Source organism: Sphingomonas sp. PvP018 (assembly GCF_017876865.1).
GTDB classification, from domain to species: Bacteria; Pseudomonadota; Alphaproteobacteria; order Sphingomonadales; family Sphingomonadaceae; genus Sphingomonas; species Sphingomonas aerolata.
On record NZ_JAGIOU010000001.1, the window covers coordinates 3,011,192 to 3,067,924 of the forward strand.

At 68.5% G+C, this 56,733-nt stretch carries 52 protein-coding genes and 1 riboswitch (2 of these 53 only partly in view); of the genes, 14 read left to right on the forward strand and 38 right to left on the reverse strand.

Going from position 1 to position 56,733, the window contains the following annotated elements:
• Both J3A66_RS13455 and J3A66_RS13460 read left to right on the forward strand, forming a co-directional pair.
• Window positions 1–645: the 3' portion of a polysaccharide biosynthesis protein GumK gene (locus J3A66_RS13455; RefSeq protein WP_209569404.1), read on the forward strand. The gene continues 510 nt to the left of window position 1, outside the view; only the last 645 of its 1,155 coding nucleotides appear in the window; its start codon lies beyond the left edge, outside the window; it ends in the stop codon at window positions 643–645.
• 223 nt (window positions 646–868) lie between these two features.
• Window positions 869–2,170, forward strand: coding sequence for a UDP-glucose/GDP-mannose dehydrogenase family protein (locus J3A66_RS13460; protein ID WP_031396235.1), 1,302 nt, complete (start codon window positions 869–871; stop codon window positions 2,168–2,170).
• 66 nt (window positions 2,171–2,236) lie between these two features.
• On the opposite strand, the gene J3A66_RS13465 is transcribed toward J3A66_RS13460, so the two are convergent.
• The 13 genes from J3A66_RS13465 to J3A66_RS13525 all read right to left on the reverse strand — a co-directional run bounded on the left by J3A66_RS13465 (window position 2,237) and on the right by J3A66_RS13525 (window position 15,451).
• The gene (locus tag J3A66_RS13465) at window positions 2,237–2,641 is read right to left on the reverse strand and encodes a hypothetical protein (protein WP_209569406.1); all 405 of its coding nucleotides are present in this window, start codon (window positions 2,639–2,641) and stop codon (window positions 2,237–2,239) included.
• Between the two features lie 150 nt (window positions 2,642–2,791).
• Complete coding sequence (locus tag J3A66_RS13470) at window positions 2,792–3,034, reverse strand: XrtV sorting system accessory protein (protein ID WP_031396237.1); 243 nt, start codon at window positions 3,032–3,034, stop codon at window positions 2,792–2,794.
• A gap of 296 nt (window positions 3,035–3,330) precedes the next feature.
• Window positions 3,331–4,401, reverse strand: a complete 1,071-nt coding sequence (locus tag J3A66_RS13475; protein WP_209569408.1) for a hypothetical protein — start codon at window positions 4,399–4,401, stop codon at window positions 3,331–3,333.
• Window positions 4,394–5,848, reverse strand: a complete 1,455-nt coding sequence (locus tag J3A66_RS13480; RefSeq protein WP_042467778.1) for a lipopolysaccharide biosynthesis protein — start codon at window positions 5,846–5,848, stop codon at window positions 4,394–4,396. The genes J3A66_RS13475 and J3A66_RS13480 overlap by 8 nt, the downstream gene beginning before the upstream one ends.
• A gap of 3 nt (window positions 5,849–5,851) precedes the next feature.
• On the reverse strand, window positions 5,852–6,682 hold the full coding sequence (locus tag J3A66_RS13485) for a polysaccharide pyruvyl transferase family protein (protein ID WP_209569410.1): 831 nt from the start codon (window positions 6,680–6,682) through the stop codon (window positions 5,852–5,854).
• The gene (locus tag J3A66_RS13490; RefSeq protein ID WP_209569412.1) at window positions 6,679–7,410 is read right to left on the reverse strand and encodes a WecB/TagA/CpsF family glycosyltransferase; all 732 of its coding nucleotides are present in this window, start codon (window positions 7,408–7,410) and stop codon (window positions 6,679–6,681) included. The genes J3A66_RS13485 and J3A66_RS13490 overlap by 4 nt, the downstream gene beginning before the upstream one ends.
• Window positions 7,411–7,421: 11 nt before the next feature.
• A complete protein-coding gene (locus J3A66_RS13495) occupies window positions 7,422–8,309 on the reverse strand; it encodes a CpsD/CapB family tyrosine-protein kinase (RefSeq protein WP_037530233.1) in 888 nt (295 codons plus the stop codon).
• Window positions 8,306–9,682 carry a GNVR domain-containing protein gene (locus J3A66_RS13500; RefSeq protein WP_052149186.1) on the reverse strand — a complete coding sequence of 459 codons (1,377 nt, stop codon included), beginning with the start codon at window positions 9,680–9,682 and terminating at the stop codon, window positions 8,306–8,308. Before J3A66_RS13500 ends, J3A66_RS13495 begins: the two co-directional genes overlap by 4 nt.
• A complete protein-coding gene (locus J3A66_RS13505; RefSeq protein WP_056673957.1) occupies window positions 9,666–10,979 on the reverse strand; it encodes an AAA family ATPase in 1,314 nt (437 codons plus the stop codon). Before J3A66_RS13505 ends, J3A66_RS13500 begins: the two co-directional genes overlap by 17 nt.
• 106 nt (window positions 10,980–11,085) lie before the next feature.
• Window positions 11,086–12,168 carry a glycoside hydrolase family 5 protein gene (locus J3A66_RS13510; protein WP_245337072.1) on the reverse strand — a complete coding sequence of 361 codons (1,083 nt, stop codon included), beginning with the start codon at window positions 12,166–12,168 and terminating at the stop codon, window positions 11,086–11,088.
• Between the two features lie 280 nt (window positions 12,169–12,448).
• The gene (locus tag J3A66_RS13515; protein WP_160172665.1) at window positions 12,449–13,267 is read right to left on the reverse strand and encodes a polysaccharide biosynthesis/export family protein; all 819 of its coding nucleotides are present in this window, start codon (window positions 13,265–13,267) and stop codon (window positions 12,449–12,451) included.
• Between the two features lie 10 nt (window positions 13,268–13,277).
• Window positions 13,278–14,522: an outer membrane beta-barrel protein gene (locus J3A66_RS13520; RefSeq protein WP_081874419.1), complete on the reverse strand. Its 1,245-nt coding sequence runs from the start codon at window positions 14,520–14,522 to the stop codon at window positions 13,278–13,280.
• Window positions 14,523–14,728: 206 nt separating this feature from the next.
• Window positions 14,729–15,451 carry an FCD domain-containing protein gene (locus J3A66_RS13525; protein WP_051916620.1) on the reverse strand — a complete coding sequence of 241 codons (723 nt, stop codon included), beginning with the start codon at window positions 15,449–15,451 and terminating at the stop codon, window positions 14,729–14,731.
• 164 nt (window positions 15,452–15,615) lie between these two features.
• Window positions 15,616–15,704, forward strand: a riboswitch (TPP riboswitch).
• A gap of 49 nt (window positions 15,705–15,753) precedes the next feature.
• Here J3A66_RS13525 and J3A66_RS13530 point away from each other — a divergent pair.
• Genes J3A66_RS13530 through pnuC form a run of 3 tightly spaced genes read left to right on the forward strand, consistent with a single transcriptional unit; the run spans window position 15,754 to window position 19,867 of the window.
• Window positions 15,754–18,087: a TonB-dependent receptor gene (locus J3A66_RS13530; protein ID WP_245336821.1), complete on the forward strand. Its 2,334-nt coding sequence runs from the start codon at window positions 15,754–15,756 to the stop codon at window positions 18,085–18,087.
• A gap of 56 nt (window positions 18,088–18,143) precedes the next feature.
• Window positions 18,144–19,253, forward strand: coding sequence for a phosphotransferase (locus tag J3A66_RS13535; protein ID WP_209570511.1), 1,110 nt, complete (start codon window positions 18,144–18,146; stop codon window positions 19,251–19,253).
• Window positions 19,250–19,867 (forward strand): nicotinamide riboside transporter PnuC, encoded by a 618-nt coding sequence (gene pnuC, locus J3A66_RS13540; protein ID WP_209569435.1) that lies wholly within the window; start codon window positions 19,250–19,252, stop codon window positions 19,865–19,867. Before J3A66_RS13535 ends, pnuC begins: the two co-directional genes overlap by 4 nt.
• Here pnuC and J3A66_RS13545 read toward each other — a convergent pair.
• From J3A66_RS13545 to J3A66_RS13600, 12 genes are all read right to left on the reverse strand, one after another.
• On the reverse strand, window positions 19,798–20,976 hold the full coding sequence (locus tag J3A66_RS13545) for a copper resistance protein B (RefSeq protein WP_245336822.1): 1,179 nt from the start codon (window positions 20,974–20,976) through the stop codon (window positions 19,798–19,800). The genes pnuC and J3A66_RS13545 overlap by 70 nt on opposite strands.
• Window positions 20,973–22,766 carry a copper resistance system multicopper oxidase gene (locus J3A66_RS13550; protein ID WP_209569437.1) on the reverse strand — a complete coding sequence of 598 codons (1,794 nt, stop codon included), beginning with the start codon at window positions 22,764–22,766 and terminating at the stop codon, window positions 20,973–20,975. Before J3A66_RS13550 ends, J3A66_RS13545 begins: the two co-directional genes overlap by 4 nt.
• 80 nt (window positions 22,767–22,846) lie before the next feature.
• Entirely contained in the window at window positions 22,847–23,380 is a 534-nt protein-coding gene (locus tag J3A66_RS13555; protein ID WP_245337074.1) for an RNA polymerase sigma factor, read from the reverse strand.
• 68 nt (window positions 23,381–23,448) lie between these two features.
• Complete coding sequence (locus J3A66_RS13560; protein ID WP_348634051.1) at window positions 23,449–23,889, reverse strand: periplasmic heavy metal sensor; 441 nt, start codon at window positions 23,887–23,889, stop codon at window positions 23,449–23,451.
• Window positions 23,886–24,164, reverse strand: a complete 279-nt coding sequence (locus J3A66_RS13565; protein WP_056673976.1) for a hypothetical protein — start codon at window positions 24,162–24,164, stop codon at window positions 23,886–23,888. The genes J3A66_RS13560 and J3A66_RS13565 overlap by 4 nt, the downstream gene beginning before the upstream one ends.
• Window positions 24,165–24,263: 99 nt before the next feature.
• Window positions 24,264–25,175: an HNH endonuclease gene (locus J3A66_RS13570; protein ID WP_209569439.1), complete on the reverse strand. Its 912-nt coding sequence runs from the start codon at window positions 25,173–25,175 to the stop codon at window positions 24,264–24,266.
• Window positions 25,176–25,238: 63 nt separating this feature from the next.
• Complete coding sequence (locus J3A66_RS13575) at window positions 25,239–26,483, reverse strand: putative DNA modification/repair radical SAM protein (protein WP_056673981.1); 1,245 nt, start codon at window positions 26,481–26,483, stop codon at window positions 25,239–25,241.
• 61 nt (window positions 26,484–26,544) lie between these two features.
• On the reverse strand, window positions 26,545–26,730 hold the full coding sequence (locus J3A66_RS13580) for a hypothetical protein (RefSeq protein ID WP_031394247.1): 186 nt from the start codon (window positions 26,728–26,730) through the stop codon (window positions 26,545–26,547).
• Window positions 26,731–26,777: 47 nt separating this feature from the next.
• Window positions 26,778–30,173 carry an AAA family ATPase gene (locus J3A66_RS13585; protein ID WP_209569441.1) on the reverse strand — a complete coding sequence of 1,132 codons (3,396 nt, stop codon included), beginning with the start codon at window positions 30,171–30,173 and terminating at the stop codon, window positions 26,778–26,780.
• A 135-nt stretch (window positions 30,174–30,308) separates the two neighbouring features.
• Window positions 30,309–31,043 (reverse strand): thioredoxin domain-containing protein, encoded by a 735-nt coding sequence (locus J3A66_RS13590; RefSeq protein ID WP_166746289.1) that lies wholly within the window; start codon window positions 31,041–31,043, stop codon window positions 30,309–30,311.
• 19 nt (window positions 31,044–31,062) lie between these two features.
• A complete protein-coding gene (locus J3A66_RS13595; RefSeq protein WP_209569443.1) occupies window positions 31,063–31,725 on the reverse strand; it encodes a thioredoxin domain-containing protein in 663 nt (220 codons plus the stop codon).
• Window positions 31,726–32,334: a DciA family protein gene (locus tag J3A66_RS13600; protein ID WP_192069611.1), complete on the reverse strand. Its 609-nt coding sequence runs from the start codon at window positions 32,332–32,334 to the stop codon at window positions 31,726–31,728.
• Between the two features lie 59 nt (window positions 32,335–32,393).
• Here J3A66_RS13600 and J3A66_RS13605 point away from each other — a divergent pair, with 59 nt between their 5' ends.
• From J3A66_RS13605 to nudC, 3 genes are read left to right on the forward strand one after another with little or no spacing between them, the layout of a single operon-like run.
• On the forward strand, window positions 32,394–33,392 hold the full coding sequence (locus J3A66_RS13605; RefSeq protein WP_084215155.1) for an A/G-specific adenine glycosylase: 999 nt from the start codon (window positions 32,394–32,396) through the stop codon (window positions 33,390–33,392).
• Between the two features lie 10 nt (window positions 33,393–33,402).
• A complete protein-coding gene (locus tag J3A66_RS13610; protein ID WP_209569445.1) occupies window positions 33,403–34,770 on the forward strand; it encodes a serine hydrolase domain-containing protein in 1,368 nt (455 codons plus the stop codon).
• Window positions 34,767–35,672, forward strand: a complete 906-nt coding sequence (gene nudC / locus J3A66_RS13615; RefSeq protein WP_245336823.1) for an NAD(+) diphosphatase — start codon at window positions 34,767–34,769, stop codon at window positions 35,670–35,672. The genes J3A66_RS13610 and nudC overlap by 4 nt, the downstream gene beginning before the upstream one ends.
• A gap of 1 nt (window position 35,673) precedes the next feature.
• Here the strand turns inward: nudC and J3A66_RS13620 are convergent, their stop codons facing one another.
• The gene (locus J3A66_RS13620) at window positions 35,674–36,576 is read right to left on the reverse strand and encodes a prephenate dehydratase (protein ID WP_209570516.1); all 903 of its coding nucleotides are present in this window, start codon (window positions 36,574–36,576) and stop codon (window positions 35,674–35,676) included.
• 138 nt (window positions 36,577–36,714) lie between these two features.
• Here J3A66_RS13620 and J3A66_RS13625 point away from each other — a divergent pair, with 138 nt between their 5' ends.
• Window positions 36,715–37,419, forward strand: a complete 705-nt coding sequence (locus J3A66_RS13625) for a cytochrome c family protein (protein WP_031396507.1) — start codon at window positions 36,715–36,717, stop codon at window positions 37,417–37,419.
• Window positions 37,420–37,524: 105 nt separating this feature from the next.
• Here J3A66_RS13625 and J3A66_RS13630 read toward each other — a convergent pair whose 3' ends face one another.
• Window positions 37,525–38,418, reverse strand: a complete 894-nt coding sequence (locus J3A66_RS13630) for a TIGR00730 family Rossman fold protein (protein ID WP_056407191.1) — start codon at window positions 38,416–38,418, stop codon at window positions 37,525–37,527.
• Window positions 38,419–38,464: 46 nt separating this feature from the next.
• Window positions 38,465–39,130: an extensin family protein gene (locus J3A66_RS13635; protein WP_056407193.1), complete on the reverse strand. Its 666-nt coding sequence runs from the start codon at window positions 39,128–39,130 to the stop codon at window positions 38,465–38,467.
• A gap of 233 nt (window positions 39,131–39,363) precedes the next feature.
• On the opposite strand from J3A66_RS13635, the gene J3A66_RS13640 reads away from it, so the two are divergent.
• The 4 genes from J3A66_RS13640 (at window position 39,364) to J3A66_RS13655 (ending at window position 44,658) form a co-directional block, all read left to right on the forward strand.
• On the forward strand, window positions 39,364–40,518 hold the full coding sequence (locus J3A66_RS13640) for a phosphoserine transaminase (RefSeq protein ID WP_209569448.1): 1,155 nt from the start codon (window positions 39,364–39,366) through the stop codon (window positions 40,516–40,518).
• A 102-nt stretch (window positions 40,519–40,620) separates the two neighbouring features.
• On the forward strand, window positions 40,621–42,198 hold the full coding sequence (gene serA, locus J3A66_RS13645) for a phosphoglycerate dehydrogenase (protein ID WP_209569451.1): 1,578 nt from the start codon (window positions 40,621–40,623) through the stop codon (window positions 42,196–42,198).
• Between the two features lie 39 nt (window positions 42,199–42,237).
• Window positions 42,238–43,338, forward strand: a complete 1,101-nt coding sequence (locus J3A66_RS13650; RefSeq protein WP_107930444.1) for an ATP phosphoribosyltransferase regulatory subunit — start codon at window positions 42,238–42,240, stop codon at window positions 43,336–43,338.
• Window positions 43,339–43,368: 30 nt separating this feature from the next.
• Complete coding sequence (locus tag J3A66_RS13655) at window positions 43,369–44,658, forward strand: adenylosuccinate synthase (RefSeq protein ID WP_031440105.1); 1,290 nt, start codon at window positions 43,369–43,371, stop codon at window positions 44,656–44,658.
• A gap of 69 nt (window positions 44,659–44,727) precedes the next feature.
• Here J3A66_RS13655 and J3A66_RS13660 read toward each other — a convergent pair whose 3' ends face one another.
• From J3A66_RS13660 to J3A66_RS13685, 6 genes are all read right to left on the reverse strand, one after another.
• Window positions 44,728–45,201 carry a hypothetical protein gene (locus J3A66_RS13660; RefSeq protein ID WP_209569453.1) on the reverse strand — a complete coding sequence of 158 codons (474 nt, stop codon included), beginning with the start codon at window positions 45,199–45,201 and terminating at the stop codon, window positions 44,728–44,730.
• Window positions 45,202–45,257: 56 nt separating this feature from the next.
• Window positions 45,258–46,325: a chorismate synthase gene (gene aroC / locus J3A66_RS13665; RefSeq protein ID WP_209569455.1), complete on the reverse strand. Its 1,068-nt coding sequence runs from the start codon at window positions 46,323–46,325 to the stop codon at window positions 45,258–45,260.
• Window positions 46,322–46,738: an endonuclease domain-containing protein gene (locus J3A66_RS13670; protein ID WP_209569456.1), complete on the reverse strand. Its 417-nt coding sequence runs from the start codon at window positions 46,736–46,738 to the stop codon at window positions 46,322–46,324. Before J3A66_RS13670 ends, aroC begins: the two co-directional genes overlap by 4 nt.
• 77 nt (window positions 46,739–46,815) lie before the next feature.
• The gene (gene fabI, locus J3A66_RS13675; RefSeq protein WP_107930438.1) at window positions 46,816–47,619 is read right to left on the reverse strand and encodes an enoyl-ACP reductase FabI; all 804 of its coding nucleotides are present in this window, start codon (window positions 47,617–47,619) and stop codon (window positions 46,816–46,818) included.
• Complete coding sequence (locus tag J3A66_RS13680) at window positions 47,616–48,581, reverse strand: YihY/virulence factor BrkB family protein (protein ID WP_201302627.1); 966 nt, start codon at window positions 48,579–48,581, stop codon at window positions 47,616–47,618. Before J3A66_RS13680 ends, fabI begins: the two co-directional genes overlap by 4 nt.
• Before the next feature lie 7 nt (window positions 48,582–48,588).
• A complete protein-coding gene (locus J3A66_RS13685; RefSeq protein ID WP_082451212.1) occupies window positions 48,589–49,521 on the reverse strand; it encodes a J domain-containing protein in 933 nt (310 codons plus the stop codon).
• A 95-nt stretch (window positions 49,522–49,616) separates the two neighbouring features.
• Here J3A66_RS13685 and J3A66_RS13690 point away from each other — a divergent pair, with 95 nt between their 5' ends.
• Entirely contained in the window at window positions 49,617–49,763 is a 147-nt protein-coding gene (locus J3A66_RS13690; protein ID WP_156360378.1) for a hypothetical protein, read from the forward strand.
• 108 nt (window positions 49,764–49,871) lie between these two features.
• Here J3A66_RS13690 and J3A66_RS13695 read toward each other — a convergent pair whose 3' ends face one another.
• From J3A66_RS13695 to J3A66_RS13710, 4 genes are all read right to left on the reverse strand, one after another.
• Window positions 49,872–50,774 (reverse strand): transglutaminase family protein, encoded by a 903-nt coding sequence (locus J3A66_RS13695; RefSeq protein ID WP_209569459.1) that lies wholly within the window; start codon window positions 50,772–50,774, stop codon window positions 49,872–49,874.
• Window positions 50,771–53,278: a circularly permuted type 2 ATP-grasp protein gene (locus tag J3A66_RS13700; protein ID WP_209569460.1), complete on the reverse strand. Its 2,508-nt coding sequence runs from the start codon at window positions 53,276–53,278 to the stop codon at window positions 50,771–50,773. Before J3A66_RS13700 ends, J3A66_RS13695 begins: the two co-directional genes overlap by 4 nt.
• Before the next feature lie 239 nt (window positions 53,279–53,517).
• On the reverse strand, window positions 53,518–56,016 hold the full coding sequence (gene ligD, locus J3A66_RS13705) for a DNA ligase D (protein ID WP_348634052.1): 2,499 nt from the start codon (window positions 56,014–56,016) through the stop codon (window positions 53,518–53,520).
• A gap of 68 nt (window positions 56,017–56,084) precedes the next feature.
• Window positions 56,085–56,733, reverse strand: partial view of a Ku protein gene (locus J3A66_RS13710; RefSeq protein ID WP_209569468.1) — the 3' portion only. 239 nt of this gene lie beyond the right edge of the window; the window shows 649 of its 888 coding nt (coding positions 240–888); the start codon falls outside the window, past its right edge; it ends in the stop codon at window positions 56,085–56,087.

Sequence of the window (56,733 nt, forward strand, 5' to 3'; positions counted from 1 at the left end):
CATCTGGTGAAGAATGCGCGGCATATCGACCATGTCTGCCTGCGGTCGACCAAGATGGTGTCGGATTTCCTGTGGGCGAAGGATCGCCTGTACCGTGCCGAATTCGGGATCGATCCCGCCGACTTCGAGACCGTCGGGCCGTCGCCCTATACTGCGCAGCGCAATGCCGTAGCGGTCGGGTCGATGCTGTTCGACGAAAGCTTCTTCCATGCGGTCGCGCCGCAGTTTCCCGATGTGCATTTCCACGTGATCGGCTGCGGGAAGAGCTTCAAGGGGCCCGACAACGTGTTCGTCCACAAGGAAATGCCGTTCCGCGCCACGCTGCCCTATATCAAGCATGCGAGCATCGGCATCGCCCCCTACCGGCTGGCGCCGGGGGTCGAGTATCTTGCCGAGTCGAGTCTGAAATTGGGACAATATGAATATCTGCAGATCCCCGCGGTCTGCCCCGATTTCGCGGTCGGAGCGAACCCGTTCCGCGCCGGCTATGTGTCAAACGATCCGGCGTCGATGATCGCGGCGACCGAAAAGGCGCTGGCGCTGGCGGGGCAGGTGCCCGCGCGGCATTTCTCGACCTGGACGGAGGTCGCCGACCGCGTGCTTCGTCCCGAAAACTACCCTGACGCCCGCATCGTCGCGGACTGAATGAGCGGGGCTGGCGCGTCGCCCGCGGGCGCGGGCCGGCCCGCCAACCCTCTCGGATATCGGCGTTTGATCGGTATCGGCACGGATCGCTGGAGCAGCGTACCGGCCCGCCGCATCAGGTGAACCACCTTATTGATGGCTGGCGGTTCATCTTCTAGGAGTTCCGCCGAATATCAATGTCCGTACGACGATCGTAGGGACCAACATCGTCTGAGGGATTATAATGCGCATAGCGATGGTGGGATCGGGTTACGTTGGTTTGGTGTCGGGCGCATGTTTCGCCGATTTCGGACATGACGTCATCTGCATCGACAAGGATGCCGGCAAGATCGCGGCGCTCGAAAACGGCATCATGCCGATCTACGAGCCGGGTCTGGATGCACTGGTGGCGCGCGGCGTCGAAGCCGGGCGGTTGCGCTTCGGTACCGATCTTGCCGCAAGCGTGAAGGGCGTCGACGCGGTCTTCATCGCCGTCGGTACGCCGTCGCGGCGCGGTGACGGTCATGCCGACCTGTCCTATGTCTATGCCGCCGCCGAGGAAATTGCCGGCGCGATCGACGGCTTCACCGCGATCGTCGACAAGTCCACGGTCCCGGTCGGCACCGGCGACGAGGTCGAGCGGATCATCCGCCGCGTCAATCCCGATGCCGATTTCGCGGTCGTGTCGAACCCCGAATTCCTGCGCGAAGGCGCCGCGATCGACGATTTCAAGCGTCCCGACCGCGTTGTGATCGGCAGCGACGACGAGAAGGGTCTGGCGGTCATGCGCGAGATCTATCGTCCGCTCGCCCTCGGTCGGTCGCCGCTCGTCGAGATGAGCCGGCGTGCTGCCGAGCTGACCAAATATGCCGGCAACGCGTTCCTCGCGACCAAGATCACCTTCATCAACGAGATCGCCGATCTGTGTGAGAAGGTCGGCGCGGACGTGCAGGACGTTGCGCGCGGCATCGGCCTCGACAACCGTATCGGCTCCAAGTTCCTGCACGCAGGCCCCGGCTATGGCGGTTCGTGCTTCCCCAAGGACACGCTCGCGCTGCTCAAGACCGCGCAGGATCACGACGCGCCGCAGCGCATCGTCGAGGCGGTCGTCGCGGTGAACGACAATCGCAAGCGCGCAATGGGCCGCAAGGTCATCGCCGCCGTCGGTGGCGACGTTCGCGGCAAGACGATCGCGGTGCTTGGCCTGACCTTCAAGCCGAACACCGACGACATGCGCGACAGCCCGGCGATCGCGCTGATCCAGACGCTGCAGGATGCCGGCGCGACGATCAACGTCTATGATCCCGAGGGTCATGAGCAGGCGAAGGCGGTCATCAAGGACGTGACCTATTGCACCGGTCCCTATGAGACGATGGAGGGCGCCGAGGCTCTTGTCATCGTGACCGAATGGGACATCTTCCGCGCGCTCGACTTCAAGCGCGTCAAGTCGCTGCTGGCGTCGCCGGTGCTCGTCGACCTGCGCAACATCTATCCGCGCGACATGGTCGAGAAGGCCGGGCTGACCTATCACGCGGTCGGCCGCTGATCGACCGGGACAGGCGGCGCGCCGATCAGCGCGCCGCCTGTCTAACTAAGCCACGGGCCAGTCCGGTTATTCGACCAGGCTGGCATATTGCATATGATCCGGGTCCCGCATGGTGTCGGGAGGGATGACCGCATCGTCCGTGTCGCTGGTGGCTGGTGTGCCCGCGTCGGCACCGATCGCCGCTGCAGGCGGTGCCGCTGCTGCAACCGCAATACCGGATTCGCTCGGTCCGGCCCCCGAGCTGACGACGACGATCCCCGCCTGTTCGGGCGCTTCGACCGCGGATCCGCAGGCGGCGAGCATCGCCAGCGCCGCGATGCCGACCATGCCGCGCAGGGCAGCGCCGATGCGGGCAGGTCGGCCACCATCATAAGTTGAGCGCGGCAGGACGCGGTTCAGGGCATGCGGGCGAGCGGCCGGGGCCGTCGCGGCGGACGCGACGGCGCGATGCGCGTCGTGGATCAGGGGCATTGGAAATTCTCCGTTGGCACCCGATCCTTCATCCGGCCGGTGCAAAGGAGGCCTCTTCAAACCTGGTTAGCGGCGGGTTTAGGGTAATGCAGATCCTGTTCTACCATGATCAACCGCTGCTGCCGGGGCCGGCGCGTCCAGCCGGCCGGATCAGCGCCCGGGCAGGGATGGGCGCAGCACGTAGATGATATAGCCGACACTGGCCGCAAGCACGAGCACGGCGGGGATCGCATAGCCTTCGTTGCCGAGCCAGTTGCTCAGCGCACAGGCGATCGCGGGCGGCAGATAATGCCACACCGTATCGACCGGCTCATCCTCCATCGAGCGTTGCAGATAGAGTAGCGCCAGGCCCGCAAATACCGCGACGCTCAGCCAATCGTAAATTGTTTCCATGATATACTTCCCAAGCCGCCCGGAACCCGGTCGGCGCCACATTCCGTCAGAGGCGATCCCTATGCCCGGTCCTTCTAGATTTTCTCATCGTCTCGGGCAAATGCAGTATCTTGCCCCCGCTCTCGCGGTGGGACTGCCCTGACGACGACCACGGCGCTGCGCCCGACCCCGAGCGGGCGCGACGTCGAGGCCTGACGGGCTCGCGACCGAGCAGGTGCAGTCGGGGATCAGCCAGCGTCAGGCGGTGCTGTGCAAGGCGGCGAAGATCGACGATGCGAAGGGCTTCGCGCCCAAGGTCAGCCCGACGCCACCTTCTTGAATTGCGCGAGCATTGCCTCGGACAGTCGCATCGGATCGAGCGGCTCCAGATCGGGGCGGCCGCCCGGCGGGCTGGTGCGAAGCGTGTCGATGCTTGCGCGCAACGCCGGCGGCGCGAGCGGAGGATCGAACAGCGTGACCCAGCCGCCGGCGATCTCCGCCGCGAGGCTGGGCAGCGTGCCGACCGCCGGGGCGAGCAGCGGGCGGTCGAGCGACAGGGTAACGAGCGCTGTGCCCGAATTGAGCGTCGACGTCTGGTTCATCATACAGGCGTCGCAGGCGGCAATCGCCGAGGCGAAGCGCATGTCGTCGAGCGGGCCGGCTACGATACGGATCGTCCCGTCGGATCGCGCCGCGACGCCGGCCAACTGCGCGGCGATGTCGTCATCGCCCGCTTCGCCCGCGATCAGCAGCATCTCATCGGGCCGGCGGATCGCGAGGAACGCCTCGGCGGCCTCGACGAGGTTCTTGCTGGGGCGCAGCGACCCGATCATGCCGAGCACCCAGATACCGTCGGGGATCGCCCAGGCCGCGCGCGCTTCGGCCCGAGGGATCGCGGGATAGTCCTCACGGTAATGCGGGTGCGGAATGATCGTCCCCGCCACCGCCTCGATTGCCGGATGCGCGGCGCGATAGCGCTCGAGCGAGGCAGCGGACAGGCCGATCAGGTGATCGATCTGGCCGAGGAGCCGTGCATGATAGGCGTGCCAGATCCGGTGCCGCCAGCCGGTCAGGTCGCGGTGCGGCGTGACATTGTGCGCGGTCACGACGAGCTTGCCGCCCGATTGCCGGATCCGCCGCGCGGCGTTCAGCACACGCGCTGCCTTGGCCGCGACGATCGCCGGGTTGTTGCTGCCCGAGCCTTCGAAGATCCCCTCGGGCCAGTGGATATGGAAGATGTCCGCGGCGGGGATGCGCCGCATCAGCGGACGGAACGCGGTGACCGAGGCCGAGGGCGCGCGGAACGCGCCGTACATGCGGCGGACATAGGGGTTGAGGTCGCTCGGATCACCGGCGGGCCAGGCGAGGACGCGGAGCGGATCAGCCACGGGCCACCGCCGTCCGCGCGAAGCGGATGAGCGCGAGCATGTCGCGGCGGCCGATCACGAACAGCGCCGCGGCATAGACGACCGCACCGACCGCGACGTGGATGACCAGCGCGAGCAGCGGGGAGGGGACGTCGATCGTCCGGTGCAGCAGAAGCAGCGCCCCGACCATCACCGCGGATGCGGCAAGCGAGGGTGCTATGCGGGCAGCATAGGCCATCGGTTTTATCCTCAGCAGGTGGAGGGCCGCGCCGACCGAGAGCGGGTAGAGCAGGACGGCGCGGACGGTGAAGCCGATCGCGAGCGCCTGGAGACCATAGCGCACGACGACGAGAAACAGCGATATGTTGCTGACCGCGTAGATCGAGGTGAGGACCGTCTGCCAGTGCGGCTTGTCCTTCACCAGGATGATCGCCTGGTTGTACTGGCCGATCGTCGTCAGATAGGCGGTGCCGGCGATGATCGAGATGATCGGTGCCGCTTCCATCCATTTCGCGCCGAGCGCGACGCGCACGACCAGATCGCTGACCGCGATGAGCGACAGGAACATCGGCGCGGTGATCGCGGTGGTGAACGATACCGCGTTCAGAAACGCGCCGCGAAGCCGTTCCTCGTCGTCGCGAAGTCCGGCAAAGGTCGGCAGCGCGACGCGCGACAGCGCGGATGCCATCAGCTGGTTGAGGCCGAGCAGGATGCGCTTGGCAGCGTTGTAGATGCCCGTCGCCGACGCGCCGAGATAATAGGACGAGAAGAAGGTGTCGCTCTGCGTGTTGGCGAAGTTGGTGAAGCCGGTGATCGCGACGTGCCGGCCATAGCGCCAGGTCGCGAGCAGCTTTGCCCGTTCGACGCGCAGGCTCGGCCGCCAGTCGCTAACGACCCAGAGAAGGATCGTCGACAGCAAGGAGGTGGTGAGCTGCTGGACGACGAGCGCAGTCAGGCCCCAGCCGTTCATCGCGAGGAACAGGCCCGCACCGCCGCCGACGAGGAGCGCGAGGATCGAGCGGATCGCGAGCGGCTTGAACAGCAACTGGCGCGTCATCCACGCCTCATGCGTGCGCGACAGCCCCGAACTGAGCAGCAGGACGGAGGTCAGCCGGAGCGCGAACTCGATCCGCTCATTGTGCATGATCTCCGAGATGAACTGCGCCGACAGCAGCATCAGCGCCGCGCCGATCACCGCGCCGATCTGGATCAGCAGGAAGCAGGCATTGTAGTCGCCGGCGTCGGGCGCACCGCGCGAGACGATCGCGGTGGCGAAGCTTTCGACCGAGATCTGCTTGAACAGCTCGACGAAGAGCAGGCAGGTGGCGAGGATGCCGAAATCGGCGACCGGGACGAACCGCGCGGTCACCAGAAAGACCAGGAGGTTGATGACCTGGACGAGCGCGCTGTTGACGACCGACCAGATTGCGCCGCGTCCGACCTGTTTACCTAATGAGGGGGCAGCCATGACTCACTCCCACAAATCGTGCGGGAATGTCGCGAGCAGTGCCTGGGGATCGAAGGATATCGGCGGTGCGCCCCCCATTTCGAGCGCTTCGGCGACGCTGTTCGCGGAGTCGATGCCGGATCGTCCGGTCCCGCGCGCATAATCGTCATATTTGAACGGCGGCTCGGTCTCGGTCAGGCGCACATGCCGCGCGGGAATGCCGAAGGCCTCGGCGATCACGACGCCGTGGAGCGAACTCGCGAGCACCAGATCGGCGCCGACGATCTGCTCGACGACCGCGTTCCAGCCGCGCAGCGGCGATACGAACGGCAAGCCGAGCGTCGGCGCGAGCGTGAGGTCGTGGAGGTTGGGGACGAACAGGACCGGCCGGGCGCTGTGCCGCTTGAACCGGTCGGGGAACAGCGTCGGCAGCAGCAGCGCGGGGTCGCCATAGACCGCCGGGACGTTCAGCCCGCGCTCCGCGAGGAAGGCCGCGGTCAGCGGACCGCGGACCGCGCGGATGTCGAGTGCGTCGAAGGCGTGGCGGTCGGCGGGAATCTTGCCGTTGACGCCCGAGCCCCAGACGGTGTCGCCGGTCTTGGCGAAATGCATCACCGATCCGACCGTGAACAGCGTCGCGTCGCGCGCCGTCTCCTCGTCGAGGCTGCGGCCGTGCAGCGCGAGAACACGCTCGGCGACGACCGTCGCGAGCCGGTCGCCGAAATTGATCGCGCTGCCCGCGGGACGCCATTCGAACACGTCGACGCGCGGATAGCGGTCGTCATAGGACGGTGGCGGCGCGTTACGCAGGCGCGAGAGTGCGCGGTGCAGGCGAGGAGGCATCATCTGTTTCATCGCTTCATCCGTTGTCCGAGTGTCGCGGCCAGGAAGGTCGCGTTCCCGACCAGATAGCGAGACGCCATCCGTCGGGGCTCCTGCAGAAGGCGGAAGGTCCATTCGATGCCCGCGCGCTGCATCCAGAGCGGCGCGCGGACGAACTGGCCCGCAGTGAAATCGAGAAAGGCGCCGATGCACAGGATCACCGCACCGACCGCGCCCGCATTGGCGGCCGCCCATTTTTCCTGACGCGGCTGTCCCATGCCCGCGAGCACGAGCCGCGCGCCCGATGCGCGGATCCGCTCCGACAGGGCGGGTGCCTCGTCGGCGCTGAAAAAGCCGTGATGGCTGCCCGCGATACGGATGTTTGGGAAGCGCTCTGCAAGGATCGCGCCGGCCCGCTGCGCGACGCCCGGCGGGCTGCCGAGCAGGAAGACGCCCGTTCCCGCCGGCAGCGCGGCGAGCACCGCGGGCGTCAGGTCGGTGCCGTTGAGATTGGCCGGGAAGCGCGTGCCGTAGAGCAGCCGGCTGGCGATATCGACGCCGCTGCCGTCGTTGAAGAACACGCCCGCCCGCGTCGCGGTCACGAAGGCGGGATCCGCCCGCGCAAGGTTGACGCTGTGCGCATTGCAGAAGCCGAAGATGGCCGGACCGTCGCCTTCTACCGCGGCAACGACCTGTGCAACGGCACCCGGTACATCGGTGGCGACCACATCGATGTGGCCGATTCGCCGAATCTCCATCATGCCCACCATGCTCAATCGATCAGGATCGAGCCGAGCACGGGGGTGGCATGCTCCTGCAGCACGGCCGCGGCGTTGCGCAGCGCGCGCGCATCCGACCGGTTGCGGCGCGCGACGATGATCGCCGCGTCGAGCCCGAAACACGCCTCGAGCTGTGTCGCGCTGGCGGGGCCGGCATCGAAGATCACCAGCCCATAATGATCGCGCAGCGGATCGAGCGTGTTGGCGAGACGCTGGCGATCGAAGAGCTCGGACGCGTTGGGGACGCTCGGGCCCGCCGACAGCAGCGACAGGCCGGGGATCGCGGTGGTCTGGGCAATCGCCTCGACGCGGCCGCCCGACGACAGCAGCGTCGACAGACCGGTGCGGTTGGGCAGGCGGAACAGCCCGTGCTGACGCGGTGCGCCGATGCCGCCATCGACCAGCAGCGTCGAATAGCCGGCCTGGGCGCACGCGACCGCGAGATTGGCGGTGAGCACGGTGGTATGCAGCGTTTCGTCGTCGATCCCGATCATCGCGATCCCCTGAAGCGGGGAGCCGTCGGGACGGACGTCGCGCGTCACGATCGCGCGAATGTCGCGCGCGGTGACCGCGATGGGATCGTCGGGCGCGAATGCAGCGACGACGAGCGGATCGACGCGCTCATCGCCCTCGGGAAGAACCGTGAAGCCTTGTTGCAGCTCGATCGCGCGGCGCACCTGCTCCTCGGTCGCAAAGCCGAGCTGGACCGCCGCCTCGCCGAACAACAGCCCGGTTTCAGCCTGGCGATGCTCGATCTGGCGATGCGCCTCGGGCGACAGCGACAGCAATTTGCCCAGAAGCTGCCGCTGGCTGGGCGCTTCGGCGCCCGGCGCGACCGCGGGACGAACGACATTTGCCGTTTCGCTCGAACGAAGCCTCATGACGTCTGCCTTCCACCCAGCAGCGACGCGACGCGCGACTGCGAAAACGATACCGAGCCCAGCACGGGCACACCCATGGCCGTCGCTGCGCCACTCGACGTCCGCACCCGCGGCCGCCACAGTTCGAGCGCCAGCGCCGTCCCCGCCGCCAGCATCCCGCCCAGCACGAGGCCGAGCGCCAACCGCATCGGTACGTTGGGCGAGGAGGGGAACATCGGCGGCTGCGCGACGTCGAGCTGGACGACGTTGGTCGACGGCGCCTCGCTCTGCAGCCGCATCGTGCCGAGACGCTGGGTCACGGTGTCATAGGCCGCGCGCGCCGAATCGACGTCACGCTGAAGCACGTCGAGCTCGGCGCGGTCACCCGCGAGCGACAGCATCTTGCCGCGCTGCTGGTTCAGCAGGGCGCGCATCTGGCTTTCCTTGCTGCTCGCCGCACCGCTGGCGACGCGCACCGCATTGGTGCTCGTCCCGGTCTCGACCGCGAGCCGGCGACGCAGCGCCGACAGTTCCGCCTCGGCGGCCTGACGCTGCGGGTGGTTCGGACCGAGATCCGCGCTGAGCTGTGCGACTTCGGCCGTCTTGGCCGAGATCTGCGTGCGCAGACCCTGGACGACACCGGCCGACTGCACGTCGAGCCCGGTGCTGCCGCCGCCAGCGCGCGCGCCGGCATCCGCCGCCGCCGCTTCGGCTGCGGTCAGCTGGCCGGACAGTTCGGTCAGGCGGGCGGCGTCGGTGTTGTTGGTCGTCGTGTCGACGATCCCGGTGCGACGCTGGAACGCGGTCAGCCGGCCCTGCGCCTGCTCGAGCGCGGTGCGGACCTCGCGCGTGCGATCCTCGAACCAGCGCGAATAGGTGCGGGCGGGATCGGTCTGCAGTTGCAGGCGCGCATCGAGGTAGCTGGTGGCAAAGCCGTTGGCGACCTGGGCCGAGAATTGCGGATCGGCCGATTTGAAGCGGATCGCGAGCACGCGCGAGGTCCGGCCCGGTATGACCTCGAGCCCGCCGAGCAGCTGGCGACCATACCAGGCGTTGACGTCGCCGGCGCCACCGGTGCGCGCACGCCACTGGTCAGCAACCTGCGGGTTGGCGGCAAGCTTCAGGTCGCGGACGACCGCGGCGGCGATCGCCTCGCTCTGCAGGACGTCGGCCTGGGTCGCGACGAGCGCGGCCACGCCATCCTGCTGCGGCGCCGCCTCGTCGGTTACAGACTGGGCCGGGCCACCGTCGAACAGCAATGAGGACTGCGCGACATAGGTCTTGGGCGTGACGGCCGTCCAGAGTGCGACCAGCACGACGATCAGCAGAATGATCGCCAGCTCGATACGCCAGCGCGCCTTGAGCGACGCGATCAGATCAGCGGGTATTAGCAAGGTTGCTCTCCTGCGGTGCGCCAAGCCGGGCCGCCGTGGTGGAAACAGGGGTCGTCATCAACAGCGCGATCAGCATCTGCGGCGCGGTACTGTCACGGAAATACACGCCATCGTGTTCGCCGTCATTGCCCCGTTCGCGGACCAATGCGGGGTCTAGCATCGAAATGGCACGATCATATCGATCGGTATCAAGCAAAACGACGTCCATCGTCGCGGCGGCGCGGGCCAAAGCCTCGAGCGCATCGCGCTGTTCGATCGTGCAGCCGAGCACGACCTTCGCGAACAGCCGTGCATCGGGCTCGTTCATCTGCGCCCAGTGACTGAACGCATCGACGAAGCCGGTGCGGGTATGCGCCTTGGTGACGATATCCGCGTCGCTGCTGACAGCGGCGAGCGACGAATGCCCGGCCAGCATGCGCAGGTGATAGGGCGAGCCACAGGCGGCATCGGCGATCATCGCGCGCGCATCGGTATCGAAGCGGACGCCGGTATTGGCCTCGCCACGTGCGATCAGCGCGTCGACGCTGTCGGCGCCGATCCGGCCCAGCGACACGATCCGCATGTGCCGGCGGAGCGACGGGTGGCCAGCGACGACGTCGGACACGGTCCGCGCGATCCCGACCAGCACGAACAGCACCGGGACGAGCGCGTCGGACAGCAGCTTCATCGCCGCGGCGACGTCGCTCTTCACGCTCGCATCCTCGATCCGGTCGAACTCGTCGAAGATCAGGATCGTCGGCGCGGTGACGCGGTCTGCCACCAGATCGACGAACGCCCGCGGGCCGAAATTGGCCGGCATCTGTTCGAGCTTCTGCGCAAAGGCACGCTGTCCGCCCGGCGCGAAGGCTGCGGGCGGGAGCGCGTCGAGATAGAGCCGGATGATGTCGGCGAAGGTCGCATGCGGTTCGCACGCGAAATAGAGCACGACGGCGCCCGATTCATCCGCATGCTCACCGAGCACCCGCACCAGCGACGTCTTGCCCGAGCCGCGTGCGCCGTGGATCACCGCATGCTGGTGAAAGTCGAGCGTCGCGGCGAGCAGATGGTCGAGCTCGACCGCGCGTCCGAACAGTTCGCCGCGGGTTCGCACCGGGCGTGCGGCATCGAACGTGTCCGCGATCCTGCGCCGGTCGCCGATCAGCCGCGTCGCGGTGCTTGCCGGGGCGGGATCCGCGGGCAGGTCGACGACCGGCGCGGCGGGCGGGGTGTAGCGATGCGTCAGCTCGATCACGGGGGGCTCGGCCCATCCGCGGCCGTCCAGCCAGCGCGTCAGCGATGCAATCCATGACTTCAACATAATTCTTGTATCTGCCTTGCCGATCCGGGGAGCGGGTACGCGACGTTGCTGCAACGCACAATAGGATTGCCGTACGGCTCCACGGGGCCACTATACCCTGTGATCATTAAGATTTGTGCCGTATCAGGATAGACATTTGCGGTTTGTCCCCGGTCTTGTCGGGTTGCACGCTGTACATATACGGCCCCCACAGGGCGCCGCCTGCCCAATAGGTCCAACCGAGCCAGACGTCCGAGCCCGCGTCAAGTGTGCCGAGCACCGCATCGAGCGCGGCGAGGCAGTTCGGGTCGCTGCTGGCGCCGAATTCGCCGAGAAATCCCCGTGCCTTGTTGGCGCGCAGCCAAGCGGTGGCCGAATCGAATGCCTGTGCGGCGGCCTTTGGCGACACGCATTCCGGATGCGTTCCCGAGGAGTCGGCATCCGGATACTGGTGCATCTCGAACGCCATGTTGTTCGCCGGGTCGACGAGCGTTTTCAGCGCTTCGCCGTTCGAGTCGCTGCCTTTCGTCCAGGAATGGGCACCCGACCAGTTCGTTCCCGGGACGAGCACCAGATTGCGCGCGCCTGTCGCGCGGATCGCCTGTAACGACGCCTCCGCAATCGGTCGCCACGCCGTGGCGGAGAGGCCATTGGGTTCGTTCATCACGCCGAACGCGATGCGCTGATCCCCGGCATAATGGCGGGCGAGGCGGGTCCAGAGGTCGGCGAGCATGGCGCCGCGCGGGTCGATCTGGTCGAGCCGTTGTCCCCGGTATTTGGCGTAATTGTGCACGTCGAGGATGATCAGGCCGAACCCGCCGAGCCCCGCGATCGATTCGTCGAGCCGTGCGAGTTCCGCGGCGTCGATCGGGGCATTGGGCCGCGGTTGCAGCCGTTCCCAGAGAACGGGCACGCGGATCGCGTTCATGCCCGCGGCGACGAAGGGCGCGGTCTCCTGTGGCTTGGGGTAGAAATAGTCGAAGCCGTAGCGCCCGGGAATGCGCTTGGAGGCAAAGCCGCCCGTCGCGATGTTGACGCCGGTATAGCGCGGATGCGCAGGCTTGCGCGGCCCAGTCGCGGAGGGGGCATCGGCGGCGGGATCGAGCGTGATCGGCAGACCGGTTCGCGCGGGCGCAATCATGACCGCAACGCCGGCCGTCGCGACCAGCGCAGCGCCTCCCAGCGCGATGAACAGGCCGTTATGTCGCATCGGCACGCCCATCACCCAAGCCGGTGACCCGTGCAAGCATCACACGACCAACGCCGGGGGAATCGCGACGGCTGGCCCGGGTAGCGGGGTGCGCCGGCGCTGGCGGCACGGGACATGGCGGGGCACTAGGGCATGAAAAAGGGCGCCCCGTTGCCGGAGCGCCCTCTTCTCAGGCCGTGGCCGCAGACGTCAGGCTGTTGCGAAACAGACCTGGCGACGACGAATGCGCAGGGCATCGCATGAAACGAGACATCCCGGCCGCCGGAATCCGATCACTGATTCAGAGCCATTTTTCGTTGATGAAGACCGAGTCCTCGGCCTTGAGTTCGCCGTCGAGATCGACCTTCTTCAGCTTCTCGCCGTCGCGGAAGATCGTGACGTTCCGCGTCGATCCGGCGAGCGTCGGACCACCCGCGCGGGCCAGCGCCTGGCGAACCGTCATCCCGGTCTTCAACGGGAAGGATCCGGGCGAATTCACCTGGCCATAGACATAGATGACGGGCGCGACCGGAACGAAGAGCGTGTCCTTCGCCTCGAGCAGCGTCGCCGCGCTCCATTCGCCGCTGAGGTCCGACAGGAGGATACGGTGTTCGACCGGATCGCCGACGCGCTTCAGGATCGCAAAGTCCGCGCTGGTCCCACGCGTGCCGCCCGCGCGGGCGAGCGTCATGCCGACGGTCAGCTGCAGATCGAGCGGATAGATGCCGGGGGTTCCGACCTCGCCGAACACGGTCACCGAACTGCTGACGAACTGCGTGACCTCAACATTGACGACGGGCTTGACGAAATAGCCGCCGCTCCGCAGCCGGGCGGCGATATCCGCGGCCAGCTCGCGCGCGGTCTGGTTGCGCACCTGGACCGCGCCGAGGAACGGCAGGGTGATCGTGCCGTCGCTCTTGACGCGCGTCTTGACCACCTGGCCCGGGCCCTGGCCGAAAATCGTCACCTCGACCTCGTCATCGGGGGCCAGGCGATAGCCGTCGTTGGGTACGGCACCCGCCGGCGCGGGTGTCGGGCGCGCGGTTGGTACCTGCGCCCCGGCGGCCGCAGCGGCCATGAGCAACGGCAGAACAAGCGAATGCGCCATGCGGATCTTCATCATCATCCCCTTAGAAACGGGCCGTGACACCCGCCGATGCGGATGTGGCCGTATAGTCGTAAATCGCATTGTCCGCCGTGCGGCGCTGGTGAGCGACGTTCAGGCTGAGCCGCAGCGACCGGTGAAAATCGAATGCATAGCTTCCGCCGACGACGTTCAGCCTATCCTTGCCGCGTGGTGGTTGAAGCGTAAGCGCCAGATCCTCGCCGCGCGGGTCGCGTCGCGCGCGCTGGGCGAACAGCGTGGCGGTGCTACGCGCCGAGAGCAGATAGGACACGTTGAGGTTGTAGCTGTCGGCGATGATATAGGTCGCGCCAAACGAGCTCTGATTCTGCACCGCACGGCGGCCGGAGCCGACGATCGTGAACCGGGGCACCGGGCGTATCGTCACCTGCGCGTCGAACGACGGGCCGCTGAAGGACGGCACGGCCGCGCGCTTGGGGTCGGCATGCGTGATGCCGCCGCCAAGCCGGAAGCTGACGCGCGGCGCGACCGAACGTTCGAAGACCAGCTGGACGTCGGTGATCATCGTCGAATCGTCGATTCCGGTCAGATCCTCGATACCCGGGCGCGCGATCTTCGCAACCGAGCCAATGAGCTGCAGCGTACCGAGGCTGGGCCGCCCATAGCCGATCCCCGCGCGCAGCGCGGACTGGTTCGTGTCCAGAACCTTGCGGCTGCTGTTGGTGAGCGACACGCGGTTGACACCGACCGCGGGAAAGAAGCCCGCCGCGGCGCGGCAGCTCGCGCCGACGTCATAGACCTGGCGCAGGAAGCTCTCGGTCACCACGGTGTTGGTGTCGCCGAGATCGAACTGCGCGCGTTCGAGCGCCGCGCTGCCGGTCACGCTGCAGGGCGCGCCGACCGGGGTCGTCACGCTCGAGGTCAGGTTGATCCGCTCGCGATCGAGGCCGCTGAACCGGGTGTTGAAATCATAGCCGACCGTGCCGCCGGCGGTGACGCGGGTGCGTCCGAAGATGCGGTTCAGATCGACCGCCAGCGCCGGCGAAACGCGGATATTGTCGCGTGGCCCGCTCCCGCGCGCGTCGTTGAGACGCAGCACGTTGCTGTCATAGACACTGGTGATCACCGGCACGACACGAAACCGGTCGACATTGCCCGCGACGGGCACGCTGACGGGTGTGTTGACGTTGACCGTCTGTGCCTGCGCACCGCTCACCAAACCGCCAGTCATCGCCGCCGCGAGCGCGACCTTGCCGATCCGTGCAGTTCGCTCGTCTCGAGCCCTTCGCATTGTTTCCCGTCATGTTTTCAATTGCTACCCGCATGATGCGCGGTCGCATTTGTCCTTCGAGCTATTCCGGCGCTTGTCAAATCTCGACTCGCGGCACCGGGCCCAAGGGCATCGCGTCTCGATAAGTGAAAAGCGCGATCAGGTCGAGTGACGGCGTCGCACGGTGCTGTCCCTTGATCGTACACCGGGTCGCGACGATTCGGGTGTCAGGCCTCGGCGATCAGGCTGAGAACGTCGCCGATCAGGCGTCGCATCGCGTCGCGCGCACCATCGGCATCGCGCGCGGCGATCGCGACGGCGACCGCGGCATGGTCGGCGATGTTCGCGCTGCGCCCCTTGATCCGGTTGGTGAAGCGGATCGAGGTGCGAAGCGCGGTTTCGACCACCGACTGGAACTGTGCGTAGAAGGGGTTGCGCGACGCGCGCAGGACGGCGACGTGGAACGCGATGTCCGCGTCGAGCGGATCGTCATAGCTGCGCTCAGCAGCGGCCATCCGCGCCAGCCCCGCCTCGATCGCGACCATGTCCTGTTCGGTATGGTACAGCGCCGCGAGCGCCGCCGCTTCGGGTTCGATCCCGATCCGCAGCTGGTTGAACTGCTGGAGCAGCTCGACCGAAAATTTGCGGTCCAGCAGCCAGCGCAGCACATCGGTGTCGAACAGGTTCCAGCTGCTCGCTGGCTGGACGATCGTGCCCTGTCGCGGGCGCGCGCTGACCAGTCCCTTGGCGGTCAGCATCTTGACCGCCTCGCGGGTCACCGATCGGCTGACGCCATGCGCCACCGCGATCTCCGCCTCGGTGGGGAAGGGCCGATCCGTATATTGGCCGGTCACGATGGCCTTGCCGAGCAGGTCGAGCATGCCATGCGTAAGGTTCCGTCCCAGATCCCGATTCTCCAGGGCAACGACGTCGGTCAGCACACGCTCCATAAAGCCTGTGTGGCGCAAACCGGTCCGGCTGTCACCCACTGCAAGCGTCTGGGTGGCGTGGATTGTCATATAATTCTGCCGCGTGTGTGCCGGGAAGACGCTGCGGACGGGCAAACGGGCAATAACGCTATCGCCGGAGGACCGAACCGCCTAGACGGCGCGCTCCCCGGGGGGCCGCTGACGCGCGGCTGAGAGGTGGGCTGCAGCCCATGACCCGCTGAACCTGATCCGGTTGATACCGGCGTAGGGAGGGCTGGCGGCACGTCCGTCGTCCCTCCGTGTGGAGTGGACGCAAGACCGTGATGACCCTTCGATTTGACCTGATGGCCGGCCGGCCGCCCCGTATTGCATGCGCCGCGCTGGCAGCGGCACTTGCTGCTGTGGTGGCCTTCGCCCCCGCCGGCGCGCAGACGCGGGCGGATGCGCGGGACGGCGCCGACCCGGTCGATATCCGCGTCGTCGGTCTTCTCGATCCCGAGGGGCTGCTCCCCGACCAGACGGTGCCCAAATCCGAAAGCGCGATCGCCGCTGCGTTCATCACCAAGCAGGCGCCGACGCTCAACGCGTTCCAGCTGGTCAACCTCCTGCCCGGCGCGACCGTCGCGTCGAGTGATCCCTACGGTCTGTCGACCAGTTCGAGCCTGACGTTGCGCGGGCTGGGGCAGGACGAGATCGGTGTGACCATGGAAGGCGCGCCGCAGAACGACATTGGCTATTATTACGCCTATCCCTCGCAGTTCGCCGATACCGAGAATCTGCAGCGGATCGCGCTGGCGCAGGGCGCGGTCGATATCGCGTCGCCGACGCTGGGCGGTGCGGGCGGGTCGCTGTCGCTCTGGCTCGACGATCCGAGTGCGGCGCCGCGCGGGCTCGTCGACCTGTCGATCGGATCCTATGCGGCGCGGCGCGGCTTCGTCCGGCTCGATACCGGACGGATCGGCCAGACGGGGCTGCGGGCCTTCGTCTCCTATTCGAACACGCGCGCGAACAACTGGCGCGGTGCCGGCCATGACACGCGCCAGCATGTCGATGCCAAGCTGCTCGGCGAATGGGGCAACGGCAACCGCGCGAGCCTGGCGCTGTCGTTCAACGACGCGAACTCGTCGACCTATCGCAGCCCGACGCTCGCCGAATGGCGCGCGCAGGGGCGCGATTTCAACTTCGATGCGCGGTACAGCGCGGGCAACACCAATTACTGGCGGCTCTATCGCGCGCCGTTCCGCAACCTCTATGCATCGGCGCCGGTGCATCTGGCGCTGGGCACGGGGGTGACGCTCGACAGCACCAGCTATCTGCAGTTCGGTTACGGCAATTCGCCCTATGGGACGCAGCTCGGCACGACCGGCAATTTCCTCGGCATCGAGCCGCTCGCCGATCCGATCGCGCTGCCGGGTGCGGTCGACGGGGTCGCGACGGTGCTGGGCAATTATACCGGCGACCAGCGCCGTGCTGGGACGGTCAACACGCTGACGATCGAGCGCGGCATCCACCGGCTGACCGCGGGGCTGTGGTTCGATCACGGCACCGACCGCGTCGTCCAGTCCTACACCGCGGTCGGTGCCGACGGCGCACCGGCCGATCGCTGGGGCTATCGCGCAAAGGCGATCCGGACCGCCGACGGCCGGCTGCTCGCCTATGAGAACCAGCGGACCGTGACGGTGACCAAGGCGGCGTTCCTGGCCGACCATGTCACGCTGACCCCGCGTCTTGCGGTCGATATCGGGTTCAAGGGCGTCAACGTGCTGCGCAGCGGGCGCAACTACCTGCCCGGGCCGCAGGACCGCGTCCGCCTCGACAGCTTCGCCGCGCTGCCGCGGGCGGCGGTGCATTACGAGATCGACGACCGGCAGCAGCTGTTCGCCAACATCACGACGAACTTCCGCACGCCGAACGAGTTCACGCTCTACGACAGCTATGCGGGCGGTGCGCTGGTCAGCGCGGGGACGACCGCGCTGAAGAACGAATATGCGGTCTCGCAGGAGCTGGGCTATCGCTATATCGGTACAGCGCTGTCCGCATCGGTGACGGGGTTCCATTATGATTTCCGAAACCGCCAGCTGGCGACGGTCATCACCAGCGGCGGCGCGCTGGTCAATTCGACGCTGAATGCCGGGGGGCAGAGCTCCTACGGGATCGATGCCGAGATCGACTATCGCCCGACGCGCGGTGTCAGCGTCTATGTCTCGGGCGAATATCTGCGCGCACGGATCAGCGACGACCTGCCGGTCGGCGACGACTTTCTGCCGACCCGCGGCCGGCATGCGGTCTCGAGCCCGACCGTCCAGGTCGGTGGCGGCGGGACCTATGACGACGGACGGCTGTTCGGCAGTGTCGCGGTGAAATATGTCGGCCGGCAATATGCGACCTTCGTCAACGACGAGAGCATCAAGGGCTATGCGACGCTCGACCTGTCGGTCGGCGTGCATCTGGCGTCGATGCTCGACGGCACGCGGACCGACCTGCGGCTGAACGCGATCAACGTGACCGATCCGCGCGTGCTGGCGGGGGTGCAGTCGGTCTCGACCAATGCGCGCGACGTGATCGGGCGCGGGGGGACGCTGATCGCGGGATCTGCACCGACCTATTATGTCGGGAGTGGTGCGGCCGTCATGGCGACCATCTCGCGCGGCCTGTGACCGGAGCGCGCGCGATGATCGGTGCGGGCTCGCCGGCGGCGCATCTGGTCCACGGGATGGGCACCGACATGGCCGCCCCGAGCTGGCCGGCGATCACCGCCGAGGAAGCCGCGACGGTGGTCGCGCAGTTCCCGGCCGCCGGTCGACTCGCGCGCGTGCACTGGCATTCGCCGCGGCCCTTCTCTGCGGCGGCGCTGATCGAGACCGGGCAGGGGATGTTCCTGCTCAAGCGCCATCATCGCCGGATGCGGACGCCCGATCAGCTCGGCGCGGAACACCGGTTCATCGCGCATCTGCGGACGCGCATCACGGTGCCCGAGGTCATGACGCTCGCCCCCAGCGACAACGGCGCGCTGGCCCGCGGCGACTGGACCTATGAATTGCATCGCAAGGCCGCCGGCGTCGACCTGTATCGCGACCGGCCCTCCTGGACGCCGTTCCTGTCGCTGGCGCAGGCGCGGGCGGCGGGCGTTGCGCTGGCCCGCCTGCACCGCGCGTCGCAGGGGTTCGATGCGCCGGCGCGACCGCCACAACCGCTGGTCGCCAGCTTCACCATCCTGCCCGATCCCGACCCGATCGCGGCGACGGAACGCTATGTCGCGGCGCGGCCGGCGCTCGCCGCGTTCCTCGCCCCGCGGTCGTGGCGGCGTGAGCTCGCGTCGCTGTTCACGTCGCTCGGCGACGGGTTGCAGCCGCGGCTCGCCGCGCAGCCGCCCTTGTGGACGCATAATGACTGGCATCCCTCCAACCTGCTCTGGGAGGCGGAGGAGGTGCGGACCGTCATCGATTTCGGGCTGGCGGACCGGACCTGCGCGCTGCACGACGTGGCGATCGCGATCGAACGCAGCGGCGTGGCGTGGCTGGCGCTCGGGCAGGGCGCGGACGCCGCGATCGGCCAGCCCGAGGCGGCGTGTGTGCTGCTGGCTGGCTATGCGGCGACGACCGCGTTTGGTGCGGAGGACCGCGCGACGCTCGTCCGGCTGCTGCCCCTGGTACACCTCGAATTTGCCCTGTCGGAGGTCGCGTATTTCGCAGGGATGCTCGGCGACATGAGCGCGGCGGCGCTGGCCTGGGATGGCTATCTGATCGGCCATGCGGCGTGGTTCCTGTCCGAACCGGGGCAGGCGTTCCTGCGCCGGATCGCCGATGCGGAGCACGGCGCGTGACGATGCTCGAGATCGCCGCGGTCGCGGTCAGTTTCCTCGGCATCTGGCTGACCGCGGTGCGGCGGCTGTGGTGCTGGCCGGTCAATTTGCTGGCCTGTGCGCTGTACTTCAAGCTGTTCCTCGACGTGCGGCTCTATGCGGACATGATGCTGCAGGCGGTGTTCGCGGGTGCGCTGGTCTATGGCTGGCGCAACTGGACGCGCGGGCGGCAGGATGCGGGCGACGTCGCCGTCGTGCCGCTACGGCCGATCCCCGCGCTGGCGGGGCTCGGCGCCGGTGCGGGTGCCGCGATGGCGATCGGATTCGTCATGAGCCGCTATACCGACGCGGCGCTGCCCTGGATCGATGCGACGCTGAGCAGCTTCAGCCTGGTCGCGCAATATTGGACCGCGCGGCGGCACAGTGCGAGCTGGCTGCTGTGGATCGTCGTCGACATCGTCTATGTCGGGATGTTCGTCGTGAAGGGCCTGATGCTGACCGCGGGGCTCTATGCGGCGATGATCCTGCTCGCGCTGCTGGGCTATCGGCAGTGGCAGGCGGCGCGTCAGAACCAGGCGCGCACACCGAGCGCGAGCGAGACCCCGCCGGTCCTATCGCCGTCGCTGCGCGCATAACGCGCGGTGGCGCCGTAGCGCCGTTCCCAGGACAGCCCGACATAGGGCGCGAATTCGCGGCGGATCTCGTAACGCAACCGGACGCCCAGTTCGGCGGTGGATAGCCCCGCGCCGATCCGACTGCCGGGCATGTCCTGCGCGGCGAGGTTCAGCTCGACACGCGGCTGGAGGATCGCGCGCTGGGTGATGCGCTGGTCGTACCAGGCCTCCGCACGCGCCAGCACGTCGCCCTTGTCGGAAAGGAACAGCGTGCCCTCGACGTCGAACCAATAGGGCGCCAGACCCTCGACCCCGAGCGCGGCATAGGTCCGCTTGTCGCCTGCGCCGAGATCCTGGCGGACGCCGGCCTGCAGGTTCCAATAGGGGTCGAGCGCGCGCGAATAGAGCGCCTGCATTTCGGCGGCCTCGACCCGGTCGCCGAAACCGCCTTCGCCTTCGGTCTTGACGACAAGGCGGTGGATGTCGCCGCCAAACCAGCCTGCGCCGTCCCAGCGATAGCCGTCGCGACCGTTGCGCACTTGCAGCTCGGCGAGGTTGAAGAGGATCTGGCTGAAGCGCATGCCGCCATGCTCGTCGCGCATCATCCGATTGGCTTTCGTCATCGTCGCGGAATCGTAGAAGCGCGCCGCCGCCAGCGTGGTCGGCGGCGCGGGGGGCGGTGCGGTGCCGGCGGGCTGGTCCGTGCCCGTCGGCGCGGCGGACTCGTCTGACGCGGCCGGGGTGCAATGGCCCATCGCGGCGTGTTCGGGCGGGCACGGGTCGGCGGCGGTCGGATTGGCTGGGGGTGGCGGGGCCGCGCCAGTGGCGGCGGGTTGGCAGTGGCCCATTGCGGCATGCTCGACCGAACAGGCGGCGGTCGGGGACATGTCCATCGCCGGCATTGCCGATGCGGCGGGCTTCGCAGCGCGCGCCCGCGCCGGCGTCGCCTTGCGTGCCGCGGGTTTTGCCGGGGCGGTCTGTTTGGGTGCCGGCCTTTTTGGTGCGGGCTTTTTGGGCGCGGGTTTGGCGGGCATCGCCATGCCGGGCATCTTCATTCCGTGCATCTCGTGCATCTGCGCCGCGGCGGGCGTGGCCGTGACGGTCGCGAGGAAGAGAGCGAGCGTTTTCATGATGCTACTCCCGCTTCGCTGTCGGGGCGGACGGTGACGACCTGCATCATGCCCGCGTGCATGTGGTAGAGCATGTGGCAATGGAACGCCCAGTCGCCGACCGCATCGGCGGTGAGGTCGAAGGTCGCGGTGCCACCGGGGGCGACGTTGATCGTGTGCTTGCGCGGCGCATGATCGCCGTGGCCGGTCACCAGCTCGAAGAAATGGCCGTGCAGATGGATCGGGTGCGCCATCATCGTGTCGTTCACCAAAGTCACGCGGACGCGTTCGCCCTGGCGGAACGGGATCGGCCCCTTTACCTCGTTCAGCTTTACGCCGTCGAACGCCCACATATAGCGTTCCATGTTGCCGGTCAGGTGGATCTGCAGCTGCCGCGACGGCGCGCGCAGGTCGGGATTGCGCTCGAGCGCGACGAGATCGCGGTATACCAGCACCGTGTGGCCGGTGTCGCTAAGGCCCTGCGGCGGCTCGCCGGTGCGATCCATCGGCATCGGCGCGACGGTCTGTACGGTCGGCGTCCTCGGCAGGCCCGGCGCGTTGGCAAAGTCGCGCATGCTGTGGCTCATGGCCGGCATCGGCTCTTCGCCGGCGGGAGTCGGCGCGGGCTTGTCCATGCCCGGCATCGCGCCGTGGTTCATCCCCGCCATGCCGCCCATCGCGCCATGATCCATCGCGGCCATGTCGCCCATGCCCATGTCCTTCATGGTCGCGAGCGGGCGTCTGCGCAGCGCAGGAACCGCAGCGACCATCCCGATGCGCGGCGTCAGCGTGGCACGCGCCATGCCCGACCGGTCCCAGGCTTCGGCGACCAGCGTGTGGGCGACGGGCGCGGCGGGTTCGACGATCACGTCATAGGTCTCGGCGACCGCGATCTGGAACTCGTCGACCGCGACCGGACGCACGTTCTGGCCATCGGCCTGCACGACGGTCATCTTCAGCCCGGGAATACGGACGTTGAAATTGGTCATCGCCGAGGCGTTGATGATGCGCAGGCGGACGCGCTCGCCGGGCGTGAACAGCGCGGTCCAGTTGTCCGCGGGGCCATGCCCGTTGACGAGATAGGTGTAGGTCGCGCCCGTCACGTCGGAGACGTCGGTCGGGTCCATCCGCATCCCGCCCCACATCCGCCGTTCGCCCGCCGGCTGATCCCGGCCCGCGAGCAGGCCGCCGAGCGTCTGCTTCTGATAGTTGAAATAGCCGCCCTGGAGCTTCAGCCGGCGGAAGATGGCGTGCGGGTGAAGCGGGCTGTGATCCGACAGGACGATCACATGTTCGCGGTCGGACACGATCGGATCGGCGCCGGCGGGGTCGATCACGATCGGGCCGTAATGCCCCATCTGCTCCTGCAGGCCCGAATGGCTGTGATACCAATAGGTCCCCGCCTGCACGACGGGGAAGTCGTAGGTGAAGGTCGATCGCGCCGGGATGCCGGGAAAGCTGATCCCGGGCACGCCGTCCATCTGGAACGGTACGAGCAGCCCGTGCCAGTGGATCGACGTCTCCTCGTCGAGGCTGTTGGTCACGGATAGCCGGACTTGCTGTCCCTGTTTCAGCCGGATCAGCGGCGCGGGGCTGGTGCCGTTGATGCCGATCGCGTGGCTGCGCGTGCCGTCGATCGTGCGCGTCAGATGCGCCACGGTCAGCGCGATATCGGTGCCGGACAGCACCGGCAGCGGGGTCGCGATCCCCGCGGACACGGGCTGGGCCCAGGCGGGGAACCCGGGCAGCGCGAGCGCGCCGCCGCCAAGCGTGGCGTCGCGGAGGAATTGGCGGCGGGTCGGTCGGGTCATGCGGATCCTCGGGCCGGGAGCGGCCACGTCTGTCAGGTCATACGCCGCCGATCGGCTCGCCCCTCATGACGTTAGACAAATCAGGTGGCGGCGGCGAGTGCTGCGCGGGCGCGACGGATCCGGGTCTCGACCGCCTTTGCGCTGATCCCCAGCGCCTGCGCGGCCTCTGCCTGGCTGAGCTCGTGGATCGTGCACAGCAGCAGCGGCTCGCGCAGCGGGGCGGGGAGCCGCGCGATATCGGCCATCGTGCGGGCGAGGTCGTCGCGACCGATCGCGTTCGTCTCCGTATCCGCCGCCCCGTCCGCGACCCGCTCGCCCGCCTCGATCGGCAACACGCGGGCGAGCATATGGCGGACCCGGCGGCGACGGTGCCAGTCGCGGCATTTGTTGATCGCGATCCGCGCGAGCCACGCGCGCAGCGACCGGTCGCGGTCATAGCGGGACAGCGCGGCGTGCGCCGCAACGAAGCTGTCCTGCAACAAATCGAGCGCCTCGTCGGGATCGCCGATCTGCGCGAGGATCAGGCGGTAGAGCGGCTGTTTGTGCCGCCGCATCAGCGCCGCAAACGCCGCCTGCCGGTCCGCCGCCGGTCCGGCGAGATGCGCGGTGACCAGCGCGGCGTCGTCATAGGCATCGAGATCGATGCTCGTGCGGCGCGCGGTCCTGTCGGGGCGGGGCGGGATCAATGCGCGGGGGTCAGCGCCTGCACGACGACCCGGTCGAACGCCGCGGTCTGGTCGGCGCGCATCACGCCGCGCATCGCAAAGACGTGTGCGAGCGTCGCCTTTTGCAGCGCGCCCATCGTCCGGTGCGACCGGTCGACCGCGGCGGCGACCGCGGGGCCATTGGCATGTTCGCGCTCGATCGCGGCGGCGAGACGGACATTGTCGGCGCGCAGCTCCGCTTCCAGGGCCGCGCGGCGGACCGCGAACTCGGCCTCGAGCCGGTCGAGCGCCGCCTCCTGCGGGGCGTCGAGCACGAGGTCGCGGTGGAGCAGCGTGTGAAGTTCGGTGCCGTGCGCTGCGCCCGGCGCCCGGATCCAGCCGCCGATAAACACACCGGCGATCGCCGCGAGGAAGGCAAGGACGATCGTCGGTGCCGCACGCCGGACCACGGACGTCACTGCCCGAGCAGCAAGGTCGAGGGGGCAAGCGCGCCGTCGATTCCGATCGGGATCGACGCCTGCGCCGGCGCACCATGGCCGATCGGTGCCGCCCCGCCGATCAGTCCCAGCACCAGCGCGGTACCGACCGACCACCGCCCGACCAGGAGGCTGGTGTGCCGACTGCGCGCATTCTCGGCGATGCTCTCGAACACCGACGCCTCGACACCATCGAGCGCACGCGGCACCGGCATCGCCGCCAGCCGGGTCAGTCCTTCATCGACAGGATCCTGCATCGTCCGCTCCCTCTGCATCCAGACATACGCATCGCCGCGCGCGATCCCGCATGATTTTTGGCGGCTGGTGAGAATGGGCTTGCCGCCACGATGCCGACGCTACTGCTTGAAGCAGTGCGCGCGGTGCCATTGCAGGACATGGGGGTGCGGCCGATCGCCGGCGCGGGCCGGCGCGGTGGCATAGCCGCTCGCGTTGACGACCCCGCGGATCGTGTCGGGATCATTGGCCTGGCGCGATACGAGGATGGCGAGATCATCGGCGAGCGACAACAGCCCGCGGTCGAACATCCAGTGCGCGGTGCCCGACAGCGCGAGCCCGTTGCTGACGATATCGGGGCCGTTAGCCTCGACCGGGCGGATATGCGCCGCCTCGACCTCGGCGCGGCCGCCGCCGTTGATCAGCTTCAGCCCGGTGATCGCGCAGCGTTCGTCATAGGCGCGCAGGACGGTGCGGCGGAAAATCCGGTCGCGGACGATCCGGGAGGTGAGGCTGGCGATGCGCGGACGATCGCCCTCGATCAGGAACGGGCTGCGCTCCTCATGCCAATGGCCAACGTCCACCGTGTCGGCCACGGCATCGCCGGTGCGCGGCAGCAGCGGGGCATCGTCGTCGAGGCCGAGCGTGACGATGCGGTTGAAGTCGGCAGCGGAGATCGGGCGCACCGCCGACTGGGCACGGCCGGATATCCGCCCCTGATCGTTGAGAACGCCGCGTTCGACTGGACCGTCAACGCCGGCAAAGGGCACGGAGGTGGCAAAATCGAGATAGGAGCCGGGCTCGATCAGCGCGAGATACATCGCCGGTGCCGACGGATCGGGGATGATCCGCTCGACCTTGGCGACCGCGAAATAGCCGCGCGTGGCGGCGACCTTGCGGGGTTCGTAATAGAGGATCCAGTCGCCGATACTGGGCTGCGCACGGCTCAGATACTGGGCGGGAAACTGGTATCGTTCGGCCGGGCTGTCGTCGTAGATCGAGTCCGAACGGTGAATGAAAACGCCAAAGGCCATTGCTGACCTTAGCGCATCGCCCCCGATCCACCAGCCGCGACAGCGCACGCCCCGACCAGAGGATCAGGCGAACATTTCCATCTGGCGCGGCTTCGGCGCCACGATCGGGCGGAGTTCGGCGCGGTCGGACAGTGCGACCGGGCGCCAGTCCTCGGCGATGATGAACGGGCGGATCTTGGCGACCGACACGGTCAGCCGCGCGATATCGGCGAGGTGGAGGCGGCGCCAGCGGCGGCTGGTCAGGATGCCGTTGACCGCCTTCACGCCGAGCCCGGGGACGCGGAGCAGCATCTCGCGCGGCGCACGGTTGACGTCGACCGGGAAGCTGCCGCGGAACTTCAGCGCCCAGGCGAGTTTCGGATCGATGTCGAGCGGGAGCATGCCGGTCGCGTCATCCGCCGCGGCGACGACCTCGTGCGGCTGGAATTCGTAGAAGCGCATCAGCCAGTCGGACTGATAGAGCCGGTGCTCGCGCATCAGCGGCGGGCGTTGCAGCGGCAGCACCGCACTGGCGTCGGGGATCGGGCTGAACGCCGAATAATAGACGCGGCGAAGACCGAACCGGTCGTACAGCGTCGAGGCCTTGCGGACGATGTCGCCATCGGTCGCGGCATCGGCGCCGACGATCATCTGTGTCGACTGGCCCGCGGGGGCGAAACGCGGCGCGGACTTGTACTTGGCCTTGGCGTCCTTGCCGTCGACGATCGAGGCCTTGACCTCGCGCATTGCGGTCTCGATCCGGACGCCGTCCTTTTCGGGGGCGAGCCGCTTGAGCCCGCCTGCGGTCGGCAGCTCGACGTTGATCGACAGGCGATCGGCGTAGAGCCCGGCCTGGTGGACGAGTTCGGGATCCGCGTCGGGGATCGTCTTGAGGTGGATATAGCCGCGGAAATGATGATCCTCGCGCAAGCTGCGCGCGACCTCGACCATCTGCTCCATCGTGTAGTTGGACGAGGCGATGATCCCCGAGGAGAGGAACAGCCCCTCGATATAGTTGCGCTTGTAGAAGGCGATCGTCAGGTCGACGACCTCCTTCGCCGTGAAGCGCGCGCGGCGGACGTTCGAGCTCTTGCGGTTGATGCAGTAGTGGCAGTCGAAGATGCAGCTGTTGGTCAGCAGGATCTTGAGCAGCGAGATGCAGCGGCCATCGGGCGCATAGGCATGGCAGATGCCCATGCCCTCGGTCGAGCCGAGCCCCTTGCCGTCCTTCGAATTGCGCTTGGCAGTGCCCGACGACGCGCAGGATGCGTCATACTTCGCGGCATCGGCCAGGATCTCGAGTTTCTCACGGGTGTCGAGCTGGGCCATGCGTTCATCTTACGTTCCGCGCATGGGCCTGTCGATTGATGCGGATCAACTGTCCGGGGGATTATCCAAACAGGCCAGCGACGTAGCGGATGATGTCGACGAAGCTGCCAAGGCTGATCGGGAGGAGCATCAGCGCGAGCGCATAGACGAGGAGCATGCGGCTGAGCGCCTTCTCATGGCGGAAGGCGGGCTTGCGCGGCGGGAGATCGTCCTTGCGCGGCCAGATCGTCGAGTCGTCGAGGAACATCCGACCATTATAGCGCGATTGCTCGCGTTTCGCAGCGGGTGACGCCTTTATGCCGCGACGAGGATGGTGGCGGCCTGAAGATCGACCGAGACGAGGCGGCTGACCCCGGGTTCGATCATCGTCACGCCGAACAGCCGGTGCATGCGGCTCATCGTGACCGCATTGTGCGTGACGACGAGGTAGCGCGTGGCGGTGTCGCGCGCCATCCGGTCGAGCAGGTCACAGAACCGGTCGATATTGGCGTCGTCGAGCGGCGCGTCGACCTCGTCGAGCACGCAGATCGGCGCGGGATTGGTCAGGAACAGCGCGAAGATGAGTGCGACCGCGGTCAGCGCCTGCTCGCCGCCCGACAACAGCGTCAGCGACTGGAGCCGCTTGCCGGGGGGCTGGGCGAGGATCTCGAGCCCCGCCTCGAGCGGATCGTCCGAATCGACGAGTTCGAGATGCGCGCTGCCGCCGTTGAACAGCGTCGCGAACAGCCGCTGGAAATGGCCGTTCACCGTCTCGAACGCTGTGAGCAACCGCTGCCGGCCCTCGCGGTTGAGCGTGCCGATCGAGCCGCGCAGCCGGTGGACCGCCTGACCCAGCTCGTCGCGGTCGGCCGCATTGCCGACCGCCTCGCTCTCAAGTGCGGCGAGTTCTTGGTCGGCAACGAGGTTGACCGCGCCGATCCGCTCGCGCTCGGCGGTCAGGCGGTCCTGCGCGCGAGCCTCGTCCGCGGGGGTGCGGACATCGGCGGCCGCGAAGTCGAGGCGTTCGGGCAGGACGGGGGCGGGGCAGGCGAAGCGCTCGCCCGACAGCCGCCCGAGCTCGCGGCGGTGCTGGTCCTGCGTATCGACGCGCACGAGCGCGCCGGCGCGGTGTTCGCGTGCCTCGGCGAGTGCTTCGGCCGCGCGGCGATGCGCGTCGTCGGCGGTGCGGAGCGCGGCTTCGGCGGCGCGTTCGGCGGTCTGGAGCGTGTCGGCGTCGGCGCGGGCGGTCGTGTGCTCGCTATCGAGCGTGGCGATCGCGGCATCGAGGGTGGCGGGACGGTCCGCGAGTGCCTCTGCATCGGCGGCGACGTCGCGGGCGCGGCGGTCCAAGGCGGTGATGCGGGTTGCCGCTTCGCCTGCGCGCGCACGCCAGCTACGGATATCGGCCTGTGCGGCGGCGAGACGTTCGCGTGTTTCGGCGCGCAGCCGGTCCTGCGCGGCGCGGTCGCTGCGCGCCTGTGCGACCGCGCCGCGGCGGACCTCGGCGTCGCGGTGGAGCGTCGCGACCGCGTCGGCGCTCGCGCGGCCGTCGGGCAATGCCGCGGCCGCGGCATCGGCGGCGGCGAGGTCCGCGGCGGCGTCGGCCTGTTCGGCATGGACGCGGTGGGCGCGCTGGTCGAGATCGGCACGCTGCCCGGCGCGGCGTTCAAGCGCGGCGGCGGCGCGATCCTCGTTGCGTTGCGAGTCACGGATGCGGGTCTCGGCGGCGGACAGGTGGGCGCGGGCGTCCTGGGCGGCTTGGCGGTGCGCGGCGATCCGTTGGTCGATCGCGGTGCGCGCCGCGTCATGCACGGCGAGCGTGGCGGCGGCGGCGGGGCGCGCGGCCTCCAGCGCGTGCAGGCGATTGCGACGTTCGAGCCGTTCGGCAGCCGCGGCGCCGCTGCCCTGTGCGACGAAGCCGTCCCAGCGGCGCAACACGCCGTCGCGGGTGACGAGGCGCTGGCCGACCGCGAGCGGCTGGCCGTCGTCACGGTCGGTGACGAAGACCTGCGCGAGCCGGCGCGCGAGGGACGCGGGCGCGTCGACGTCGGCGCCAAGCGCGGTGGTGCCGGGCGGGGGCGCGGGATCACCGGGCGCGGGCGCCGCGCCGGCCCAGGCGGCGGGGTCGGTATCCAGATCGTCGCCGAGCGCGGCGGCTAGCGCGCGCTCCAGCCCCGGCGTGGCGGTGACATGGTCGAGCAGCCGGTCGCGGCCACCGCGCTGGGTCGCGCGGGTGAGCGCGGCGGCCTCGCTGTCGAGCGCGGAGAGCTCGGCGCGGGCGGTGGCGCGCGCGGTCTCGGCGGCATCGCGCAGGCCACTCGCGGCGCGTTCGTCGCTATCGGCCTGCGCGAGCGCGTGGCGGGCGGCGGCGGCCTCCTCCAGCGCGGCGAGACGCGCCTCGGCGGCTGTGGCGCGATCGGCCTCGAGCGGGGCGGGGTCGCCGAGCGCGCGGTGGGCTGCTTCGACCTGCGCCGCGTCGCGTGCAGCGCGTTCGGCGCGGGCGCGCGCGGCGGCGAGCGCGGCGGCGGCGACGCGCGCCTCGGCGACGTCGCTCGCATGGCGGGTCATCGCCTGCGCCAGTGCGACCTCGACGTCGCGCGCGGCGCGTTCGGCCTCGGCCTGCGCTGCGTCGAGCGCGGGAAGCGCGGCGGTGGCGGTGGCGATCGCTGCCTCAAGCGCGGTGACCTCCGTCGTCAGCCGGGTCAGCGCGTCGGCAGCGTCGCTGGCGAGGCTACCCTCGCGCAGCCGGTCCTCGGCGATACGGCGGCGCGAGTCGGCGAGATCGGCGAGGCGGCGGTCGAGCGCGGTGCGTTCGGTCCGCAGGCCGGACAGCGTGTGGCCGGTTTCTGCGGCATGGTCGCGCGCGGCGAGCGCGGCGGCGCGGGCGGTGGCGACCGCGGCGGCGGCGTCGTCCTGCGCTTTCGCGGTAAGGGACTCGGCGGCGGCGGCAGCGGCCACCCGCGCCTCGGCCTGCGCGGCATCGGCGGTCGCGGCCTCGGCGGCGGCAGCGGCGTCGCGCCAGCGCGCGAAAATCGTCCGTGCCTCCGCGACGCGGATCTGGTTCGACAGCAGGCGATAGCGTTCGGCGGCGCGCGCCTGGCGTCTGAGCGCGGCGGCGCGCGCGTCCTGATCGGCGATGACGGCGTCGAGCCGGGCCAGATTGGCCTCGGTCGCGCGCAGCCTCGCCTCGGCATCCTTGCGGCGGACGTGGAGCCCGGCGATCCCGGCGGCATCCTCGAGCATTGCGCGGCGGTCGGCGGGCTTGGCGGCGATGACCGCGCCGATCCGGCCCTGGCTGACCAGCGCGGGGCTGTGCGCGCCGGTCGCGGCGTCGGCGAAGAGCAGCCCGACGTCCTTCGCGCGGACGTCGCGGCCGTCGATCCGGTAGGCGGACCCTGCGCCGCGTTCGATCCGGCGGACGATCTCGCGTTCGTCGGCGCCGTCGGGGCCGGCGATCTCGGCGAGGATCGAGACCTCGGCGAAATCACGCGCGGGGCGGGTCGCGGTCCCCGCGAAGATCACGTCGTCCATGCCCGCGCCGCGCAGCGACTTGGCGCTGACCTCGCCCATCGTCCAGCGCAGCGCCTCGAGCAGGTTCGACTTGCCGCAGCCATTGGGGCCGACCACGCCGGTCAGCCCGGGTTCGATCACCAGGTCGGCAGGTTCGACGAAGCTCTTGAACCCGGTGATGCGGAGGCGTTTGATCTGCATGGCGCGCGCTCTCCCTTCACGATTGGCGAGCGTAGCGCGCCTCTGGTCTCCCGCGAAGGCGGCAGCCCGGACTGGGTCCCCGCCTTCGCAGGGACACACTCCGGGCTGACCAATGCCCGCCGGACGGGATGCGGCTTACGCGCCGGCGGCCTTCAGCGCCTTTTCCATCTCGCTCCACGACAGCACGTTTTCCATCTTCTTGCCGTTGAGCAGGAAGGTCGGCGTGCCGGTGACGGTGCCCGACTGCATCGCGTTTTCGGTCGGCTTGGCCATGATCTCGAGCTGCTTCTGATCGGCGAGGCAGGCGCGCGCCTTGGCCTCGGGGATGCCGCGCTGCTTGACGAAGTCGATCGCGCCCATGTGCTCGGCGAGCTTGGTCGCGACCGCGGTCGGGGCGAGATTGGCGAGACTCTGCTGCATCGCCGGGGGCATCGTCTGGAGCTTGTCGAGGAACGCGTTCTGGTTCTGGTACATCTGCTCGAGGATCGGGAAGAACGGCGCGGTCCCGCCGCACTGGCCGAGCAGCGTCAGCGCTACGTCGGGCGCGCCGTGGACGAGGAAGTCGCGGAATTCGAAGCTGACCTTGCCGGTCGAGACGTAATTGTCGGTCAGCGGCTTGAACGCCTCGCGGCCGAACGCGCCGCAGGTCGGGCACGAGCGCGCGCCATATTCGACCAGCTTGATCGGGGCATTGGGGTTGCCCATCAGATAGCCCTCGTCGGTTTTGACGACGGTCTCAGTCCAGTTCTGGCCGGCGGGTGCGGCCGCCGCGGCGACGGGTGCTGCGGCCTGGGTGGTGTTCGACGAATCGCCCCCCGAACAGGCAGCGAGCGCGAGCGGCAGGACGGCGATGGCAGTGACGAACTTCATGCGGGATACTCCAACGAAATTAGCGGGCGCCGGCAGCGCGCAGCGCGGGTTCGAGCTGGGCCCAGCCGCCATGCGGCATGACCTTGCCGTTGATGAAGAAGGACGGCGTCGAATCGACCTCGGGCGGTGCCGCCGCGGTGATGGCGAGGATCCGGTCGATCTCCGCCGTGTCCGCGAAGCACGCGTCGATCGCGGCAGCGGACAGCCCGCGCGCCTTGACCAGATCGGTCAGCCCCGCGCCATCGGCATAGGCCTTGAGCTGCGCCGGCCGCGGGTAGAGGTTGATGCGCGCCGCGTTGACCTGCTGGAACTCGATCCCCTTTTCGAGCCAGGCGGGCTGCGCCGCGAAGATCGCCGCCGACGTCGGGAAGAAGCCGCGCGGTCCGGTGCAGCGCGCGAGCACCGCCGCGGCGAGATCGAGCCGGTCGCGGATCATGTGGCGGAATTCGAGGCTGGTCGATCCCGACGCGATCATCTTGCCCTTCAGCACCGCCTGCGACTGGGTCGAGAAATCGGCACAGTGCGAACAGGTGTAGCTGGCATATTCGACGAGCTTGACCCGGGCTGCGGGGCTGCCGAGCACATAGGTGCCGCTCGCCGTCAGGGTGACGGGCACGGGCTTCGGGGCGGGCGCGGCCGCGGTGAGCAGCGCGAGACCGAACAACGCAAAGAACAGACGCATTCAGCTGATCCTGGGAAGGCCGCTCGTCGAAGCGACGCCGGCGGCGAGGGATTCGAGAACCGCACGCAGTTCGGGATCGGCGATGCCCTTCAGGCTGAGACCGAGATCGGCGGGAACGGTGCGGAGCGGGGGTGGCGCCGCCTTGACGCGCGGCTTCGCAACCTCGCCCTGGCGGATGGTGATGCGCGCGACGGCGGCATAGCCGAAGAAGCGGTTCACGCGCTCGGTGATCTCGGGAATGACGTGCTGCATCATCGGCGCATGCGCGCCGCGCACGGTCAGCGTCAGGACGCCATCCTGTTTCTGTCCCATCGGGAAGCGGATCGATTCGGGCGTGCTGACGCCGGAAAAGCGCTCGCCGACGATCTCGGGCCAGCGGCTGACGACCGACGACTGGATGAAGCCGAAGCGCCGGAACGCCGCGCCGCCGATCGCGGGGAGCAACTCGGCGACAGCGCGCGACCGGTTGGCGCGCGGCGCATCGGCGTCGACTTTGGGCTTACGGGCAGCAGCTTTGCGGACGGCGGTCTTGCGCGCGGGCGGAACGTCCGTCGCGCTGGCCGCGGTCGCGGACTTTTGTTCGGTGGTGATACCGGGCGGGTTGCTCATCGCGCCACCCATGCCATAGGCGGCGCGTGAACGCCAAGCGCTCTTCGGTCCCCGTCGCCCTGCTCGACTGGTATGACGCGCATCGTCGCGTGCTGCCGTGGCGCGCCCGGCCGGGCGAGACGGTCGATCCCTATCGCGTCTGGCTGTCGGAGGTGATGCTGCAGCAGACCACTGTCGCCGCGGTCACCCCGCGCTTCCTCGCCTGGACCGCGCGCTGGCCCGATTTCGCGAGCCTCGCAGCGGCGGACGATGCCGATGTGATGGCCGCCTGGGCGGGGCTCGGCTATTATGCCCGCGCGCGCAATCTGGTGAAGGCGGCGAAGGCGGTCGTCGCGGAGCATGATGGCGTGTTTCCGCGGACCGAGGCCGAGCTGCGGACGCTCCCCGGGCTCGGCGCCTATACCGCGGCGGCGGTGGCGGCGATCGCGTTCGGCGAGCGCGCGGTGGTGGTCGATGCCAATGTCGAGCGCGTCGTCGCGCGGCTGTTCGCGATCACGACGCCGCTCCCCGCCGCGCGCCCGGCGATCCGGGCGGCCGCGGACACGATCACGCCCGACATGCGAGCGGGCGATTTCGCGCAGGCGATGATGGATCTGGGATCCTCGATCTGCACGACGCGAAACCCCAAATGCCTGCTGTGCCCGCTCCGCCCCGACTGCGACGGCTTTGCGCAAGGCGAGCCCGAACGGCTGCCGGTCAAGGCGAAGAAGGCCGCCAAGCCGCAGCGTCACGGGACGATCTTCTGGCTCGAGCGCGACGGACAGGTCTTGCTGGTGCGCCGCCCCGATACCGGGCTGCTCGGCGGCATGCGCGCGCTGCCGACCGGGCCCTGGACCGACCAGCCGCCGGGGTTCGAGGCCGCACCGGCACAGGCCGACTGGCAGATGCTCGACGACCGCGTCACGCATGGCTTTACGCATTTCGACCTCGAACTCGGTCTTGCGGTGGCGCGGGTGGAGGCGCATCAACCCGGCGAATGGTGGCCCGTCGAGACCCTGGATACCGCCGGGCTGCCGACCGTTTTCGCCAAGGCCGCCCAGGCTATACGGGCGCGATAGGGAGGCCTGCATGACGCGTGCACACTGGATTTCGACTGGCGTCATCGCCGCACTGGCGGCGACCGCAGCCATCGGGCAGGCGCAGCGACAGGCCGCCCCCGGCCCTATCGCCGTCACCGAACGCGCGGGCGATCCCGCACGCGCCGCCTTGCCGAGCCTCGAACGGCTGTTCGATGGCTATGTCCGCGACAACAAGATGCCCGGTATCGTCGGCGCCTTCGGTCTGGGCGACCGGCCGACCCTGTTCCTGGCGAGCGGAAAAATCGGCGACGAGCCGGGGCGGCCGTTCGCCGACGCCGATTCGCTGTGGCGGGTCTATTCGATGACCAAGCCGATCACCGGTATGGCGGCGATGATGCTGGTCGAGGACGGTCGGCTGAACCTCGACGATCCGCTGAGCAAATACATCCCCGCATTCAAGACGATGACGGTCGCGACCAGCCCCGATACGTCGCTGGCGACGCGGCCGGCGAAGACGCCGATCACGATCCGCATGCTGCTGACGCATACTGCGGGGCTCGGCTACAGCATCAATGTGAAGGGCCCGCTGCTCAAAGAATATGAGCAGCGCGGCGTGCTGCCGATGTCGGTCAATGCGCAGATGGAAACGCAGATGGCCAAGGTGCGCCCGACCTCGCTCGAGGACTTCGCCAACCGTGCAGCGACGCTGCCGCTGGTTGCGGAGCCGGGGACCAAGTGGAGCTATTCGATCGGGCTCGACGTGATGGGGCGAGTGATCGAAGTGGCGAGCGGGATGTCGTTCGAGCGGTTCCTGCAGACGCGGATGTTCGCGCCGCTGAAGATGAATTCGACCTTCTTCATGGTGCCGCAGGACCAGGTAAAGCGGCTGGCGACCAACTATGCGTTCGTCGGTGATAACCGCACCCCGCTCGACCCGGCGGCGACGTCGGTGTTCGCGCAGCGGCCAAGCTTTCCCTATGGCGGCGCGGGGCTGGTGATGTCGGCGCGCGATTATGACCGGTTCCTGCACATGCTGCAGGATGGCGGGACGCTGGACGGCGTGCGGGTGATGAAGCCCGAAACGGTCGCGCTCGGCATGTCGAACCTGATGCCCAAGGGGGTGTCGTTCGGCGGGATCGGCACCGGGACCGGTGCGGCGGCCGCAGGTAATGCGATGGGGTTCGGCGCGGGCGGGTCGGTGTATCTCGCGGACGTGCCGGGCGGCGCATCGAAGGGCACCTATGGCTGGGGCGGCGCGGCGGGGACGTTCGCCTGGGTCGACCCGGTCCGTCATGTCCGGAGCACGGTGATGGTCAATTATTTCCCCGGTGAGAAATGGCCGTTGCGGAAAGAGGTGGTCGGCGCGCTGGTCGCCGATGTCGCGCGAAGCGGATCCGCGGGGGGCGTGCGCCGATGAGCTTGACCGCGGATCTCATGCCCGATGTCGCACCGGGTTTTACCGGCGGGACGCTCGATCGTGCCGATGCTCTGCGCCACGATGCAGACGCACTGGCGGCGGCGCAGGGCGACTGGCGGGCGCGGCTGCTCGCGCTCGACGGTCTGTTGCCCGCCGTGACGGGCGAGGGGCGGCTCGAATGGACGTCGATGGCGGACCTGCCCGACGATGCCGAACCGATCCTGCTCGGGCTCGACGAGAGCGGGCGGCCGCATTTCACCGCGCTGCTGGCGGGCATGGGGGTCGACAACGCCCCGGCGATGCGCTCGCCCGCGCTGATGGCGGTGCTGGGCAGCCTCGCACCGGGCGAGGCGGCGACCTATGCCGCGGCGCGCAGCGTGCTCGACTGGCATGTCCGGCACCGCTTCTGTGCGAAATGCGGGACCACGACCGCCATGTTCCGCGCGGGCTGGGCGCGCAAATGCCCCAATTGCGCGACCGAGCATTTCCCGCGCGTCGATCCGGTCGTCATCATGATCGCCGAGCATGACGGGCGCGCGCTGCTCGGCCGCGGCAAGGGCTGGCCGCCGGGACGCTATTCGGCGCTGGCGGGGTTTCTCGAGCCGGGCGAATCGATCGAGGAGGCGGTCGCGCGCGAGATTGCGGAGGAATCAGGCGTGCGTGTCGGCCGCGTCCGCTATGTCGCGAGCCAGCCCTGGCCCTTCCCCTCGTCGCTGATGATCGCGTGCGTCGCGGAGGCGGTCGACGACGCGATCACGCTCGACGTGAACGAGCTGGAGGATGCGATGTGGGTGCCGCGCGAGATGGTGCGCGCGGTGCTGCGCGGCGAGGAGGGACCGTTCCTGCCGCCGCCGCCCTATGCGATCGCGCACACCCTGCTGACCGTCTGGGCGAAGGGGTGACTCAGCCGCGCGTGCGCGCCTGGCGGTAGGTGCCGAGAACGCGAAGCCATTTCGAATGGAAGCCGAGTTCCTCGAGCGCGTGGTCGAGATTGGCGTCGCCTGGCTTGCCGACCACATCGGCGTAGAATTCGGTCGCGGCAAAGCTGCCGTTGCGCTGATAGCTTTCCAGCTTGGTCATGTTGACGCCGTTGGTCGCGAAGCCGCCCATCGCCTTGTAGAGCGCGGCGGGGACGTTGCGGACCTCGAAGATCAGCGTCGTCATCCAGTCGCCGCCCGCCGGGTCCTGCGCCGCCGGTGGCTTGCCGCCGCGCGCGAGCGTGACGAAGCGGGTCGTGTTGTGATCGGCATCGGCAATGTCGGTCGCGAGCAGATCGAGCCCATAGAGCGCGGCGGCGGCGGGCGGCGCGAGCGCGGCGATCGTCGGGTCGGCAAGCTCGGCGACCTTGGCCGCGGCGCCCGCGGTATCGGGATAGCTCACCGGCTCGATCCCGTGCGCCTTGAGCCAGTGGCGGCACTGGCCGAGCGCCTGCGGATGGCTCATCGCCTGGCGAATGGCGTCGCGTGGACCGCAGCCCATCAGCGCGTGGCGGATCGGGAGGAAATGCTCCCCCGTGATTACCAGCCCCGATTCCGGGAGCAGGAAGTGGATGTCGGCGACACGACCATGGAGCGAATTCTCGATCGGGATGATCGCGCAGTCGGCGCGGCCGTCCTTTACCGCGTCGATCGCATCGGCGAAGTCGAAACAGGGCAGCGGCAGGCCGTCCGGAAACGCCTCGGTCGCCGCGACATGGCTGTTCGCGCCTGGCGCGCCCTGAAACGCGACCGCGCGCGCGGGCTCCGCTATCGCGGCTTGGGTCATCCGCGCGACGATCGGACGGGCGGGGGCGGCGAAGTTTTCCATCGTCACGGCGCGTAGCCAGCGGGCTGGATGCAATCAAGGGCGCGCGGCGCCCGCGCAAGACGGGGCGCAGCGTTTGCTTGCGGTGTCGGTCAGGCTTTTCTATGGCTGTCCTAAATCAAATAGGGGTGGGTGCGCTTTATGGACGACAGGACCAATACGATCGCCGGCTGGGTGCTCGCAGGTTGTGGTGCGGCGCTTGGGCTGTCGATCGTGGGGGGCATGTTGTTCCACGGCGAGCGCCCCGAGAAGATGGGCTATGCGATCGAGGGCGTCGTCGAGGAGGGTGCCGGCGGTGGCGCTGCCGAGGTGGCGATCGCGTCGCTGCTGCCGACCGCCGATGCTGCCAAGGGCGCCGAGGTCTTCAAGAAGTGCGCCGCGTGCCACACGATCAACCAGGGCGGCGCGAACGGGATCGGTCCGAACCTGTACGCGACGCTGGGCGAGGGGATCGCGCAGGGCAAGGGCGGCTATGCCTTCACCGACGCGCTGAAGGGCGTCGGCGGCAAGTGGGACTTCGACAAGATGAACGCGTGGCTGACCAGCCCGCGCAAGTTCGCGCCGGGCACCAAGATGACCTTTGCCGGATTGGGCAGCGCCGAGGACCGCGCGAACGTGATCCTGTATCTCAACCAGCAGGGGTCGAACCTGCCCTTGCCGGCAGCGCCTGCCGCCGGTGCAGAACCCGCTGCCGCTGGAGATCAGCCTGCGACCGCCAACGCCGCCGAGGCTGCGGTCGAGAATGGCGGCGATACCGCCGATATCGCGAACACCGGTACGGCGGCTTCGGGTGCGCCGTCGGTCGATCCGGAAGCCGCACGCAAGGGTGCGCGGACGGAGCAGTAATCGCGGCTCCCTCTCCTCGGTGAGGAGAGGGGCTGCTGCGGGGTGTGCGCTGCCTGGCGGCCCATCACCCCGGCCCTCCCCCCCGAGGGGAGAGGGGGCAGAGGGTCAGGCTCCTGCGGCCTCTGCGGCTTCGGCCGCAGCGCGCTCGCGGTAGAAGGACTGGACCGCGGCCCAGGCTTCATCTGCGGTCTCGACATAGCGGAAGATCGACAGGTCCTTTTCGCTGACCACTCCTTCCTCGACCAGCGCGTCGAAATTCACCACGCGCTCCCAGAACTGGCGACCGAACAGCAGCACGGGGATCGGCTGGATCTTGCCCGTCTGGATCAGCGTCAGCAGTTCGAACAGTTCATCGAACGTGCCGAACCCGCCCGGGAACGCCGCCAGCGCGCGGGCGTGGAGCAGGAAGTGCATCTTGCGCAGCGCGAAATAGTGGAACTGCACCGACAGCGACGGGGTGACGTACGGGTTGGGGGCCTGCTCATGCGGCAGGACGATGTTCAGCCCGATCGATTCGGCGCCGACATCGGTCGCGCCGCGGTTCGCTGCTTCCATGATCGACGGGCCGCCGCCCGAGCACACCACGAACTGACGCCAGCCGCGCTCGTCGCGGGGCAGGACGCTGACCTTGGCGGCGAGCTCGCGCGCGACGTCGTAATATTTCGACTTCTCGACCAGCCGCTCGGCGATCTTCTTCGACTTTTCGTCGCTGGCGAGTTCGAGCAGCGCCTGTGCCTTGGCGGGCTCGGGAATGCGCGCCGAGCCGTAGAAGACGAAGGTCGAGGCGATCTTCGCTTCCTCGAGCACCAGTTCGGTCTTGAGCAGCTCGAGCTGGAACCGCACCGGACGAAGGTCTTCGCGGAGCAGGAAGTCCATGTCCTGGAAGGCGAGCCGGTAATGCGGATGCTGGGTCTGCGGCGTGGAAACGATCTCGCGGGCGGTTTCAGCGTCCTGGCTGGCGTTCGCGAAAACGCGTGAGGGAATGCGGGTATCTGTCATTTCGGCGGATTTAGTCGAAAGCCGTGCGCAGGGCTAGACCGGTGTACTAGCGGCAGAAATTCGCGCGATCGTCCTCGAGGTGGAGGTGGTTGCGGTGCGCGGCGTTATAGTCGGGGCTGAGCACCGTCCCGAACCGCTTGCAGGCCGAGGCGCGGATCGTCTGGAGGAATTGGCGAACCTGCGGGTCGGGCGACGACCAGTCATTCAGGATGCTGATCCGTCGTCCGTCCTTCAGCACGAACCCGCCGATATCGACTGCGTTGGCGACCGCATGGCCCGAGCGGCGGCTCGCGTTGCGAGCCGAACCGACGACGTTGCGGCAGGCATAGCTGCCCATGCTGTCGATCCGCGCGAGTTCGCTGCCGAGCATCTGATAGGCGGCGGGGGCGACCGCGTTGCGCGTCCAGCCGATCAGCGCGCGCGCCGCGCCGCAGCGGACTGCGGTGAGGTTGGCGACCGGGACGCCGATATCGACCAGCTTGACGGTGCCCGCGAGCCCGCAGCCGGGACCGGTTTCGCGGTCGGGCAGGAGCTGGAACGAGACGTGGAGCTGGCGCAGGTCGGCGAGGCATTGCGCGGTCTCGCGGTTGCTCGGGACCGAGAGGTTGGGGCGGGTCTGTTGCGGTGCGGCGGGGCGATCGGCGCGGCCGCAGGCGGCAAGCGCGAGAATGGGCGCGAGCGCGAGCAGGACAGGGTAAAGGACGCGGTACATGGGGCCATCATCCCCGCGTGGCACCGGCTTGTCACGCGTTGCGGGGCGGCGTTGCGGCGAGTCGAGGCGTGGGCGTGTGCGGCACGGCCCTTCGACTTCGCTCGGGGCGAACGGGGGAGCGTGGCGACGGGAGCGCATGCGCGGACAAGGTTGACTCGCCGCGCCACGTCGTTAGGGCCGGCGACGGGCCACGCGGTCCCAACGCCGCGCGTGCTCTCTGTGAGGAGAGATACATGACTGATACGACCTACGCTACCGCCACAGGTGCGCCTGTGCTGCCTGCAACCAAGCCGGCACGCCCCTTTTTCTCCAGCGGTCCCTGCGCGAAGCCTCCGGGCTGGTCCGCGGACAAGCTCGCCACCGATTCGCTCGGTCGCTCGCATCGCTCGAAGATCGGCAAGACCCGCCTCCAGTACAGCATTGACCTGATGCGCGAACTGCTGAAGCTCCCCGATACGCACCGCATCGGCATCGTCCCCGGCTCCGACACCGGCGCGTACGAAATGGCGATGTGGACGATGCTGGGCGCCAAGCCCGTCACCGCGCTCGCCTGGGAAAGCTTCGGCGAGGGCTGGGTGACCGATGCGGTCAAGCAGCTCAAGATCGACCCGACCGTGGTGCGCGCCGATTACGGCCAGCTGCCCGATCTGGACTCGGTCGACTGGTCAAACGACGTGCTGTTCACCTGGAACGGCACCACCAGCGGCGTGCGCGTGCCGAACGCGGACTGGATCCCCGACGACCGAGAAGGCCTGTCGTTCGCCGACGCGACGTCGGGCGTGTTCGCCTATGACATCGACTGGACCAAGATCGATGTCGCGACCTTCTCATGGCAGAAAGTGCTCGGCGGCGAGGGCGCGCACGGCGTGCTGATCCTCGGCCCGCGCGCGGTCGAGCGGCTCGAGAGCTACACGCCCGCCTGGCCGTTGCCGAAGGTGTTCCGCCTCGTGTCGAAGGGCAAGCTCGCCGAGGGCGTGTTCAAGGGCGAGACGATCAACACGCCGTCGATGCTGGCCGTCGAGGACGCGATCTTCAGCCTCGAATGGGCGAAGTCGCTCGGCGAGGACGGGCTGATCGCGCGGTCGGACGCGAATGCGGCGGCTCTGGACACGATCGTCGCGGAGCGCGACTGGCTCGGCCATCTCGCCGCTGATCCGGCGACGCGGTCGAAGACGAGCGTCTGCCTGACGGTCGAGGGTGCGGACGAGGCGATGATCAAGGCGATGGCCGCCGCGCTCGAAAAGGCGGGGGCTGCGTATGACGTGGCGGGCTACCGCGACGCGCCGCCGGGGTTGCGCATCTGGTGCGGCGCGACCGTCGACACCGCCGATATCGTCGCGCTCGGGCCGTGGCTCGACTGGACCTACGCGACCGCCAAGGCGGGTTGAAGTCCGTCATTCCCGCGGAGGCGGGAACCCATATACTCTGCCGTCAGTGATTATGGATCCCCGCCTACGCGGGGATGACGGCTGTTAGCGAAGGTACAGCACATGCCAAAAGTCCTCATTTCCGACAAAATGGATCCCCGCGCCGCCCAGATCTTCCGCGAGCGCGGCGTCGAGGTCGACGAGATCACCGGCAAGACGCCCGCCGAACTGATGGCGATGATCGGCGACTATGACGGTCTCGCGATCCGCAGTTCGACCAAGGTCACCAAGGAGATCCTCGAGCACGCGACCAACCTCAAGGTCGTCGGCCGCGCGGGCATCGGCGTCGACAATGTCGACATCCCCGCCGCATCGGCCAAGGGCGTCGTCGTGATGAACACGCCGTTCGGCAACTCGATCACCACCGCCGAGCATGCGATCGCGCTGATGTTCGCGCTCGCCCGCCAACTGCCCGAAGCCGACGCCTCGACCCAGGCGGGCAAGTGGGAGAAGAACCGCTTCATGGGTGTCGAGCTGACGTCGAAGACGCTCGGGCTGATCGGCGCGGGCAATATCGGCTCGATCGTCGCCGACCGTGCGCGCGGGCTCAAGATGAAGGTCGTCGCGTTCGATCCGTTCCTGACGCCCGAGCGTGCGATCGAGATCGGTGTCGAGAAGGTCACGCTCGACGAGCTGCTCGCACGTGCCGACTTCATCACGCTGCACACGCCGCTGACCGACCAGACGCGCAACATCCTCTCGGCCGGGGCGCTCGCCAAGACCAAGAAGGGCGTGCGGATCATCAACTGCGCACGCGGCGGCCTGATCGACGAGGTCGCGCTGAAGGCGGCACTCGATTCAGGCCAGGTCGGCGGCGCCGCGCTCGACGTGTTCGTCGAGGAGCCCGCCAAGGCCTCGCCCTTGTTCAACACGCCGAACTTCATCAGCACGCCGCATCTCGGCGCGTCGACGACCGAGGCGCAGGTCAATGTCGCGATCCAGGTCGCCGAGCAGATGGCCGATTTCCTGATGTCGGGCGGCGTCACCAACGCGCTCAACATGCCGTCGCTGTCGGCGGAGGAAGCGCCCAAGCTGAAGCCGTACATGGCGCTGGCGGAAAAGCTCGGTGCGCTGGTCGGGCAGCTGACGCATGGCGCGGTGACGCGGATCTCGGTGCATACCGAGGGCGCGGCGGCCGAGCTGAACCCCAAGCCGATCACCAGTGCGGTGCTGGCGGGCTATCTCCAGACGCAGACCGCCACCGTCAACATGGTCAATGCCCCCGTACTGGCGCGCGAACGCGGGCTCGAGGTGCGTGAGGTGCGGACCGAGCGCGAGGCGGATTACCACACGCTGCTGCGCGTCTCGGTCAGGACCGAGGATGGCGAGCGCTCGGTCGCGGGCACGCTGTTCGGCGATTCGGCGCCGCGTCTGGTCGAACTGCTCGGCATCAAGATCGAGGCGGATCTGGCGGGGCCGATGCTCTATGTCGTCAACGAGGATGCGCCGGGGTTCATCGGTCGTCTCGGGACGGCGCTGGGCGAGGCGGGGGTCAATATCGGCACCTTCCATCTCGGCCGCCGCCAGGCGGGCGGCGAGGCGGTGCTGCTGCTGTCGGTCGACGAGGCGGTGACGCCGGAGCTGCTGACGAAGGTGCGCGCGCTGCCGGGGGTTAAGACCGCGATGGGTATCAACTTCTAAGGCTCGCGAACGGGGGGCGAAGTGGTTAGAGGCACGCGCATGACTGCTTTGCTCCCCGAAGGTTTTCGAGACCGCCTGCCCCCCTTCGCCGATTCGGCAGCCGCGCTTGAGGCGCGTGTGCTCGAGGCTGCACGCCTGCACGGCTATGAGCGCGTCGATCCGCCGCTGGCCGAATTTGCCGACGGCCTTGAAATGCGACTGAAGGCGGGCGGGCTGCATGATGCGGTGCGGTTCGTCGATCCGGTGTCGCAGCGTACGCTCGCGATCCGTCCCGACATCACCGCTCAGGTCGCGCGGATCGCGGCCACGCGGATGGGGCATCACCCGCGGCCGGTGCGGCTGAGCTATGCCGGCTCGGTGCTCAAGCTGCGCGCGTCGCAGCTCGCGCCCGCGCGCGAGACGCGGCAGATCGGCTGCGAGCTGATCGGGCTCGATTCGGTCGCCGCCGCGCAGGAGGTCGTTGCGGTCGCGGTCGACATGCTCGGTGCGGCGGAGGTCCGCGGCGCGTCGATCGACTTCACGCTGCCCGATCTGGTGTCGACGCTCGCGGCGGGTCCGCTGCCGGTCGCGCCCGACCAGGTCGCGACGCTGCGCGACCGGCTCGACGCGAAGGATGCCGGCGCGGTCGCCGCGCTCGCGCCCGCCTATCTGCCGCTGATCGAGGCGGCGGGGCCGTTCGAACCGGCGATGGAGCGGCTGCGGATGTTCGATACGACGGGCGCGCTCGCGTCGCGGCTCGACGCGCTCACGCGGATCGCCACGGCGCTCGATGGCCGCGTCGCCCTGACGCTCGACCCGACCGAGCGGCACGGGTTCGAATATCAGACCTGGCTCGGCTTCTCGCTGTTCGCGGATGGCAGCGCGCGCGAGGTCGGGCGTGGCGGCACCTATACCGTGGTGCATGAGAGCGGTGCCGAGGAAGCGGCAACGGGCTTCTCGCTGTTTGCCGACCCGCTGGTCGACCGGGTCGTCAGCGTCGATCGTCGCCGCCTGTTCCTGCCGCTGGGTACGCCGGCGGCCGACGGTGCGGCGATGCGGGCGCAGGGCTGGGTCACGGTCGCCGCGCTCGACGCGGGCGATACCCCCGAAGCGCAGGTCTGCACGCATCTTTGGGTGGCGGATGCGCCCCGCGCGCTGTAGGCGCTGCGGGTAATTCTCAGGAGATAGAGTTTGGCCAACGTAGCAGTCATCGGCGCGCAATGGGGCGACGAAGGCAAGGGCAAGATCGTCGACTGGCTCGCCGAGCGGGCCGACATGGTCGTGCGGTTCCAGGGTGGCCACAATGCCGGCCACACGCTCGTCGTCGGCGAGAATGTGTACAAGCTGTCGCTGCTGCCGTCGGGCATCGTCCGCGGCACGCCGTCGTTCATCGGCAACGGCGTGGTGCTCGATCCCTGGGCGCTCAAGGACGAGATCGCGCGGCTCGGCGCACAGGGTGTCGTCGCGACGCCCGAGACGCTGCGCATCGCCGATACCTGCGCGCTGATCCTGCCGTTCCACCGCGATCTCGACGGTCTGCGCGAGGATGCGAGCGGCGCGGGCAAGATCGGCACGACACGTCGTGGCATCGGTCCGGCCTATGAGGACAAGGTCGGTCGCCGTGCGATCCGCGTGTGCGACCTGGCGCATCTCGACGATCTGGGGCCGCAGCTCGACCGTCTGACCGCGCATCACGACGCGCTGCGCGCCGGGTTCGGCGAGCCGCCGATCGACCGTGCGGCGCTGATCGCCGAGCTGCGCGAGATTGCCGGCTTCGTCCTGCCGTTCGCCAAGCCCGTGTGGCGCGACCTGAACGCGGCGCGCTCGGCCGGCAAGCGGATCCTGTTCGAGGGTGCGCAGGGCGTGCTGCTGGACGTCGATCACGGCACCTATCCGTTCGTCACCTCGTCGAACACGATTGCAGGCGCTGCGGCGGGCGGTTCGGGTCTCGGGCCAAGTGCAGTCGGGTTCGTGCTCGGGATCGCCAAGGCGTACACGACGCGGGTCGGGTCGGGGCCGTTCCCGACCGAGCTCGAGAACGAGACCGGCGAGCGGCTCGGTGTGCGCGGGCATGAGTTCGGGACGGTGACGGGGCGCAAGCGTCGCTGCGGCTGGTTCGACGCGGTGCTGGTGCGCCAGTCGGCGGCGGTCGGCGGCATCACCGGGATCGCCCTGACCAAGATCGACGTGCTCGACGGGTTCGAGACGGTTTCGATCTGCACCGGCTATCGTCTGCGCGGCGAGACGCTCGATTACTTCCCGGCGCATGCGGCCGACCAGGCGCTGGTCGAGCCGATCTACGAGACAATGGAGGGCTGGCAGGAAACCACTGCCGGTGCGCGCAGCTGGGCCGATCTGCCGGCGCAGGCGATAAAGTATATCCGGCGTATCGAGGAGCTGATCCGCTGCCCGGTGGCGCTGGTCTCGACCAGCCCGGAGCGGGCGGACACGATCCTGGTACGGGATCCGTTCTCGGACTGATGCGACGATCGCTGACATGAAAAAGGCCGGGCGATTGCCCGGCCTTTTTTTTGGATCAGCCCGTGTGGCTCAGCGTGGCGGCGTGCCGCCCACGGTCCCGCCGGTCGTTGCCGAACCGCCCATGGTACCACCTGCGGCCGTTCCGCCCATTGTTCCACCCATGGTGCCCGGGCCGGTGCTGCCAGTCGACATCGAACCTGAGGTCGTGCCGGTCGTGGTGCCGGTGCCGGTCACCGTATCGGGACCCGTGGTCGTAGCCGTCGTGCCGCGCGTGCGGCTACGGGCGCGGGTGCCGCGCTGCGTGCGGGTCTGGGTCGCGGAATCGGTCGCCGTGGTGCCCGACTGCGTCGTCGGTCCCGTGGACATGCCGCCCATCGCGCCGCCGGTGGTGCCGCTACCCATGGTACCGCCCATTGTACCACCAGTCGTGCCGCCGCCCATCGTGCCGCCCATAGTGCCACCTGCGGTACCGCCGGTGGTCTGGGCCATGGCGGCGGCCGGAAGGATCAGGGCTGCCGCTGCGATCGAGGTCAGAATACGCATGTTTCTCTCCTATCGTGTTGGAGACACAGCGTTCCGGTTCGACTTATGTTCCCCGGTCAGCCGCATTGGCCGCGGTGGAGCAGCGCCTGATCGGCAAGGACAAGTGCGACCATTGCCTCGACGACGGGCACGCCGCGGATGCCCACGCAGGGGTCGTGGCGGCCCTTGGTAGCGATCGTCGCGGCCTCGCCGGACGGACTGATCGTCTCGACGGGGGTGAGGATCGAGCTGGTCGGCTTGAACGCGACCCGCAGGCGGATCGGCTGGCCGGTGGCGATCCCGCCGGCAATCCCGCCGGCATGGTTGGCCAGAAATTCGGGGCCTTCTGCGCCCGGTCGCATGGGGTCGGCATTGGCCTCACCCGACAGTGCGGCGGCGGCGAACCCGTCGCCGATCTCGATCCCCTTGACCGCGTTGATGCTCATGCAGGCCGAGGCGAGTTCGGCATCGAGCTTGGCATAGAGCGGCGCGCCCCAGCCCGCGGGGACGCCGGTCGCCTCGCACGCGATCACCGCGCCGAGCGACGATCCCGCCTTGCGCGCGGCGTCGACCAGCGCTTCCCAGCGCAAGGCCGCTTCGGCATCGGGGCAGAAGAACGGGTTCTGGTCGATCTGTGCGTCGTCGAAGTTCGCCGGGTCGATGGCGTCGCCGCCGATCGCCTCGACCCAGGCGCGGACGCGGACCTGGGGCACGACGAGCCGCGCGACTGCGCCGGCGGCGACGCGCGCCGCGGTCTCGCGCGCCGACGACCGGCCGCCGCCGCGATAATCGCGGAAACCGTATTTGGCGTCATAGGCATAATCAGCATGGCCGGGACGATAGGCCTTGGCGACGTCCGAATAGTCCTTCGAGCGCTGGTCGACATTCTCGATCATCAGGCTGATCGGCGTGCCCGTCGTGCGGCCGTTGAACACGCCCGAGAGGATGCGCACGGCATCGGGCTCGCGCCGCTGCGTGGTGAAGCGCGAGGTGCCGGGGCGGCGCTTGTCGAGCCAGGGCTGGATGTCGGCTTCGGTGAGGGGGATGCCGGGGGGGCAACCGTCGACCACCGCGCCGAGCGCGGGTCCGTGGGACTCGCCCCAGGTGGTGAAGCGGAACATCCGCCCGAAGCTGTTGACGCTCAAAACCCTCTCCCCTCGGGGGAGAGGGAGGGGCCCGCCGCAACGCGGTGGGAGGGTGAGGGGGTATTGGCGCGGGCGACGATCGCCGCCGCCACACCATCGATATTCGTCATCACGTCATCATTCCCGAACCGGCATATCCGGTAGCCTTCGGCTTCTAATAACGTGGTTCGGCGTTTGTCATAGGCCTGCGCATCGGTGCTGGCGTGGGTATCGCCGTCGATTTCGACGACGAGCGCAATCTCGGCGCAAAGAAAGTCGACGATATAGGAACCGATCCAGACTTGGCGGCGGAATTTGAGGCCGGCCAGCTGGCGGTTTCGGAGGATTTGCCAGAGGCGATGTTCGGGTTCGGTGGGCGCTTTGCGTGCATCGCGTTGACGGTCTCGCGCTGCGACGCCGGGTGGCCGTTTCATCCCCTCACCCTCCCATGCTTCGCACGGGCCCCTCCCTCTCCCCTGAAGGGAGAGGGGGTAGTCTGTGCTTCTTCCGTTTACACCAGTGCGATGTCGGGGGCGTCTTCGGCTTTCATGCCGATCACGTTGTAGCCGGCGTCGACATGGTGGGTTTCGCCCGTGACGCCCGATGCCAGGTCGCTGAGCAGATACAGTCCCGCACCGCCGACATCGTCGATCGTCACGTTGCGCTTGAGCGGCGAGTTCAATTCGTTCCACTTCAGGATCAGGCGGAAGTCGCCGATCCCGCTCGCGGCCAGCGTCTTGATCGGGCCGGCCGAGATCGCGTTGACGCGGATATTGTCGCGGCCGAGATCGACCGCGAGATACTGCACGCTCGTCTCGAGCGCGGCCTTGGCGACGCCCATGACGTTGTAATGCGGGATGACCTTCTCGGCGCCGTAATAGCTGAGCGTGAGCATCGAGCCGCCCGGGTTCATCATCTTCGCCGCCCGCTGCGCGACCGCGACGAACGAATAGACGCTGATGTTCATCGTCATCAGGAAGTTGTCGAGGCTGGTGTCGACGAACCGCCCGCGCAGCTCGTTCTTGTCCGAAAAGCCGATCGCGTGGACGACGAAATCGATCGTCGGCCATTCCTCTGCCAGCTTGGCGAAAGTCGCGTCGAGCGCACCCATGTCGGAGACGTCGCAGTCGAACAGCCGCGCGACGCCCAATTGCTCGGCGAGCGGGCGGACGCGCTTCTCCATCGTCTCGCCCTGATAACTGAACGCGAGCTCCGCGCCGGCCTCGGACAGCTTCTTGGCGATTCCCCAGGCCAGCGACTTGTCGTTCGCCAGCCCCATGATCAACCCACGCTTGCCCGCCATCAAACCGTTCACGCCGTTCTCGCCTTCGCCTCTACCTCGTCAGCCGGTTGCTCTAGCGCTGTTTCGAGGGGTTCCGCCAGTGCCGCGTTCAAATGCGCCCCGAATACCAGCCCCAGACCGATGACGTAGAAGAACAGCAGCATGATAACGACGCCCGCCAGGCTGCCATAGGTCAGGTCATAGCCACCCAGGCTCGACAGGACGATCGGCAGCAATGCGGTCGCGCTGATCCACCAGACGGCGGTGAAGAGCGCGCCGGGCCATTTGCGGCATTTCGAATAGCGATAGCGCGACGGCGTTACCGAGTAGAACAGCAAATACAGCGCGCCGAACATCAGCAGACCGGGAATCAGGCGGGACAGGCCGACCCATCCGGCGGCGTCCTGCGCGAAGGGAACGAGGCGGTAGATGAACTGTTCGGCCGCGGTCAGGATGCCCTGCACCAGGAAGGAGAGCAGCGCCATGATCACCGAGCCGACGATCACCGCGGACGATCCGAGCCGCGATTTCCAGAAGGGGGCGGTGGCCTTGATCCCGTAGGCGCGGTGGAAGATGTCGCGGATCGTCTCGACAAAGCTGCCGACGGTCCACAGCCCGACCAGCGCGCCGAGCCACAGCAACGACCCGGTACGCGCCGCCAGCACGTCGGCGATCGGCTTGCGCAACAGGTCGGCGACGTTGGGTGGCAGGACGTTCAGGAAGGACTCGACCGCACGGATCGTCTCGGTGCTCTGCCCGAACAGCGACAGGATCGCCGCGGCCACGATGAAGAACGGGAACACCGTCATCAGCGCGAGATAGGCGAGATTGCCCGCGTGGATGAAGCCGTCGTTGAACACGCCGACCGCGGCGCGCTTGACGACCTCGAACGCATGGCTGCCCGGCTTGACCTTCGCCATGCCGCGATTGAGGCGCCGGCGCGTGCCGCCATGATCATGGGCGCGCGCCTCGGGCGTAAGATTGCTGTCGTTCACAAGGCGTTCAGACGCCCATGGCCCCCCGCGGGTTCCCGGTATTGCTCTTCGCCCAGCCCTCGACGAAGTCGGCAAGCGCCTTGTTGTCGGCCGGAATGTCGATCATCAGCGTGACGAGCTGATCGCCGCGGCCACCGGTTTTCTTGTGGAAGCCCTTGCCCTTGAGGCGCAGCGTCTTGCCCGAGGTCGTGCCCTTGGGGATCGTCAGCATGACCGGCTTTTCGACCGTCGGCGCCTTGATCGAGCCGCCGAGCACCGCCTCGGCAAGGCTGATCGGCAGGTCGATGCGAACGTCGTCGCCGTCGCGCGTGAAGAAGCGGTGGGGCTGGACATCGATCGTCAGGATCGCGTCGCCCGCGCCGCCCGGGCCCTGCTCGCCCTTGCCGCTAAGCTTCATCTGCGTGCCACTCTCGACGCCTGCGGGCAGTTTCAGATCGAGCGTCTTGCCATCGGAGAGCGTGACGCGCTGGGGCTCGAGTGTCGCCGCGTCGACGAACGGGACCTGCAGGCGATAGGCGACGTTTTCGCCCTTGGGCTGCGGGCGCCGACCGAAGCCGCTCGCGAACCCGCCGCCACCGCCGCGCTGGGCGCCGCCGAACAGCCCTTCGAAGATGTCGCTCATGTCGGGGCCGCCGCTCTCATAGCCTTCGCTGCGAAAGCCGCCGCCGGGCTGAGGACGTCCGCCGCCGCCTCCGCCGAAACCGAACGGCGCGGCGGGGTTTCCGTCGCCGTCGATCTCGCCGCGATCGAAGCGCGCGCGCTTGTCCTTGTCGTTCAGCAGGTCGTACGCGTTGGTGACCTGGCTGAACTTTTCCGATGCCTTCGGATTGTCCTTGTTGCGGTCGGGATGAAGCTCCTTGGCGAGCTTGCGATACGCCTTCTTGATGTCGGCTTCGTTCGCGTCGCGGGCAACGCCCAGGGTCTTGTACGGATCGGCCACTTAGGTCCCCACTCTGTCTTGCGCGTCTATGTGGGGCCGCTGCGGGCGCAACGCAATTCCCGTGCCGTGCGTTTGGCGGGCGAGAGGAGACGATGATGGCTGACAAGCAACCGATGCAGGGCGTGCCCGAGGGCGATGATGGTGCCAAGCAGAAGGACGGGGTGAACGATGCGCCGGCCAAGGACAAGGGCGGCGAGAGCGGCGGCGGGTCCTATCCAAACCCGCATGAGGGTAAGGACTGACGCGCGTCTCGTCATTCCCGCGCAGGGGGGAACCCATGCCGCGAGAGTATCGCAACCGTTCGAGTATATGGGTCCCCGCCTCTGCGGGGATGACGACCGTGAAGCAGGTTACCCGGCGACCCGGACCGGTGCCTCGTCCAGCGGCGCGACGTCGACGCTGACGTCCATGCTTTGCGCGCCCGAGCCCAGCACCACACCGTCGACCGGTGCGATCTCGGCATAGTCGCGGCCGACCGCCATGACGATATGGTCGCTGGCCATCCAGATGCCGTTGGTCGGATCCATCCCGACCCAGCCGTGCACCGGCCCGCACCACAGCAGCACCCAGGCATGCGTCGCATCCGCGCCGACCAGCCGCGGCTGGCCTGCGGGCGGGATGGTGCGGATATAGCCGGACGCATAGGCGGCGGGCAGGCCGGCGGCGCGCAGGCCGGTGATCATGATCTGCGCGAAATCCTGGCACACGCCCTTGCGGTGGAGAAACGCCTCGTGCGGCGGCGTGTCGACGAGCGTCGCATCCGCATCGAACACGAATTCGCGCTGGATTCGGCGGGCGAGCGCGATCCCCGCCTCCAGCGCGCCACGCGCGGGGTCGAGGTCGGCCGCGCAATAATCGGCGATCGCATGGTCGAGCGGGATCAGCGGCGAGGGATAGAGATAGGTGGCGGGGCTCGCCGCGGACAGGTCGGTGCTCGCGCGCGCCAACGCCGCGATCTCGGCGAGCGTCGGGTCGCCAACGGCGGGGACGGGGACGAGCCGGTCGACCGTGATCCGCGACCGGCTCTCGATCGTCAGGTGGCGCACCGGGCTGTCGACCACCAGCCGCGTGACGTTGGCGAGCCCCGCCTCGGCGCGCGCGGAGCTGACGCGTCCCGCGGGATGGACCGAGAGCGTGTAGTCGTCGAGCCGCTGGCCGGGCCAGTCGATGGGCTTCAGCCGGAGGTTGCAGCGCGCGAACTTGACGCTCGCGCCATAGTCGAAGGTGGTGACGTGGCGGATGTCGTAGATCATGCGAGCGTCAGTTCGCTGGTGCGGAGCGGCTCTGCGCCTTGGAGGAAATAGCGTCTCGCCAGCGCGTCCGACACGCCCGCCAGCCGGCGTTCGACGTCGCCCAGCGTATCCGCGTCCAGCTCGGCGGCGGTCGCGGTCATCACGATCGCCATGAGTGCGGTCGCCTGAGCCTGTTGCGGTTCGGCCATCTCGTCGTCGCTCAGCACCGGCAGCTCGGCGAGCCGGGCGGCGATGCGGTCGGCGGAGAAGGCGAGGCTGCGCGGGTTGCCGGGGTCGAGCGCGACGAGATCCATGACCGGCACGCGGGCGATTCCCGTGGGATAGCGCTGGCGATAGGTGATCTGGCTGTCGGCGAGGTCGAGCAGCACCGACAGGTCGTCGGGCGAGGCGCCAGGCATGCCGAACAGCCGGATCGCGCGGGCCATCGCCATCGCACGCTCGATCCGGCGGCCGAGATCGTGGAACCGCCATGCCGCGGTCCGTCCCATATGCTCGGCGGACAGCCCGGCGATCGCGGCATAGCGGCGCTGGAGCGAACCGGCGCGCTCGAGCATCCCGCGATGCGTGGGGAAGGGCGCCTCGAGCAGCCGGACCATGTCCGAGGACAGCCGGTCGCGCGATCCCTCGCCGATCGCACGCGCATGGCGGTTGATCGTCGCGACCGACTGCCACCCCTCGTCCTCCATCGCGGTGCGCGCGAACGCGGTCAGGTCGGCGCGACGCAGCGCGGGGGGATGCGGTGCGGCACCGCTGCCGACGATCAGCCCGACGAGCTTGCCGACGGTCTGCGCAGACAGCACCGCACCGCCGTCCGCGTCGATCGAGTTGCCGAGCATGACGCGGATCGCGGCGAGCAACGCCTCGCCGCGCTCGAGATAGCGGCCGAGCCAGTAGAAATTGTCCGCGACGCGGCTGGGCAGCGTGCCGGGATTGCGGCGGACGTGGAGCGAATCGGGCGCGGTAAGCAGCGAGACGGGTGCGACCGGGTCGGGCCCATAGACGCAGACATCGGCGGACCAGATGCCCTCACCCATCACCGCGGCGCGCGCGTCTGGGTGCTCGCCGATCCGCGCGAACCCGCCGGGCAGCACGGTCCATTCGCCGTCGCCGCCGCGTGCCGCAAAGACGCGCAGCGTGAACGGGCGCGGCTCGAGCGTGTCGCCGACGACGACGGGCATGGTCGACAGGCGGACGATCTCCTGCCCGACATAATCCTGCGGCCGGCGGGCCATGTCGGCGAGCAGCGCGGCACGGTCGGCGCCGGTGATGTCGGCACCCGCGGTCGCGCCGTTGGGCAAGCCGAGCGGGCGGGTGTGATAGGCAGGGGCGATCAGCAGCCGGTCGAGATCGGCCTCGACCGCGGTCCGCGCCGCGTCCTGCCCGCACCACCAGGTCGCGATGTTGGGCAGCAGCAGGTCTTCGCCGAGCATCGTGCGCGCGAGTTGCGGCAGGAAGGCGGAGAAGGCGGGGGCCTCGAGCACCGCGGAGCCGGGCGCGTTCGACAGCACGACATTGCCGGCGGCATAGGCGTCGATCAGGCCGGGCACGCCGATCTGCGAATGCGTGTCGAACGCCAGCGGATCGAGCAGCCGCGGATCGAGCCGCCGCCAAAGCGCGTCGATCCGCTTCAGCCCGCCGATCGTGCGGACATAGAGCTTGTCCTCAAGCGCGGCGAGATCCGCGCCCTCGACGAGCAGCAGCCCCAGATAGCGCGCGAGATGCGCCTGTTCGGGATAGCTCGGGTTGAACCGGCCGGGGGTGAGCAGCCCGATGCGGGGATCGGTGCGCTTGCACATCGCCGCCAGCCCCGCGCGGAACGCGGCGAAGAAGGGCGCGTGGCGCTGGACGTTCAACCGGGCCTGCAACCCGCCGAGCGTGCGGCCGACCGCGAGCCGGTTCTCGAGCGCATATCCCGCGCCCGCGGGTGCGCGCAGGTGATCGGCGAGCACGCGCCATTCGCCACTGGGCCCGCGGCCGAGATCGATCGCGATGAAATCGAGATGGCGGCCGCCGGGCGGGTCGAGCCCGACCATCGGCCGCAAGAAGAACGGGCTGCCGGTGACGAGCGCGGCGGGGATATGGCCGTCCGCGACCAGCTTTCCCTCGCCGTACAGATCGGCGATCACCGTTTCCATCAGCGTCGCGCGCTGGACCACGCCCGCGGCGATCCGCGCCCACGCGTCCGCCTCGATCAGCAGCGGGACGGGGGAGACGGGCCAAGGGCGCTCGTCGGGTTCGTCGGCGATGCGGAAGCCGGTGCCGATATCGACCGCGTGACGCTGGACGCGTTCGCGGACATGGCCGAGATCGTCCGAGGCGACCATCGCGAGCTCGGCGAAGGTCGCGGTCCAGGCGGGGTCGATACTGCCGTCGGCGGCGGGGCAGAGCATGTCGGCGGCGGTGCTGCGCGCGCAATAGTCGGCGATCCAGCGCTCGGCATGGCGTGTCGCGTCATAGGCGCTCGATTGCGCCGTATCGGTCGGGGGCGTGGATTGCGTCGCCATCTCCATGCCTTGATGCCTTCGAATAGTGGCGGCGGGTGTTTCACCTTTCGCTGGTGCGGCGCAACCTAAAAGCGTGTCTGCGGGGCGGGTTTCGCCTACGCCTTCCACCCCGGCGGAGGCCGGGGCCCAATTGGGTGGAGGGGCGTAACGGCTAGCCACCCTTTATCACGGGCGTCCCCCAATTGGGCCCCGGCCTTCGCCGGGGTGGAGTGCGGGGGTTAGGGGAGGCTGCCGCGCCTTCAGAAATCCGGCAGCACCTGGTCCGCCCCGCCCCAGCCCTTCAATCCGCGTGATCCGGCGCGTGCGATCAGCTCTTCGACGTCGCGCACGCCCCAGCGGGCGGCGGTGTCGATGTCGCGCAATTCGCTCCATGATACGGGGGCGGCGACAGGCGCGCCGGCGCGGGCGCGGGCGGAATAGGGCATCACCGCGGTGCTGCCGCGCTGGTTGCGGAGCCAGTCGATGAAGATCCGGCCCTTGCGCTTGGCCTTGGCCATCGATGCCACGAACCGGTCGGGTTCGGCACTCGCCAGCGCGCGGGCGAAGCGGTCGGCGAAATCCTTGACCGCGGGCCATTCCGCCCTGGGGGTGAGCGGGACGACGACATGGACGCCCTTGCCGCCTGACAGCATTGCGAAGCTGACGAGGCCGAGTTCGGCGAGCTGCGTCTTCAGATACTCTGCGGCCTTCTTGGTATCGTCGAAGTCGAGCCCCTCGTCGGGGTCGAGATCGAAGACGAGCCGGTCGGGCTTTTCGAGCGTCTGATTGGAGGATCCCCAGCCGTGGAATTCGATCGTCCCCATCTGGACGCAGGCGACCAGCCCGTCGGCATCGTCGACATAGAGATAGTTCTCGGTCGATCCGTCCTTCTCGCGGATCGGTACCTGATGGACCGCGTCGCCGAAGCTGCCGGCATCGTGTTTCTGGAAGAAGCAGGCGCGCGACCGGCCTTGCGGACAGCGGACGAGGCTGATCGGGCGGTTGCCCGCGAAGGGGAGGATGAGGCCCGACAGCGCGGTATAATAATCGGCGAGATCACCCTTGGTGACGTCGGACTCGTCGAAGATCACGCGGTCGCGGTTGGTGATCTTTATCGTGGTGTCAGGCGCGGCATCGGGGAGCGGGGCGGGGGTCTCCGCGACGACGTCCTTCGCCGCCTTGTCCTCGCGCAGGCCGATGAAGCTCGAATGGCGCAGCACGCCGTCGGGGGTGGTTTCGGCAAAGGCGATTTCCGCGACGAGCTTCGGCGTCACCCAGTGCGCGCCGCGGACCGCGGCTTTCGGGGCCTCGACGGTCGGCGTCTTGCGGCCGAGCGCCTCGAGCTTGCCGCGGAGCTCGTCCATCAGCGCCTGGTCGAAGCCGGTGCCGACCTTGCCCGCATAGCGATAGGTCTTGCCCTCGCGGACGCCGAGCAGCAGCGACTTGAAGCCGCGCTTCTTGTCGGACGGGAGCCAGCCGACGATGACGAATTCCTGACGGTGCGTGCATTTGACCTTGAGCCACGCCTTGGTCCGCTTGCCCTGATAGGGCGCGTCGGCGCGTTTCGAGACGATGCCTTCGAGGCCCTCGCGGCACATCGTCTCGAACAATTGCTCGCCCGCGCCGATGACGTGGTCCGAATAGCGCAGGCGGTCGTCATCGGCCGGGATCAGCGGTTCGAGCCGGGCCTTGCGGTCGAGATTGGACAGGCCGGTCAGGTCCTCGCCGTCGAGTGCGAGCAGGTCGAACGCGAACAGGGTCATGGCGCCGCCGCTGGAGATCGCGTCCTTCAGCGTCGAAAAATCGGGGTGACCGTTCTTGAAGGCGACGATCTCGCCGTCGATTAACGCCGATTTTACGGGGAGCTTCGCGGCGGCGGCGGCGATTCCGGCGAACTTGTCGGTCCAGTCGAGGCCGGTGCGGGTGAAGACCCTGGCCGTGCCGCTCGCGACCGCGACGAGCGCGCGGTAGCCGTCATATTTGACCTCGTGCAGCCAGGCGGTGCCGGTGGGGACGGCGTCGACGAGCGTGCAGAGTTGGGGGTCGCGAAAATCGGGGAGCGTGCCGTCATCCTGGCGAAGGCCAGGATCCAGAGTATGGGCCGCGACGCTTTTGGCTCTGGATCCCGGCTTTCGCCGGGATGACGGGGGAGGGGCTGCTTTGCTCGCGCGTGCCGGCTTCTTGCCCTCGGCAATCTCCGCCATCGTGCGGCCGGTCGAGATGCTCGTCAGCGCTTCGTCGACCAGCGTGTCGGTGCCGCCCGCCGCGGCGTCGTCGATCTTGCGGAGCAGCCAGTTCTCGCGCTTTTCCTTCGCGCGGGGTTTCAGGCGGATCAGCAGCCATTCGCCTTTCATCCGTTCGCCATCGAGGACGAAGTGGAGATGCCCCTTGTCGAGGTCCTTCGCCGACTTCCCCTTGATCGGGGCCCAGGTGCCGCGGTCCCACAGCATCACCGTGCCGCCGCCATATTCTCCCGCGGGGATCGCGCCTTCGAACGTGGCGTAGCTCAAGGGATGGTCCTCGGTGCGGACCGCGAGGCGCTTTTCGTCGGGATCGAGGCTGGGGCCGCGGGTGACCGCCCAGCTTTTGAGGACGCCGTCGATCTCCAGGCGCAGGTCCCAGTGGAGGCGGGTGGCGTCGTGCTTCTGCACCATGAAGCTGTTGCCGTTGCCGGGGGTCAGCGTGCCGGCGGGTTCGGCGGTCTTCGCGAAGTCCCGCTTGGCATTGTAGAGCGCGAGGGGGTCTGGGGTGTCAGCCACCATTATTCTCCCGCGAAGGCGGAAGCCCAGGCTGGGTCCTCGCCTTCGCGGAGACACAACAGGGGGCGTTACGCACGTTTCTTGGCCGGGGTCTTGGTCGCAGTCTTGGTCGCGGTCTTGGCCGGGGCTTTCTTGGCGGGTGCCTTCTTCGCAGCCGTGGCCGTGCCGCCCGATTTCTCCATCGACTTCTTCAGCGCCGCCATCAGGTCGACGACGTTCGACCCCTTGCTCTCGCCGCTGTCCTTTTCGTCGATGATCGTCTTGCCGTTCGCCTTGCGCTTGCGCTCGATCAGGTCCTTCAGCGCGTCGACATAGCGGTCGTGGAAGTCCTGCGGGTGAAAGTCGCCGCTGCGCTTCTCGATCAGCGCCTCGGCGAGTTCGAGCAGCTCCTCGGAGGGCTTGTCGTCGGGGATGTCGCGGAAATAGCCCTGCGCCTTGTGCACCTCGTCCGCGTAGCGCAGCGTCTCGAGCACCAAGCCGCGCCCGCAGGGCTTGAGGCTGACGACATATTCGCGGCCGCGCATCGCCAGCTGGCCGAGCCCGACCTTCTTCGTGCGCCGGAGCGCCTCGCGCAGGACGATGAACGCCTCCTCCGCCAGATCGTCCGCAGGGACGACGAAATAGGGCTTTTCATAATAGAGCACGTCGATGTCGCTCGCATCGACGAACTGGGTCAGTTCGAGCGTCTTCTTCGACTCGAGCTTCACCGCGTCGATC

What these genes read in the sequence shown, in the direction of transcription:
- J3A66_RS13460 (WP_031396235.1), top strand. Translation starts at nt 869, where the DNA reads ATGCGCATAGCGATGGTGGGATCGGGTTACGTTGGTTTGGTGTCGGGC.
- J3A66_RS13465 (WP_209569406.1), bottom strand. Translation starts at nt 2,641, where the DNA reads ATGCCCCTGATCCACGACGCGCATCGCGCCGTCGCGTCCGCCGCGACG.
- J3A66_RS13470 (WP_031396237.1), bottom strand. Translation starts at nt 3,034, where the DNA reads ATGGAAACAATTTACGATTGGCTGAGCGTCGCGGTATTTGCGGGCCTG.
- J3A66_RS13480 (WP_042467778.1), bottom strand. Translation starts at nt 5,848, where the DNA reads ATGGCTGCCCCCTCATTAGGTAAACAGGTCGGACGCGGCGCAATCTGG.
- J3A66_RS13485 (WP_209569410.1), bottom strand. Translation starts at nt 6,682, where the DNA reads ATGAAACAGATGATGCCTCCTCGCCTGCACCGCGCACTCTCGCGCCTG.
- J3A66_RS13490 (WP_209569412.1), bottom strand. Translation starts at nt 7,410, where the DNA reads ATGATGGAGATTCGGCGAATCGGCCACATCGATGTGGTCGCCACCGAT.
- J3A66_RS13495 (WP_037530233.1), bottom strand. Translation starts at nt 8,309, where the DNA reads ATGAGGCTTCGTTCGAGCGAAACGGCAAATGTCGTTCGTCCCGCGGTC.
- J3A66_RS13505 (WP_056673957.1), bottom strand. Translation starts at nt 10,979, where the DNA reads ATGTTGAAGTCATGGATTGCATCGCTGACGCGCTGGCTGGACGGCCGC.
- J3A66_RS13510 (WP_245337072.1), bottom strand. Translation starts at nt 12,168, where the DNA reads ATGCGACATAACGGCCTGTTCATCGCGCTGGGAGGCGCTGCGCTGGTC.
- J3A66_RS13515 (WP_160172665.1), bottom strand. Translation starts at nt 13,267, where the DNA reads ATGAAGATCCGCATGGCGCATTCGCTTGTTCTGCCGTTGCTCATGGCC.
- J3A66_RS13520 (WP_081874419.1), bottom strand. Translation starts at nt 14,522, where the DNA reads ATGCGAAGGGCTCGAGACGAGCGAACTGCACGGATCGGCAAGGTCGCG.
- J3A66_RS13525 (WP_051916620.1), bottom strand. Translation starts at nt 15,451, where the DNA reads ATGGAGCGTGTGCTGACCGACGTCGTTGCCCTGGAGAATCGGGATCTG.
- J3A66_RS13530 (WP_245336821.1), top strand. Translation starts at nt 15,754, where the DNA reads ATGACCCTTCGATTTGACCTGATGGCCGGCCGGCCGCCCCGTATTGCA.
- J3A66_RS13535 (WP_209570511.1), top strand. Translation starts at nt 18,144, where the DNA reads ATGGGCACCGACATGGCCGCCCCGAGCTGGCCGGCGATCACCGCCGAG.
- J3A66_RS13545 (WP_245336822.1), bottom strand. Translation starts at nt 20,976, where the DNA reads ATGAAAACGCTCGCTCTCTTCCTCGCGACCGTCACGGCCACGCCCGCC.
- J3A66_RS13550 (WP_209569437.1), bottom strand. Translation starts at nt 22,766, where the DNA reads ATGACCCGACCGACCCGCCGCCAATTCCTCCGCGACGCCACGCTTGGC.
- J3A66_RS13565 (WP_056673976.1), bottom strand. Translation starts at nt 24,164, where the DNA reads ATGCAGGATCCTGTCGATGAAGGACTGACCCGGCTGGCGGCGATGCCG.
- J3A66_RS13570 (WP_209569439.1), bottom strand. Translation starts at nt 25,175, where the DNA reads ATGGCCTTTGGCGTTTTCATTCACCGTTCGGACTCGATCTACGACGAC.
- J3A66_RS13575 (WP_056673981.1), bottom strand. Translation starts at nt 26,483, where the DNA reads ATGGCCCAGCTCGACACCCGTGAGAAACTCGAGATCCTGGCCGATGCC.
- J3A66_RS13580 (WP_031394247.1), bottom strand. Translation starts at nt 26,730, where the DNA reads ATGTTCCTCGACGACTCGACGATCTGGCCGCGCAAGGACGATCTCCCG.
- J3A66_RS13585 (WP_209569441.1), bottom strand. Translation starts at nt 30,173, where the DNA reads ATGCAGATCAAACGCCTCCGCATCACCGGGTTCAAGAGCTTCGTCGAA.
- J3A66_RS13590 (WP_166746289.1), bottom strand. Translation starts at nt 31,043, where the DNA reads ATGAAGTTCGTCACTGCCATCGCCGTCCTGCCGCTCGCGCTCGCTGCC.
- J3A66_RS13595 (WP_209569443.1), bottom strand. Translation starts at nt 31,725, where the DNA reads ATGCGTCTGTTCTTTGCGTTGTTCGGTCTCGCGCTGCTCACCGCGGCC.
- J3A66_RS13600 (WP_192069611.1), bottom strand. Translation starts at nt 32,334, where the DNA reads ATGAGCAACCCGCCCGGTATCACCACCGAACAAAAGTCCGCGACCGCG.
- J3A66_RS13610 (WP_209569445.1), top strand. Translation starts at nt 33,403, where the DNA reads ATGACGCGTGCACACTGGATTTCGACTGGCGTCATCGCCGCACTGGCG.
- nudC (WP_245336823.1), top strand. Translation starts at nt 34,767, where the DNA reads ATGAGCTTGACCGCGGATCTCATGCCCGATGTCGCACCGGGTTTTACC.
- J3A66_RS13620 (WP_209570516.1), bottom strand. Translation starts at nt 36,576, where the DNA reads ATGGAAAACTTCGCCGCCCCCGCCCGTCCGATCGTCGCGCGGATGACC.
- J3A66_RS13625 (WP_031396507.1), top strand. Translation starts at nt 36,715, where the DNA reads ATGGACGACAGGACCAATACGATCGCCGGCTGGGTGCTCGCAGGTTGT.
- J3A66_RS13630 (WP_056407191.1), bottom strand. Translation starts at nt 38,418, where the DNA reads ATGACAGATACCCGCATTCCCTCACGCGTTTTCGCGAACGCCAGCCAG.
- J3A66_RS13635 (WP_056407193.1), bottom strand. Translation starts at nt 39,130, where the DNA reads ATGTACCGCGTCCTTTACCCTGTCCTGCTCGCGCTCGCGCCCATTCTC.
- J3A66_RS13640 (WP_209569448.1), top strand. Translation starts at nt 39,364, where the DNA reads ATGACTGATACGACCTACGCTACCGCCACAGGTGCGCCTGTGCTGCCT.
- serA (WP_209569451.1), top strand. Translation starts at nt 40,621, where the DNA reads ATGCCAAAAGTCCTCATTTCCGACAAAATGGATCCCCGCGCCGCCCAG.
- J3A66_RS13650 (WP_107930444.1), top strand. Translation starts at nt 42,238, where the DNA reads ATGACTGCTTTGCTCCCCGAAGGTTTTCGAGACCGCCTGCCCCCCTTC.
- J3A66_RS13660 (WP_209569453.1), bottom strand. Translation starts at nt 45,201, where the DNA reads ATGCGTATTCTGACCTCGATCGCAGCGGCAGCCCTGATCCTTCCGGCC.
- J3A66_RS13670 (WP_209569456.1), bottom strand. Translation starts at nt 46,738, where the DNA reads ATGAAACGGCCACCCGGCGTCGCAGCGCGAGACCGTCAACGCGATGCA.
- J3A66_RS13690 (WP_156360378.1), top strand. Translation starts at nt 49,617, where the DNA reads ATGGCTGACAAGCAACCGATGCAGGGCGTGCCCGAGGGCGATGATGGT.
- J3A66_RS13695 (WP_209569459.1), bottom strand. Translation starts at nt 50,774, where the DNA reads ATGATCTACGACATCCGCCACGTCACCACCTTCGACTATGGCGCGAGC.
- J3A66_RS13700 (WP_209569460.1), bottom strand. Translation starts at nt 53,278, where the DNA reads ATGGCGACGCAATCCACGCCCCCGACCGATACGGCGCAATCGAGCGCC.